The organism is Methylobacterium sp. J-092, from assembly GCF_022829325.1.
Lineage (GTDB): Bacteria > Pseudomonadota > Alphaproteobacteria > Rhizobiales > Beijerinckiaceae > Methylobacterium.
In genome coordinates, this window is record NZ_JAKSXU010000140.1 from 1 (window position 1) to 55,258 (window position 55,258).

Here is a 55,258-nt window from a genome sequence, read left to right on the forward strand (position 1 = left end):
TGTTCTGATGGATGCGCGCGACCTCGTCCCTCTCCCCTGTGCGGGGGAGGGTAGGCCTCGCGTCAGCGAGGGTCGGGAGGGGGGAGCGCCGTATCCGGAGCCGCCGCTCGCCTCTCGCGACCCCCGCTCACGCGAGGCCCACCCCCCCCCGCAGAGGAGGAGGGGCGGAGACGGCAGCCCTCAGGCGCCCGGTGCCACCGTCTCCGCCCCTCCTCCTCTGCGGGGGAGGGTGGGCCTCGCGTGAGCGGGGGTCGGGAGAGGGGAGCGACCGCTCCGGATACGGCGCTCCCCTCTCCCGACCCGCTTCAGGGGGGAGGGAGGTCCGTGGCGATGGATGAGAAAGTCGGGCGGTCCGCCCGGGAGTGCCCTGCATGCGTACGCGGATCCTGATCGTCGAGGACGAGGAGGCGCTGACCACCCTCCTGCGCTACAACCTCGAAGCCGAGGGCTTCGAGGTCGATTCCGCCGCCCGCGGCGACGAGGCCGAGCTGCGCCTGCAGGAGCAGGTGCCCGACCTGATCCTGCTGGACTGGATGCTGCCGGGGCTCTCCGGAATCGAGCTGTGCCGCCGGGTGCGGGCGCGGCGCGAGACGGTGTCCCTGCCGGTCATCATGCTCACCGCCCGCGGCGAGGAGGGCGACCGCATCCGCGGCCTCGGGACGGGGGCCGACGACTACATCGTCAAGCCGTTCTCCGTGCCGGAACTGCTGGCGCGCGTCCGCGCGCTGCTGCGGCGCGCCAAGCCCAGCCACGTCGCGAACCTGCTGGAAGCCGGCGACATCGAGCTCGACCGCGACAGCCATCGCCTGCGCCGGGCCGGCGGCGAGATCCACCTCGGGCCGACCGAGTTCAAGCTGCTCGAGTTCCTGATGCAGAGCCCCGGCCGGGTCTATTCCCGCGAGCAGCTCCTCGACGGCGTATGGGGCCACGACGTCTACATCGACGAGCGCACCGTCGACGTGCATGTCGGCCGCCTGCGCAAGGCCCTGAACCGCGCCGGCGAGACCGACCCGATCCGCACCGTCCGCGGCTCGGGGTACGCCTTCGACGAGACGTTCTCGGGCGAGGATTGAGTTCGGCTTTCGGTGGACGGCTCAAGCGATCGCAACGATCCGCGACCTGCCGTGGGTCCCTTCTCCCATGGGGAGAAGGACAGGATGAGGGGCGTGTGTCATCCGGGTCGGTCACGCCCCTCACCCCAACCCTTTCCCCATGGGAGAGGGAGCCGTCGCGCACACTGAAGTGATTTCAGTCCTACGAAAATTATATTTTTACCAAGCTTCAGGGGACCTTCGTCCCCCCGCCGTCGAGCCCCGCGCTGCGGCCCGTCGCCTTCACGGCGTCCAGCGCGCTCAGCATCGTCCCCTCGGTGAGGATCTGCGGCAGAACCGTCGGCTCTCCGGCACCCGCGTAGAGCAGGTAGAGCGGCACGCCGCTCCGGCCGTGGCGCTCGAGCAGGCGGGTGATCTCCGGGTTCTGGTTGGTCCAGTCGCCCCTGAGATACGTGACGTCGCGCGCGCGCATCGCCGCGGCGACCGCCGCCGTCCCGAGCGAGGTGCGCTCGTTGACTTGGCAGGTGATGCACCACGCCGCCGTCATGTCGACGAAGACCGGCCGGCCGCTCGCCAGCAGCGCGTCGAGGCGGGCCTGCGTGAACGGCTCGATCCCCTCGGCCCGGGCCTGAGCCCCCGGTGCGACGCGGTCGTGATCGAGGGTGAGGGCGAGCCCCGCCACGCCGGCGACGGCGAGCACCGCGAGGCCGCGGGCGAGCTGCGCCCGGACCGGCCGCGCGTCGCGGCCGAGCTCCCACGCCCAGGCGGCGAAGCCCATCAGCACCAGCCCGATCAGCGCCGCGAGCAGGCCCTGAGGCCCGACCTGCTGCGCCAGCACCCAGACCAGCCAGGCGACCGTGGCGTAGATCGGGAAGGCGAGGGCCTGCTTCAGCACGTCCATCCAGGCGCCGGGCCGGGGCAGGGCGCGCAGCGCCGGCGGCCACAGGGTGAGCGCCAGGAAGGGCAGGGCGAGGCCGAGGCCGAGGCTCGCGAACACGACGAGGCCGGCAGCGGTCGATTGCGTCAGCGCGAAGCCCACGGCCGAGCCCATGAACGGGGCGGTGCACGGCGTGGCCACGACCGTCGCGAGCACGCCGGTGAAGAACGAGCCCTGGAGCCCGGCCCGCCGGGTCAGCCCGTCGCCGAGCCCGGACAGCCGACTGCCGAGGTGAAGCATGCCCGACAGGCTCAGGCCCATGGCGAAGAGCAGGTAGGCCAAAGCCGCCACCACGGTCGGCGATTGCAGCTGGAAGCCCCAGCCGATCCCGGCGCCGCCCGCCTTCAGGGCGATCAGCAGCGCGGCCAGCGCCAGGAAGGCCGCCAGCACCCCCGCGGTGTAGGCGAGCCCGTGCAGCCGGACCCGCGCCGGCGCCTCGCCGGAATGCCTCACCAGGCTCAGCACCTTGATCGACAGCACCGGGAAGACGCAGGGCATCAGGTTGAGGATCAGGCCGCCGAGCAGCGCGAGGCCGGCCGCGGTCCACAGGGTCAGCGCCTCGGCCGGGTCGGTGCGCGCCACCGCCGGCGCCGCGATCGGCATCGCGCCGCCGCCGGCGAGCGGCGCCTCGTCGCCGAGCGCGAAGGCCTGCCGAACGAGGACCCCGCCGGTGTCCTCGTCGATCGCCAGCACGCCGGGCAGCGATTCGGGCGCGGGGTCGGCGGGCGTCGCGCGGGTCAGCGTCAGGTGGAGGCCCGAAGCGTCGACGGTGAAGGGCTGCGGCGCGGCGTTGTCGATCGCCGTCTCGGAATAGGGGAAGAACGCCACCGCGCGGACCGTGTCCGTGGCGAGGCCCGGAGCCTCGAGGTCGAGGGCGAGCCGGTCGCCCTGGCTCGACAGCCGCACCGGCCACGGCGCGCGCTTGGGCAGGGCGGCACGGGCGCGGGCGAACAGGTCGACGTTGCCGGGATCGGCCGTGGCCTCGCGCGCGACCGGCAGCGTCAGGGCGAGATCGGCCGAGCCGGGAATGCACTCCGTCTCGCACACGAGATAGGTGAGCTTGCCCGCCAGCGTCACCGGCGCGGCCGGGTCGAGGCTCGGCGGTGGGGTGACCCGCACGAGCAGGATCGCCTCCCCCTCGTAGCCGAAGTTCATCAGCGTCGCGATCGGGATGCGGTGCGGCGCCGGCCACTGGATCGCCGAGGCCGAGAAGCCCGCCGGCAGGGTCCAGGTCACCTCCGGCGGCAGGCCGGAATCGCCGGGATTGCGCCAGTAGACGTGCCAGCCCGGCTTCATCGCCATGCGGATGGCGACGGTGAACGGCGTGGCCCCCGCCACCGCCGCGGGCTCCGCCGCGAGGCTCGCCCGCACGAGGTCGGCCGGCGGCTTGAAGCCCTGGGCCGCGACCGGCCACGCGAGCAGGGACAGGAGGAGGGCGGCTGCGCGGATCATGCGGTCCTTATCGCGCGACCGACGACGACGGTTTCACGCCGCCATCCTCATAGGCCCGAACCGGCGGAGGGTAAAATCGTGGGCGTGCGACAGGTTGGAACGGAGGCGCCGCCGGATCGCGCATTCGAAGCGCGACGCGGCTCCCCCACTCGGGAGAGGGGACCCGCGTCAGGCTGGATGTTCTCGCGGATGCGCGGTTCGATCGTTCGAACTCTTTAGGACCCGCTGCTCAACGCCGCCGTCGCCCGCTCCAGCCAGGCCCGCGTCTCCGGGTCGAGGTCCGCGGACAACACGTCGCGGACGTGGGCGTGGTAGGCGTCGACCCAGGCGCGCGCGTCCGGGCTCAGCATCTCCGGCACGATCAGGCGGCGATCGTAGGGGACGAGCGTCAGGGTCTCGAAGCCGAGCACCGGGCGCTCGCCGCCGGGCACCGCGCGGGGCTCGACGAGGACGAGGTTCTCGATGCGGATGCCGTAGGCGCCCGCCCGGTAATAGCCCGGCTCGTTGGAGAGGATCATGCCCGGCTCGAGCGCCACCGTCCCGGTCTTGGCGATGCGCTGCGGGCCTTCGTGCACCGACAGGAAGGCGCCGACGCCGTGGCCGGTGCCGTGGTCGAAGTCGAGGCCGGCCTCCCAGAGCGGCAGGCGCGCCAGGGTGTCGATCTGCGCGCCGGTGGTGCCCTTGGGGAAGACTGCGCGGCCGATGGCGACGTGGCCGCGCAGCACGCGGGTGTAACGATCGCGCATCTCCGCGCTCGGCGCGCCCACCGCCACCGTGCGGGTGATGTCGGTGGTGCCGTCCAGGTACTGGGCACCCGAATCGATCAGGAACAGCTCGCCCGGCGCCGCCCTCCGGTCGGTGGCGCGCGTCACCCGATAATGCACGATCGCCCCGTTCGGCCCGGAGCCGGAGATCGTCGGGAACGAGACGTCGCGCAGATCCCCGCCGGCCGCGCGAAAATCCTCCAGCGCCTCCACCGCGGCGATCTCGCTCGGCGCGTCCTGCCCGTCGAGCCAGGCGAGGAAGCGCACCACGCTCGCCCCGTCGCGCCGGTGCGCGGCGCGGGCGCCGGCGATCTCGGCCTGGTTCTTCACCGCCTTCATCGCGGTGATCGGGTCCGGGCCGACGTCGGCGGTGCCGCCCACCGCCGCGACGCGTTCCTTCAGCGCGACCGCGCCCGTCGCCGCATCGAGGCGCACGCGCTTGCCCGCGAGCTCGCCGAGCGCCGGCTCGAACGCGTCGCGCCCGTCGATGTCGGCGATCGGTCCGAGCGCGTCGCGCGCCTCCGCCGTCACGTCGCCGGAGGCGAGGAAGAGCCGCGGCCGGCCCTCGCGCGGCAGGACGGCGTAGCCGAGCGCGAGCGGCGTGTGGCCGACGTCGGCCCCGCGCAGGTTGAACGCCCAGGCGAGGTTGTGCGGATCGGAGATCACCAGCGCATCGCACTGGCCGGTCTCGAGCTCGGCGCGGATGCGCGCGATCTTCTCGCTCGCGGCCTCTCCGGCGAAATCCAGCGGATGGGCGGCGACGCGTCCGGCCGGAGGCTTCGGTCGCCCGGCCCAGACCGCGTCCACCGGGTTCTCGGAGAGCGCCTTCACCTCCGCGCCGGCCTTGGCGGCCGCGCGTTCCAGGCGGGCGACGCCTTCGGGCGTGTGCAGCCAGGGATCGTAGCCGAGCACCGCGCCGCGCTGCAGCGTCCGGGCGATCCAGGCCTCGGCGGTGCTCTCGGCGAGCGGCACGATCGCGACCACGCCGGGATCGACCTGTTCCGGCGCCTGCAGGGTGTAGCGTCCGTCGACGAACAGCGCCGCGGCATCCGCCAGGATCACGGCGGTGCCGGCCGAGCCGGTGAACCCGGTCAGCCAGGCGAGACGCTCGGCATTGGCCGGGACGTATTCGGACTGGTGCTCGTCGGCCCGCGGCACGACGAAGCCGTCGACGCCGGCTTCCCGAAGGGCGGCACGAAGGGCGGCGACGCGCTCCGCCGCCTTGCGGTGGCTCGAATCGTCGAAGGTCTGGAAGCGGGTGCGGCTCATCCGGCCAAGGTATCGCCGGCGCGGGTCGGCGGGCAACCGACCTCAGCGGGTATCGATGCGATCTCAGCCGCCATCCATCGGCGGGTCGGGGGCGCGATCGCCGGGTGTGCCGTCGTAGCCTTCGAGCCAGGCTCTGCGCGCATCGGACCCGTCCGGGTAGGGGCATGCATCCTTCGGGCGGCCGTGACTGCGGGCGCGGGCGCCTTCGGTGATCGGATCGGCGGGCGGTTTCGCGGGCGTGTCGGTCATGCCGGGAAAATGCGGGCGCCCGCGTTCGGTTCAGCGATGCGGAAAACCGCCGCGCGCGCCACGGGCGAGCGGCCGCGGCGCCGCCCCGCCGCGGCGGAGCACCAGGGCGACCCAGCCCTCGATCGTGCCCTTCGAAGCGAGATGGAAGCCGCGGTGGCGGTAGGCCGAGAGCACGCCGGCGACGTCGCGCTCGATCAGGCCCGAGAGCACCAGCACGCCGCCCTCGGCCACCACGGCCGACAGCGTCGGCGCGAGCCGCCGCAGCGGGCGCGCGAGGATGTTGGCGAAGACCACGTCGAAGTGGCGCGGCCGCGCGGCCAGGGCGTTGCGCACGCCGGGCGCCTCGTAGAGCTTGAGGTACGGCCCGAGGCCGTTGGCATGGGCGTTGGCGCGGGCGGTCCTGACCGCCTCGCCGTCGAGGTCGCCGGCGATCACCGGCCGGCGCAGAGCCTTGGCGGCGGCGAAGGCGAGGATGCCGGTGCCGGTGCCGACGTCGAGCACCCGGCCGGGGCGCCCGCGCTTCAGCACGTCGACCAGCGCCTTGAGGCAGCCGAGCGTGGTGCCGTGATGGCCGGTGCCGAAGGCGAGCGCCGCCTCGATCTCGATGGCGAGCTCGTTCGGCCGCACGGTGGCGCGGTCGTGCGAGCCGTGGATGCGGAAGCGGCCGGCCCGCACGGGCACGAGGCCTTCGAGCGAGGCGCGGACCCAGTCCTTCTGGTCGATGGTGCGGAACTCCGCCGCGTCCGCCTGCGCGCCGACCACGGGGCGGATCAGGTCGCGGATGAAATCCTCGTCCGGCGCGTCGGCGAAGTAGGCTTCCAGCCGCCACGTCACCCCGTCCTCCGCCTCGAAGGCGGCGACCGCCGTCTCGGTCGGGTCGAACATCTCGCCGAGCAGGTCGGTCATCGTGCGCGCCGACCGCTCGTCGGTCATCAGCTGCAGGACGTGGGTCGGGCGGTTCGGGTGCAGGCCTTCGAGCATGGCCGGCCTTACCACCCTCGGCCGCGTTCCGCGACGTGTGGCGCAGTCCGCGGCGGAAATGTTGTGGCCCGTCCGGTCCCGCGATGGCCGAGGTCGGCAACCGCGGCAAAATCGCCTGGCAATGCGGCAGATTGTTTACCCGTTCATCATATGGACCCCCGGAACCGGGGTTATTGTGCAGCGTTTTCGGTCACTTCTCCGCGTCGTCCGAGTCGTTCGACCATTCAGGGTGCGTCCGCGTGACCAATTCGAGACCATCCGTTCGTCGGCCGGTCGTCCTCAACGGCGTCTCGCGCCGCCGTCGCCAACCGGTCCGCGCCCGCGACACGTTGCTCGGGGCCGAAGCCCTCGACACGCCCCTGCCGGGCCAGCTCCTCGTGCTGCTGAGCCGGCTGCACCGCGCCGAGGACGCGAAGCCCCGCGGAGACGAGTTCGACGCCTGAGCGGCTTGCGCGCGGCATCGTCCGCGTCCAAGCCTGCGGCGTGAGGGGGCGCGACGATCCGCGGCGCCCGGACGGGACGCGCCATCCTTGCTCGACCTGACGCCCGACGAGTGGACCGCGGTGGCACTGAGCCTGAAGGTGGCCGCCGTCGCGACGCTTGCGAGCCTCGGGCCCGGCCTGCTGGTGGCCTGGCTGCTTGCCAAGCGCACGTTTCCGGGCCGCGCCGTCCTCGACGGCCTCGTGCACCTGCCGCTGATCCTGCCGCCGGTCGTCACCGGCTACCTGCTGCTCCTGACCCTCGGGCGACGCGGCCTCGTCGGCGCGTGGCTCGCGGAGGCGGGCATCGTGTTCGCCTTCCGCTGGACCGGGGCGGCGCTCGCCTGCGCGGTGATGGGCTTCCCGCTGATGGTGCGGGCGATGCGCCTGTCGATCGAGGCGGTGGACGCCCGGCTCGAGCAGGCGGCCGCGACGCTGGGCGCCCGGCCGATCGCGGTGTTCCTCACGGTGACGCTGCCGTTGAGCCTGCCCGGCATCCTCGCCGGCGCAGTGCTCGCCTTCGCCAAGGCGATGGGCGAGTTCGGCGCCACCATCACCTTCGTCTCGAACATTCCCGGCGAGACCCAGACGCTGCCCTCGGCGATCTACACCTTGACGCAGGTGCCCGGCGGCGAGGCCGGCGCCTTGCGCCTGACGCTGATCTCGGTCGCCCTGTCGATGACCGCGCTGCTGCTCTCGGAGGTGCTGGCCCGCCGCATCGGCCGGAAGCTGGGAGCGGGGTGATGGAATCCCCGTCGCATCCCAGGGGCACCCTCCCCCGCGGAGGGGGGAGGGGAAAGCCCCACAGCCGCGCCTCACGCATAGGCGTACGGCCCGCCGCGCTCCAGCGCCCGCTTGTAGGCCGGGCGGGCATGGATGCGAGCGAGCCAGCCGGTCAGCTCGGCGCCGGCTCCGGTGCCGCGTGCGGCGAAGGCTTCGAGGGGAAAGCTCATCTGGATGTCGGCGGCGGTGAAGTCCGCGCCGCAGAACCACGGCCGGGCGGACAGCTCCTCCTCCCAATAGGCGGCGTGGCGGCGCAGCTCCGGGTCGACGAACTTGGCCGTCACCGCCTTGGCGATCCCCCTCGCGAGGGGGCGCACCAGGGCGGGGCTGCCCGGCGCCAGCCGGGAGAATACCAGCTTCAGCAGCAGCGGCGGCATCGCCGAGCCTTCGGCGTAATGGAGCCAATAGATGTAGCGGCGATGCGCTTCCGTGCCCGGCGCAGGTACCAGCGCGCCGCCGCAGCGGGCGGTGAGGTATTCGACGATGGCACCGGACTCGGCCACCACGATGTCGCCGTCGGTGATCACCGGCGACTTGCCGAGCGGGTGGATCGCCCGCAACGCCGGCGGCGCCAGCATCGTCTCGCGGTCCCGGGCGTAGCGCTTCACCGTGTAGTCCAGGCCGAGCTCCTCGAGCAGCCAGAGCACCCGCTGCGAGCGGCTGTTCTCCAGGTGGTGGACGGTGATCATGCGCGGCCTTCCGTGAGGGTATCGCTGCACAACGCCGGTCCGCGCCGATCGAGCCGCCCGGCATGACGCTCGACGTCGCCGTCGCCCTGCGCCGGGGCGCCTTCACGCTCGACGCCGCCTTCGCCGCCGGGGCCGGGCTCACCGCCCTGTTCGGGCGCTCGGGCTCGGGCAAGACCACGCTGATCGACCTGATCGCCGGGTTGAGCCGGCCCGATCGCGGCCGCATCGTCGTCGCCGGCGAGACGCTGGTCGACACCGACCGGCGCATCGCCCTGCCGGTGCACCGGCGCCGGATCGGGCTGGTGTTCCAGGATGCCCGCCTGTTTCCCCACCTCAGCGTGCGGAGCAACCTCGGCTACGGCCGCTTCTTCGCGGGCCGCCGGGCGGAACGGGCCGAGCACGACGCCGTGGTCGAGATGCTCGGCATCGGCCACCTGCTCGGCAGGCAGCCCGCGGGTCTCTCCGGCGGCGAGCGCCAGCGCGTCGCCATTGGCCGGGCGCTGCTGGCGAGACCCCGCCTGCTGCTGATGGACGAGCCGCTGGCGGCGCTGGACGAGGCGCGCAAGGGCGAGATCCTTCCCTATATCGAGCGCCTGCGCGACGAGGCCGGGATCCCGATCGTCTACGTCAGCCACGCGGTCGGCGAGGTCGCGCGGCTCGCCAACACCGTGGTGGTGCTGGAGGCCGGCCGCGTCGCCGCCGCGGGCCCGGCGGAGGCGATCCTGCGCCGGGCCGACCTCGTCCCGGTCCACGAGGCCGAGGCCGGCGCGCTGCTCGACATGACGGTCGCCGGGCACGACCCGGCGGCCGGCCTGACCCGGCTCGAAGGTGTGGCCGGGCGGCTGCTCGTCCCGCTCCTGCCGCGCGCGATCGGCAGCGTCGTGCGGGTGCGCGTGCCGGCCCGCGACGTGCTGATCGCGACCGCGGTGCCGTCGGGCCTCAGCGCGCGCAACATCCTCTCCGGCCGGGTCGCGGCGCTGATCCCGGCGGGCAACGCGGTGATGGTCGAGGTGGCGTGCGGCGGGGCGGTGCTCGCGGCCCGCCTGACCGGGGCCGCCGTGCGCGACCTCGACCTCGCGGTCGGCCGCCCCGTCCACGCGGTGATCAAGAGCGTCGCCCTCGATCCCGCCGGGATGGGCGGGCGCCGGGCGATCGAGATTTGAGGCATGGTCTTACTCGGCCCGCTGCAGCCGCAGCAGCCGATTGCTGTGCTCGGAAACGGGCGTTCATGGGCCGTGCGCTCCGAGTGTGTTCGGCGCGGTTTGCGCACCCAAAACCACAGTTCTTCTAGGAGTAAAATCAGCATCCGGTAGTTTTTAATCGATTGGATTGACTGTAACACAAGTTTAATTCGATCCGATTAACGTGACATATTGCTTCTTCGCAATGCGTGGATTCCATTGAGCTGAAGTGATGACCGACATCGACGCGACCGAGCAAGCATTCGGTTCTCACGACCCCGTCTCGTCGGAGACCGCGTTGGCCGGCGCCGTGGGACTCGCGCGGGCCGCGACGTATGCGTTCATCGCCAACGACGGCACCGGTCGGATCACCTTCGTGAACGAGGCGGCCGAGGCGCTCTTCGGATACGGACCCGGCGCGATGCTGGGCCAAAACGTCGATCTCGTCGTTCCCGAACGGTTTCGCACCAGCCACGCGGCGGGTTTGGCGCGCATCGCCCGCAACGAGCCCTCCCGGATGGCCGGTCGAACGATCGAGGTCACCGCCAGACGTTGCGACGGCAGCGAGTTTCCGGCCGAGTTCACGTTGTCGATCTGGAGAGACCGCTTCGGCCTCGGCTTCGGGGCGATCATGCGCGACATCTCGGAATGGCGCGCCCGCGACGAACATCTGGTCAGGCTCGCGCATCACGACACGCTCACCGGATTGCCCAACCGCGCTTCCTTCGAAGAGACGCTCGACGCGAGGCTCGCCGCCGGACAGGCCACGTGCGTCCTCATGCTCGACCTCGATGGATTCAAGGAGGTGAACGACAGCTGGGGGCACGGCACCGGTGATGCCGTCCTCCAAACCCTCGCCATCCGTCTGCCGGCCTGGCTCGATCAGGATGCGATCGTCGCCAGGTTCGGCGGCGATGAGTTCGCGGTGATGCTGCCGGGCGCCACCGATCCCCTGCAAGTCGCAGCCAGTGCCGCCGCGCTTCTCGACGCCTTCGCGGCACCGTTCTGCGTCTTAGGTCATACCTTCCACCTGGGCGCCAGCATCGGAGGCGCCATCAGCCCGACGCAGGGCCTGTCGGCAGGCGAGCTCGTCGGCAATGCGGACTTGGCGCTCTTTCGCGCGAAACAGGACGGCAAGCGTCGCTTCCGCTTGTTTCAGCCCGACATGCGGAGCGCGCTGCTTTCGCGACTGGCGCTGCAGTCGGAGTTGCGCAGGGCGGTCGCGGCCGGTGAGTTCGTGCTCCACTACCAACCGCAGGTGGCTCTGGATACCAGGCGCATCAACGGTGCGGAGGCCCTCCTGCGATGGCAGCACCCCGAACGCGGTCTGCTGTTTCCGGGCGCCTTCCTGTCCCAGCTCGAGGAGCACCCCCTGGCACTCGAGGTCGGACGCTGGATCCTCGACGAAGCCTGCCGGCAGATGGCGGCTTGGCGCGACGCAGGGCTCCCGATCCGGAAAATGGGCGTCAACCTGTTTACCGCCCAGGTCCGGTCGGGGACGCTGACGTCGGATGTCGCCGACGCTCTCCAGCGGCACCGGCTGAGCCCGGAGATGCTGGAGCTGGAAATCACGGAAACGATCTTCCTGAAGGTCGACGAGCCTGTCCTCCGCCCGTTTCGCGACCTGCATCGTCGCGGGGTCGGCATTTCCTTCGACGATTTCGGCACCGGCTACGCCTCCTTAAGCTCGCTCAAGCGTTTCCCCCTGACGCGCCTCAAGATCGATCGCGGATTCGTCCGGGACCTGATGACCGATCAGCACGATGCGGCGATCGTGCGCTCCATCATCCAGATCGGGAACGACATCGGATTGGACATCATCGCCGAAGGAATCGAGACGTCGGACCAGGAGGCGCGGCCGCTCGAGATGGGCTGCAAGCAGGGTCAGGGATTCCTGTACGCCAAGGCGCTGTCGGCGGCCCGGTTCGAGGATCTTCTCCAAGGTCTCGAGCGCCTTGAGAAGATCGCGAGCTGATCGACGAGCAGGAAACCTGCAAGCGCGCCCGCGGAGCCCGTTCCGATCCGCGTGTCAGATGGTCTGCCCGGCGCGGCGAGACGGGGGAGATGTCGGGCCGTTCGACTGTTCGCCCGGAAGCGGCCCGGCCAGAAATGACCGATTCCGGGCAGCTGCAGTCTGTGGCAAACGACGGGTTTCGGCCCTCAGGCCCGCCCCTCGACGAAGGCGCGCATCAGCACGTGCGCGATCGCCATCGCCGGTGGGGCGAAGAGGTTGTCCGGGTGGCGCCGCTCGAGCATTGCCAGCACCTCGGCGCGGTCGAACCAGCGGGCGTCGGCGAGCTCGGTCGGGTCGGTGACGATGGTCTCGTCCAGCGCTTCCGCCGTGCAGCCGATCATCAGCGAGGACGGGAACGGCCAGGGCTGCGAGGTGTGATAGCCGACCGCGCCGACCCGCACCCGCGTCTCCTCGTAGGATTCGCGCGCGACCGCGGCCTCGATCGTCTCGCCTGGCTCGAGGAAGCCGGCGAGGCAGGAGTACATCCCCTCCTTGAAGTGCGGGCCGCGCCCGAGCAGGCAGCGTTCGCCGCGGCGGATCAGCATGATCACCACCGGGTCGGTGCGCGGGAAGTGATGGGCGGCGCAGGTCGGGCATTCCCGCCGGAAGCCGCCGGCGCGGACCAGGGTCTGCGTGCCGCAATTGGCGCAGAAGCGGTTGCGCGCGTGCCAGCCGAGCATCGACTTCGCGGTGGCGAGCAGGCCGAGCTCGTCCTGCGGCACGGCGCCCTCGGTGGCGATGGTGCGCAGGTCGAGCGTCCGGAAGCCGTCGCCGGCATAGGCCTCGGCCGCCTCCGGCGCCGCCACCGCCGCGAAGATCGGCCGCCCGTCGAGATGCCCGAGGAAGATCCGCTCCTGGGTGATCAGGGGGTTCGCGCGGACGCCGTCCTCGGCCTCCAGGATCGCGCTCCCGCCCCGAAGCACGAGCGCGTCGCCGGCCAGGAGCACCAGCCGGGTGCCCGGCGCGTCGGGGGGCGGCACCGCGTCCTCCGCCTGCTCCGAGGAATGGCGGACGAGCCGGCTCTGCGTGAAGCCCAGGGTGGCGAAGGGGTCGGTCATCGCCACCTCAGGCTGCTGCGAACAGGGCGCCGGCCCGCTCGGCGAGCTGCGCGCGGGCATGGTGCGGATACGGCTTTCTCGCCTCGAAGCCCCAGACCGGGCCGGGCCAGGCCGGGTCCGACAGGAAGCGCCCGACCACGTGGACGTGGAGCTGTGCCACCACGTTGCCGAGCGTCGCGACGTTGACCTTGTCGGGCTTGGCCAGCGCCAGCATCACCCCGGTGGCGAGGTGGACCTCCCGCCACAGGGCGGCGGCATCCTCGGCGGCGAGATCGGTGAGCTCGCTCAAATTAGCCCGGCGCGGCACCAGGATCAGCCACGGGAAGCGGGAATCGTCCATCAGCAGGACGGAGCAGAGGCCGAGGTCGCCGACCGGCACGGTGTCGGCGGCGAGCCGGGAATCGAGGAGGAAATCGGTCATGCCGGGCGATGTAGCGCGGGCGCGCGTCCCGGCGCCATGCCCGCGCTCACGGGCCGCCGGCCCGAACCGGCCGGCGGCGTCGCGCTGTGCGCGATGTCACAGCGTCGGCTCGGTTCCCGCGCGGCCGACCGCGACGAGGTCGGCGTTGACGAGACCGTCGGCGTCGGTGCGCGCGAGCACCACGACGTCGGCGCCGGGCACGAGCAGAGCCCTCTCGCCCGGGGCGATCTGCGCCGTCGGCGTCCCGGGCGGGATGGTGAAGGACTTGCTGCCGCCGTCGTAGACCAGCTCGACCTGCCGCGGCGGATCGAGCGACAGGCCGCCGATCCAGCCCGCGGTGAGCCGCGCGTCGGGGGCCGCGTCCCAGGGCTTGGTGCCGGCCTCGAAGCCGCGCTCGGACGGCGAGTAGATCGCGACCTTGATCGGCTTCGGCTTGCCGTCGGCGCCGGGCACCGAGACGATGCTGACGTAGCTCTCCGGCTTGATGTCGCGGAGGCGGCCTGCGGTCGCGATGAACAGGCGCGTCTTCACGTTCATCAGGACGGTGACGGACCCGCCGGCCGCGCGCCGGATCGTCAGCGTGTCGGCGTCGCGGGCCTCGACGGTGCCCTGGTAGCGCGCGAAGGATTCCGCGGCCTGCGCCGCAACGGAGGTCGCACCCATCGCGAGCGCGATCAGACAAGCTCGGATCACTGTCGTCAGCCCCTCACTCGACCGGGATGGCCGGCGAGGCGCGAACGTCGGGCGAACGGTCGAGGTTCCCGCTTCGCGCGCGGCACACGCCGTCAGTGCGCCATCAGCATCGGCAGGTCGGCGTGGGCGAGCAGGTGGCTCGTCGGGCCGCCGAAGATCATCTGCCGCAGCCGGCTCTGGGTGTAGGCGCCCTTGATCAGCAGGTCGGAGCCGAACTCCTTCGCCTCGGCGAGGAAGGTCTCGCCCGGCGTCCGGCGCCCGGCGGGAAGCGCCTTGTGGTCGGCGGCCACGCCCTCGCAGGCGAGCGAGCGGGCGAGGTCCTCGGCGCTCGGGCCCGGCACCGTGCCGCCCTCGACGCTGAGCACCAGCACGCGGGAGGCGGCCCGCAGCAGCGGCATCGCGAAGGCGACGGCGCGCGCGGTCTCGGTCGAGCCGTTCCAGGCGACCAGGATCGCGTCGCCGAACCGGGTCGGCGGGGTCGGCGGGGCCACCAGAATCGGGCGGCCGCCCTCGAACAGCGCCGTCTCCAAGGTGGTCATGCGCGGCGTGCCGTCGGCGGCGCCGGGGCGGCCGACGACGGTGGCCGAGAACAGGCGCGCGTACTGCCCGAGGAAGGCGTCGCCCGCCGGCACGTCCTGCCGCCAGCGATAGCGCGCGCCGGCGCCGGCGACGTTCTCGGGAACGCACAGGCCGTCGCGGGCGTGGCGCGGGATGCCGGCCCCGTCCATGAAGGTGACGAAGCGCCCGCCCGCCTCCTCGGCCTCGGCCCGGTCGGCCTCCTCGTCGCGCAGCCAGGTCATGCCGCCGACCATGTCGACGGGCACGTACTCGGCGAGCGCCGGCCGCAGCGACACGCCCTCGATCAGGCTGCCGAAGCGCTGTGCCACGAGGCGGGTCGTCTCCAGCACCGAGGGCAGGGCGTCGTGGAGCGCGATCGGCACCAGCAGGGTCTTCATCGCGTCGCCTCGCTCGGGTTCGCCATCACCGCCGCGACGCTAATGCGGATCGCCGCGGCGGGAAACTCGCCGCCGCCCGGCGCTCACACGGTTTTCGGCCTCGGAAGGGAATGGCGATCGGGATCGAGGCGGGCGCGGGCGAGGCGCGTCATCGGGCGCTCGACATGGCGGTGGACGAGCAGGGCCGCCACGACGCTTAGGGCCACCATCACGCCGAGCGCGACCCAGGGGCCGAGCCACGGCGCGAGGTCGGAGCGCGCGAGCGCCTCGCGCAGGCCGCGCAGGACGAAGGGATGGACGAGGTAGAGCGCGTAGGAGGCGTCGCCGAGCGCGGCCAGGGCGGACACGACGGGCGAGGGCGGCCGCGCCTGCATCCGCCGGTGGCCGAGCGCCGCCGCCGCCACCAGGAAGGCCGCCGGGATGCCGAGGGCGAGCGGGCGCAGGAACCCGTCCGGGAATGGGCCGGTGTGCGCGACGAGCAAGAGCAGGCCGAACCCGGCAAGCGCCAGGCCGGCGCGCGCCGGCCCGCCCAGCCGCACGCCCTCGCCGCGTGCGAGCGCGATCAGGGCGCCGAGCCCGAATTCCAGCATCACCGGGTTCGACCAGAACGCCAGCGGCACGGCCTCCGGCTTCAGCCAGGCGCCCGCCAGCACGATCCCGACGAGGGCCGCCACGAGCCAGGCGACGCCGGCCCGGCGACCCCAGCCGAGACCGAGCGCGAACAGCGCGTAGAACGCCATCTCGCAATTGAGCGTCCAGCCGAGGCCGTAGAGCGGCAGCACCGCGCCGTCCGGCCGCGCCGCGGGCCAGAACAGGAAGGAGGCGACGACCTGGCCGGCGTCCGGCGGTCCGCCGCTGCCGTTGAGGGCCGGCGGCGCCGCCAGCCCGACCGCGAGGTAGAGCGCGGTGACCAGCCAGTACAGCGGCACCACCCGCGCGATCCGATGCGCCAGGAAGCGGCGCCGACCTCCGCTCTCCGCCGCATGGCGCCCGACCGCGTGCGGCGCCGCGGCGTGGACGATGATGAAGCCCGAGATCACGAAGAACACGTCGACGCCGCCGGCCCAGGGCAGCAGCCCGCTCGGGGCGAAGGCCGCGCCCGTCCGCTGCGCCAGCGCGGTCGCCTCGGCCTGCGCATGGTGCATCACCACGAGCAGCGCGGCGACCGCGCGCAGGATCTGCACTGACAAGATCTGGGTGGAGCGGGGCGTCAAGGCGGGGCCTCGGGGCGGAAGGACGGCGAAAGGCATGGCGGCTGCCGCGGGGCGGATCAAGCGCCGCAGCCCGCGCGGCGGACGGCGCAAGGTCAGGCAAGACCAGAGGAACCATGCGCGATCGTCATCGTTGGTTCGATGAAGTGCTGTCGCCGTCCGTTTCGGTTGAAACCGGTATGGGCGATACAACTACGCCGGCTTGCACGCTCACCATTCATCGATCGAGGTTTTCAATGCTGAAGAAATACGCCGTCCTGTCCGCGCTCGCCTTCGCCGTCTCGACCCCGGCCATGGCCCAGGGCCTGAGCGATTTCCGTCTGCAGTCGCTGCAGGCGAACGCCTTCGAGATCCAGTCGAGCCAGATCGCGCTGTCGAAGTCCCGCAACCCGCAGATCCGGACCTACGCCCAGGAAGCGATCCGCGACCACCGTTCGGCCAACGTCGCCCTCGTCGGCGGTGACCGCAACTACGTCGCCGCGCAGGGCGGCGTGGTCGGCGGTCCGGTGGACGGCTTGATCGGCGCGCCGCTGGCGGTGGCCGGTGGCGCCGTCGGCGCGGCGACCGGCGCGGCCGCGGGCGTGGTCGGCGGGACGCTGAACGGCGGCCCGGTCGGCGGCCTCGAAGGTCTCGGCTCGGGCGCGCAGCGCGGCGCCGCAGCGGGCAGCCGCCTCGGCAACGCCGACGTCGATCAGACGGCCGGCACCACGGTGGTTCAGCCCAGCCCCGAGCAGCAGGCGATGCTGGCGGAGCTCTCCGCCACCCCGTCGGGCCCGCGCTTCGACCGCCTCTACGTGAGCCAGCAGGTCCAGGCGCACCGGATGACGATCGGCATGACCGAGGCCTACGCCTCGTCCGGCCCGAACCCGGCGCTTCGCACCTACGCGCAGCAGGCCCTGCCGGTGCTGCAGCACCATTACGGCATGGCCCAGCGCCTGCCGGGCGCCCGCGACGCGATGTAATCGTCCGATCCCGCTCGGCGCCGACGCCGAGCGCGGCTCATGAGACAGGGCGGCAGGCGTAAGCCTGCCGCCCTTTTCGTTGGTCCGGTCTTTCGTCGGCCCTGGCCTTCCCGTTCCGATCGATCTCGGATTGAAAGGCGAGGCGGGTGCTTTCGAACCAAAGCACCCGCCTCGCCGGACGCGTCAGCTGCAGCTCATCATTGCGGAGGGGCGCAGCGGCTCGCCGCTTCGATCGACCGCCTGCGCGAAGTCTCCGGTCTCGGGATTGCGGACCAGAAGGTCGCCCGTGGCCACGCCGAAATGCGCACCGTGCAGCTTCAGGGTGCCGGCCTCGACCCGTTCCTTGATGAACGGGAAGGTCATCAGGTTCTCGAGGCTCTGGCTGACCATCGCGTGCTCGAGGCGGGTGAGGTATTCGGGTGCGCTCGAGTCGCCGGCCTTCGCCTCGGCGGGCTCGACGAGGGAGACCCACTTGCCGATGAAGTTGCCCTTCGAGAGCGGCTTGGCCTTGTTGGCGTAGGCCTTGATGCCGCCGCAGCTGGCGTGGCCGAGCACGACGATGTTCTTGACCTCAAGGCCCTGCACCGCGAACTCGATCGCCGCCGAGGTGCCGTGATAGTCGCCGCCGGTCTCGTAGATCGGCACGATGGCGGCCACGTTGCGGATCACGAACAGCTCGCCCGGGCCGACGTCGAAGATCGCTTCCGGCGCGACCCGGCTGTCGCAGCAGCTGATCACCAGCGTCTCGGGCTCCTGGGCGGTCGCCAGCTCGGCGAAGCGCTTCCGCTCCGTCGGAAAGCGGCCGGAAAGGAAGGAACGGTAGCCGTCGGTGAGCGCGGTCGGAAACATGGGTCCTCCTGACAATCGAGAAATTCCGTCACGGAACGAGTGGCCTGAGCCCCCTGTTCCACGCTCAAGTTTGCTGCCAGGTCAGGATGATCGGGGCGTCTGGAACGTGTCCGGCGACGAGGCGCTCGGCGAGCTGCCCGAGGCCGGCGGGCTCGATCCGCGCCTCGGTGGCGAGCAGCTCGGCCACCGTCCACCAGCGCGTGCCGTGCAGCGGGTTGTCCTCGGTCTCCATCAGGCGGCTGGTGTCGATCCGGTCGTCGGGCAGACGCACCAGGAAATAGCGCTCGCGTGCATCGCGCGACTGCCGGAACAGGTGGAACGGGCCGTCGCAGGCCGCGACCTGCGGGCCGATCGCGCAGTCGGCCCGGCCGATCTCCTCCGACAATTCCCGGCGGCAGGCCGTGACGTGGTCCTCGCCGGGCTCCACCCCGCCGCCCGGCATGAACCAGAACCGCAGCGGCGTGCCGTCCGGCGCATGCGCGTGCACCGATTCGTACTCGATCAGCAGCAGCCGGTCGGCGGGATCGAACACCAGCGCGCGGGCGACGTGGCGGATGGCGGGGTTCGGGTCTCGGGTCTGTTCGCTCATGGCCCAGGTCGTTAGCAGACTTTGCGTGGCTCGCGGGATTCGGCCCGGTCGCCCCCTTGAAGCGGCGCCGGCATCCAGATCACCGCCGGCAGGCCGTGGGCGTCGCGCTCGGGCAGGTCCGGCAGCGGGCTCGCGCGGCCGAGGAGGATGTCGCGGGCGACAACGAGGCCGGCCATCGCGTCGAGGTGGTCGTCGGCACCGACGCCGCGCGGCCGTGCGCCGTGAACCAGCGCCTCCGGCAGCCCGGCGGCGACGAGGAGCGCCCGGCGCAGGTTCAGCCCGGCCTGCCGCTGCGGCCCCTTCTTGGCCGCCGCCAGCGCCCGGTCGCCGTTGAGGCGGCGGAAGGCGATCTCGGGGTGGACCTCGTGCAGGCGCGCCGTCAGCGCCGGCCGCTCGCGCAGCAGGGCGTCCACCGCGCGGATGTAGCGGAAGATGTTGAAGCACTGGATCGAGGGCGCGAAGGGCGGCGCGCTGCCCGCGCGCGACAGCGCCTTGGCGGTCTCGTAGTCGTCGGCGAAGATCGCCGCGCGCGGCGGCACCGGGAACACGCTCGACCGGCCGGCGCCGAGATAGGCGCGTGCGGCCCGGTCGGCCGCCCGGCCTCCGCCCGTCGCGCGGTCCGGCAGTCCGATCGGCACGTCGATGCCGACCGAGACCGGCGCTTCCGGTCCGTCGAGGCACTCGGCGACGGTGGAAAACAGGGCCGCGCGGTGGCGGCCGGGATCGTCGAGGTCGAGCAGCACGCCGGCCCAGGCGCCGCGGCAGCCGTCGAGTCCCGCGATCCAGCGCGCCATTCCCGCTCCTTGTCTCGCCGTCCGGAGAACGCTATCGGCGCTTCTGTCTTACGGACGTCGCCCCGCCGACGGAAAGATGCCGCCATGACCGAGATCCGTCCGCGTCGCAGCGTGCTGTCCCTGCCGGGCTCGAACCCGCAGGCCCTGGAGGCGGCTCGCACCCTGCCGGTCGACGCGGTGCTGCTCGATCTGGAGGAGACCGTCCCGCCCGAGGTCAAGGACGCCGCCTGCAAGACGGTGGCCGCCGCGGTGACGGGCCGTGCCTACGGTCATCGCGAGGTGGTGGTCCGCATCAACGCGCTCGATTCGGCCCACGGCGAGGCCGACCTCGCGGCGATCGCCGCGGCCGGCCCCGACGCGATCCTGGTGCCGAAGGTGAGCGGCCCCGACGCCCTGGTGGCCGTCGGCGCCCGCTTGAGGCGCCTCGGCGCGGCGCCGGCGCTGCGGATCTGGGCGATGATCGAGAGCCCGCTCGCGGTGCTGCAGGTCGGTGCGATCGCCAGCGCCGCGCGCGACGTCGACACCCGCCTGTCCTGCCTCGTGGTCGGCACCGGCGACCTCGCCGCGGCGACCCGGATCCGCCGCGGCGTCCCCGGCCGCCCGGCGCTGATGCCGCTGCTGATGAGCGTCGTCGCCGCGGCCCGCGCCTACGAGATCGACGTCATCGACGGCGTGTTCGAGGCGACCGCCGACGAGGCCGGCTTCCGCGCCGAGGCCGAGCAGGCCCGCAACGGCGGCTTCGACGGCAAGGTGCTGATCGATCCCGCGCAGATCGCCGCCGCCAACGCGGTGTTCGGCCCGAGCCCGGATGCGGTCGCGCAGGCGCGTGCGGCGATCGCCGCCTTCGCCGGCCCGGCCGCCTGCGAGCGCGGCACGGCCGCGTTCCGGGGCCGCACGATCGACCGATCCCATGCCGACGAGGCCCACCGCATCGTCGCCCTGGCCGACGCCATCGCGGCGCGCCGGCCGTGAGCGACGCGCTGCCCGAGGTCGGCATCCGCGGGCTCGATCCGCGGCTGGCGGGGTGGGGGTTTCCGCGATGGGGCTCGGCCCAGGCCGCCGGCCTCGACCTCCATGCCTGCCTCGACGCGGCACTCGACCTCGCGCCGCAGGGGCCGCCGGCGCTGATCCCCGCCGGCTTCACGGTGCTGATCCGGGAGGCCGGCTGGTGCGGACTGATCTTCCCCCGGTCCGGCCTCGGCCATCGCGCCGGGCTGGTGCTCGGCAACGGCACCGGGGTGATCGATGCCGACTACGAGGGCCCGCTGATGATCTCGGCCTGGAACCGCAACCCGGCCGGCGACCCGATCCGGATCGCGCCGGGCGAGCGCATCGCGCAACTGGTGTTCACGCGGGTCGCGCGGCCGCGGCTGAACGTGACCGACGCGGATGAGCCGGCATCGGCGCGGGGCGTCGGCGGGTTCGGGTCGAGCGGCCGGTGACGAGGCCACGAAGGAGCGCGCTACTTCCCTCCCCCCGCTGCGGGGGAGGGTGGCCCGCGCGGCGGGCCGGGGGGCCGGAGACGAGGACACGAAGTGACGCGCGGCCGCCGGCCCCCGGCTGCCGGGGCGGGAGGCGGGCGAAGCGGGTCGGGCGAGGGGGGCGGCGGGTTAGGAATCGTCGGGCCGCTCACCCGACCCCAGAGGACGCGAGGCCTACCCTCCCCCGCAGGGGGGGAGGGAAGAGAGCGCGGGCAGCCGAAAGCCCCGCGCTGCGTCTACTCCGCCGCCGCCTTCGTCGCGACGCATCCCTCCTCGGGCAGGCCGAAGCGGCCGATCGTGTCCTGCAGGCGCAGGGCCGCGTTGATCAGCGCCATGTGCGAGAAGCCCTGCGGGGTGTTGCCGCGCTGCTCGCCGGTCTCCGGGTCGATCATCTCGGCGAACAGCCCGACGTCGTTGCCGCGCGCCAGCAGGCGCTCGAACGCCGCCTTGGCCTCGCCGGTGCGGCCGTCGAGCGCCAGGCAGCCGACGCGCCAGAAGGCGCAGGCGGTGAACGTGCCCTCGTCGCCCGAGAGCCCGTCGTCCATGCGGTAGCGGTAGATCAGGTCGCCGACGCCGAGCTCAGCCTCGATCGCGGCCAGCGTCTTGCGCAGGCGCGGGTCGCTCGGGTCGATCGCGCCGAACAACGCCACGCGCAGCACCGCCGCGTCGAGGTGGTGCGAGCCGTAGGCGCCGGTGAAGGCCTGCCGCTCCTCGTTCCAGGCCTTCTCCAGGTAGTCGGCGCGGATCTCGGCGGCGATCCGCTCCCAGGTCTCGATCTTCTCCGGCGGCACGCCCTCGATGTTGCGGCCGATCCGGGCGGCGTCGTTCAGCGCCACCCAGAGCATCGCCTTGGTGTGGAGCTGGTGGCGCGGGCCGGTGCGCAGCTCCCAGATGCCGTCGTCGGCCTCGTCGCGGCAGGCGATGGCGCGGCGGGTGAGGTTGTCGAGCACCTCGGGCAGGCGGTCGTGGACCTTTTCCGGCGGGTCGTACTCGACCGCTTCGAGGAAGACGCAGAGCGCGCGCACCAGCTCGCCGTAGATGTCGTGCTGGTCCTGGCCCTCGGCGGCGTTGCCGATCAGCGGCGGCCCGACGTCGCGCCAGCCGGAGAGGTGGTCGAGCTCCTCCTCCGGCGGCATCGCCTCGGCGATGCCGTAGAGCAGCTTGGTGTCGCGGCCGAAGCTGCCGTCCGCTTCGCGCAGGAAGCGCAGGAACTCCGAGGCCTCGCGGACGTAGCCGAGCATCACGAAGGCGGTGACGGTGAAGGTCGCGTCCCGCATCCAGGTGAAGCGGTAATCGTAGTTGCGGTTGCCCGGAACCGCCTCGGGCAGGCCGGCGGTGGCCGCCGCGACGATGGCGCCCGACGGCGAGTAGGTCAGCAGCTTCAAGCACAGGGCCGAGCGCAGCACCGCGTCGCGATAGGGGCCGTGATAGGTGCAGCGCTCGCTCCAGCGCCGCCAGTAGTCGATGGTCGCCGCGACCCGGCGCTCGGCGCCGGCGAAATCGTCGATCGCGGCCCGCTCCCCGTCCTCGCCGTGGGTGAGGACGAGGTAGGCGGTCTCGCCCGCCGCAATCGCGAACCGGCTCACGGCGACCGCGCCGTCGAGCCTTGGCTCGGGCGCGGCGTTGACGCGGAGCCGCTGCTTGCCGGCCTCGAACAGCACCGTCGCGCCGTCGGCGATCGGGATGCCGTCGCAGCGGGCGTAGTCGAAGGTCGGGTGCACCAGGAAGCGCCCGGCGACGTGGCCGTCGATGCAGGTGAGCAGGCGGATCAGGCGGCTCTCGCCCTCGCCGTCGGGCCCTTCCTCGGGCTCGGGGGTCGGCGGGTTGACCGGCATCACGTCGACCAGCCGGGCGCTGCCGGTCTCGGTGACGAAGGTCGTCTCCAGCACGTTGGTTTCGGGCAGGTAGCGCCGCGAGGTCGAGCGCAGGCCCTCGAACGCGATCCGGCAGGAGCCGCCCTTGTCGTCGTCGAGCAGCGCGAGAAACAGGGCCGGCGAATCGTGACGCGGCCAGCACAGCCAGTCGACCGAGCCGTCGCGGGCGATCAGCGCGGTCGAGTGGGTGTCGCCGATGACGGCGTAGTCTTCGATGGGCTTGTACAAGGCGATGCGTTTCCCGGAGGCTCGACCCGTTCTAACGCGTCGCATCCCCGGTTCGACCGTGCCTGACGAAATGTCACATAGGTTTATGTCCCGGCGTGGAATTCGGCGACGTGCTCGGCGACGATCGCGTCGAACGAGGCGTCGGCGGTGAAGCCGAGGTCGAGCGCGCGTTCGGTGGCGAAGGCCTCGGGCCAGGTCTCGATGATGCGGGCGACGGCCGGATCGGGCTCGCGGCGGATCAGGGCGACCGCCTTGTCGCCGCCGACCTTGCGCAGGGCCTCGATCTCCTCGGCCACGGTGGCCGACACCCCCGGCAGCGTCAGCGCGCGCCGCAGCCCGAGGCGGGCGAGGTCGAGCCCGGCCGCGTGCAGCAGGAAGCCGATCGCGGCCGAGGGGCTCGCGAACCAGTGGCGCACGGTCTCGGGCACCGGCAGGATCGCCGGCTGGCCGGCCAGCGGCTCGCGGATGATGCCGGAGAAGAACCCCGACGCCGCCTTGTTCGGCTTGCCCGGGCGCACGCAGATCGTCGGCAGGCGCAAGGCGATGCCGTCGAGGAAGCCGCGGCGGGAATAGTCGGCGACCAGCAACTCGCCCATCGCCTTCTGGGTGCCGTAGGAGGAAGCCGGCGTGACGATCCAGTCGTCGCCGATCACCGGCGGCAGCGGCGGCCCGAACACCGCGAGCGAGGAGGTGAACACCACCTTCGGCCGGTAGCTGTCGGCCAGGTGCGCGCGGCGGATCGCATCGAGCAGCAGGCGGGTGCCGTCGAGGTTGACCCGGTAGCCGAGCTCGAGGTTCGCCTCCGCCTCGCCCGAGACGACGGCTGCAAGGTGGAAGACGAGGCCGGGCCGCCCGGCGATGGCGGCGTCGGCCGCGCCCGGCGCGGTGAGGTCGGCGGCCTCGGTGCGGACGTTGCCGGCGAAGCCCGCGGGCGCGTCGGGCTGGACCACGTCGATCAGGGTCAGCGCGTCGAGCGGCGCGCCGCCGACGGCGCCGGACGCGACCAGGGCCTTGGTGAGCCGGCGGCCGATCATGCCGGCGGCGCCGAGGATCAGGGCGTGCATGGGAAGCTCCTTGGTCGGCATGTTCGGCCGCGATCGATCTGCGTTGCCCTACCGGCCCCCCCCGCACCCGAGTCGGGCCTGCCCGACTTGGGCACACGACTTGGGCACACAAGGTGCGGATCTCGGGCAAGCCCGAGATCCGTCGGGGGGAGCGAAGGCGCGACGAGACTTTCGAAGGCGGTCAGGGAAGCGAGAAGCACCCGTATCGCTCACTGCATCAGGGCGAGCGCGCGCAGGAAGAAGTCGCGGCCGCCGAAGTTGCCGGATTTCAGCGCAAGCAGCATCGGATCGCCGCCGGCCGTGCGCAGGACGGGGACGCCGGCGGCGATCTCGGGGCCGAGCAGGAAGGCTTTCAGCCCGAGATGGTCGACCACCGCGCCGGAGGTCTCGCCGCCGGCGACCACGAGCCGGCGGACGCCGCGGGCGACGAGGTCCGCGGCGAGCCGCGCCAGCGCCGCCTCGATCGCCTGGCCGACCGCGGCGCCGCCGTGCCTGGCCTGGAGCGCGCGCACCGCGTCGGGCGCGGCGCTGCTGGCGACGAGGACCGGGCCGGCGGCAAGGCGCTCGGCGGCCCAGGCGATGGCCGCCTCGACCTCGCCGGGGCCGGACAGCAGCCGCTCGGTGTCGAGGCGCAGCACCGGCATGTGATCGGCCGCGGCCTCGATCTGCGCCAGCGTCGCCTGCGAGCAGCTGCCCGCGAGGCACGCGGCGTGGCCGCCGACCGCTTCGCCCGCCACCGCACCGGCGCCGGATGCGCCGCGCCCGTCCGCGACCAGCGCGCGGGCGAGCCCGAGGCCGAGGCCCGAGGCGCCGCAGGAGACGCGGTGCCGCAAGGCGGCGCGGCCGAGGATCTCGAGGTCGGCATCGAAGATCGCGTCGGCGATGGCCGCGCCGTGGCCCTCCTTCGCCAGGGCGTCGAGGCGCGCGGCGACCGCGTCCGGACCGCGCGTCACGGTGGCGATGTCGATCAGCCCGACCGTGCCGGCGCTCTGGCGGGCCAGCACCCGCACGAGGCTCGAATCGCGCATCGGGTTGAGGGGGTGGTCCTTCAGCGGGCTCTCGGCGAGCAGCGTCGCGCCGACGAAGAGATGACCCTGGTAGACGCTGCGCCCGGTCTCGGGAAAGGCGGGGGTGACGAGCGCGATCGGCTCGGCCGCATCCGCCCGCAGCGCGTCGAGCACCGGGCCGATATTGCCGGCCTCGGTCGAATCGAAGGTCGAGCAGACCTTGAACAGCACGTGGCCGGTACCGCGCCGGCGCAGCCAGGCGTCGGCCTCGCGGGAGCGCGCCACCGCCTCGCGCGGGTCGATCGACCGGCTCTTCAGCGCCACCACCACCGCGTCGACCGCCGGCAGGGCGAGGTCGTCGGCCGGCACGCCGATGGTCTGCACCGTGCGCAGGCCGGCCCTGGTCAGGGTGTTGGCGAGGTCCGAGGCGCCGGTATAGTCGTCGGCGACGCAGCCGAGCGCGAGCGGCAGGCTCATCGTGCATCCCCCCGCCGGCCTTCGCGATAGGGCGCGAACCAGCCGAGGCCCGCGACGGTGCCGGCGGCCGGATTGTATTCGCAGCCGACGAACCCGTCGTAGCCGAGCCGGTCGAGCTCCGCGAAGAGGAAGGCGTCGTCGATCTCGCCGGTGCCGGGCTCGTGTCGCCCCGGCACCGAGGCGGTCTGCACGTGGCCGACGATCGGCATCAGCGCGCGCAGCCGCATCGTCACGTCGCCGTGCAGGATCTGGCAGTGGTAGAGGTCGAACTGCAGCTTCAGGTTCGGCCGCGCGAGGTCGCGGATCAGCGCCGCCGCCGCCCCGAAATCGTTCAGGAAGTAGCCCGGCATGTTGCGGCCGTTGATCGGCTCCAGCACGAGGTCGAGGCCCGCCGTGCCGAGAGCGTCGGCGGTCCAGGCGACGGCGCGGCGGTAGGCGTCGCGCGCGGCCGGATCGTTCGGGTCGGCCAGCCCCGCCATCAGGTGGAGGCGCCCGACGCCGGTGGCCTCGGCGTAGCGCAGAGCGGTCGCGACGCCCTGCTTCAGCTCGTCGAAGCGCTCGGGCAGGGCCGCGAGCCCGCGCTCGCCGGCCTCGAAGTCGCCCGGCGGCAGGTTGAACAGCGCCTGGGTCAGGCCGTGGCGCGCCAGGCGGTCGGCGATGGCGTCGGCCGGATGCGCGTAGGGGAACAGGAACTCGACGGCGCCGAAGCCCTGGTCCGCGGCTGCTGCGAAGCGGTCGAGGAAGGGGAGCTCGGTGAACATCAGGGTGAGGTTGGCGGCAAAGCGCGGCATGGATGGACTTCCTCAGCGCTTCGCGGCCGGCAGGGTCGCGCCCGAGACCTGGGCGTAGAGCCGCGCGACGGAGGCATCGTCGTCGCGGCCCATCCCCGAGCCCGACGCCATCAGGAACATCTGCAGGGCGGCGGCCGCCACCGGCACCGGGTACTTCTCGGCGCGCGCCATGTCCTGCACGATGCCGAGGTCCTTGACGAAGATGTCGACCGCGCTTCTGGGGCTGTAATCGCCGTCGAGGACGTGCGGCATCCGGTTCTCGAACATCCAGGAATTGCCGGCCGACTTCGTGATCACCTCGTAGACGCGGGCGAGGTCGAGGCCCTGCTTGGCGGCGAAGCTCATGGCTTCCGACGCGGCAGCGATGTGCACGCCCGCGAGCAGCTGGTTGATCATCTTGAAGGCCGCGCCCTGGCCGGCTTCGTCGCCGAGCTCGTAGAGCGTGCCGGCCATCGCACCGAGCGCCGGGCGCGCCGCGTCGAAGGCGGCGGCCGAGCCGGAGGCCAGGAAGGTCAGAGCCCCGTCGGCGGCGCGCGCCGCGCCCCCGCTCATCGGCGCGTCAAGGTAGTGCCGGCCGGTGGCCTCGAGCCGCGCCGCCAGCCGCCGGGCGACGGCCGGGTCCATGGTCGCCGAGGAGACGAACACCGCGCCCTCCGGCATCGCCGCCGCGGCGCCGGCCTCGCCGAACAGCACGGCCTCGGTCTGGGCGGCGTTGACGACGACGCAGATCACGACGCTCGCGCCCTCCGCCGCTTCGGCCGGGCTCGCCGTGCCGCGCCCGCCGGCCGCCGAGAAGCGGGCGACCGCCTCGGGGTTCACGTCGCAGGCCGCGACCGTGAAGCCGGCCCGCTGCAGCGAGGCCGCCATGCCGAAGCCCATCGAGCCGAGGCCGATCACCGCGGCGTGCCGGGCGGAGGAGGGTGCTGTCATCGGGGATGTCCGGTCGGGGGTCTGCGGAAGGTGCGCCGGTTCAGCGGTTCACGAGGCGCTTGGGCGTCACGAAGGTCGCGACCGAGCCGAGCACCAGCATGGCGGCGAGCGCGTACATGCCGGTGGCGGTGTTGCCGCTGTAGTCCTTCAGGGCGCCGATCACGTAGGGGCTGGCGAAGCCCGCGAGGTTGCCCACCGAGTTGATCAGCGCGATGCCGGCGGCGGCGCCCGCCCCCGACAGGAACGCGGTCGGCATCGACCAGAACAGCGGCGCGCAGGTGAGCACCCCGCCCGCGGCGATCGAGAGCGCCATGATCGCGATCACCGTGCTGCCGGCGGTGGCGGCGACGACGAAGCCGACCGCGCCGCAGAGCGCAGGCACGATCAGGTGCCAGCGGCGCTCGCGCATCCGGTCGGCGCTGCGCCCGAGCAGGATCATCACGAACACCGCGAACAGGAACGGGATCGCGCTGAGCAGGCCGATGTTGAGGTTGCCCTGTACGCCGGTGGCTTTCACCAGCGTCGGCATCCAGAAGGTCAGGCCGTACTGGCCCGTGACGAAGCAGAAGTAGATGAAGCTCATGAACCAGACGCGGCCGTTGCGGAACACGGTCGCGATCGAGTGCGGGCTCGTCTCCTTGCCGACGTTGTCGGCGGCGATGTCGCGCTCGATCACCGCCTTCTCGGGGTCGGTCAGCCACTTGGCCTCCGAGGCCCGGTTGTCGAGGTAGAAGAACACCGCGATGCCGACCAGCACCGCCGGCACCGCCTCGATCACGAACATCCACTGCCAGCCGGCGAGCCCGTGGGCGCCGTTGAAGGCATCCATGATCCAGCCCGAGAGCGGGTTGCCGAAGATGCCCGAGACGGGGATCGCGGCCATGAACACGGCGATGACCTTGGCCCGGCGATGCGCCGGGAACCAGGCCGTCGTGTAGAGGATCACGCCCGGGTAGAAGCCCGCCTCGGCCAGCCCGAGCAGGAAGCGCATGACGTAGAAGGTCGTGGCGGAGTTCACGAACAGGAACGCACCCGAGATGATCCCCCAGGTCACCATGATCCGGGCGATCCAGATCCGCGCGCCGACCCGGTGGAGGATCACGTTCGAGGGCACCTCGAACAGGAAGTAGCCGACGAAGAACACGCCCGCGCCGAAGCCGTAGACCGTCTCGCTGAAGCCGAGGTCCTGGGACATCTGCAGCTTGGCGAAGCCGACGTTGACCCGGTCGAGGTAGGCGACGACGTAGCAGAGCATCAGGAACGGCACGAGGCGCCAGAACACCTTGGTATAGGTCTGCTCGACGAAGTCCTTCGATGGCACGGCGCTGCCCGGCAGCACGGCGGCTGGTGAACTCATGGCGTCCTCCGTCGCCGACGTCTTGGCGTGCCGGCGTTCTGCTTGGTTCCGCACCGTTTCCCGGCGCTTGAAACCTGCCTATCTCAGTTTGGCAGCGCTGCCAATCAGCTTGCGGGTGACAGCGATGCTCGATATGTCGCTGAGCGCATCGCCACGCGAAGGGCCTCCATGAACCTGCATCGGCGCCTCGTGACGCTGGCGGACGTCGCCCGGGAATCGGGTTTCGGCGAGAGCACGGTCTCGCGGGTGCTGCGCAACCAGGGCTCGTTCTCGAAGCGCACCGCAGACCGGGTGGCCGCGGCCGTGGCCGAGCTCGGCTACGTGCCGAACCGGCTGGCCGGGTCGCTCGCGGGCAACGCGGCGTCGGCCGGCTCGCAGCTCGTCGGCATCGTGATCCCGTCGCTCGCCAACATCGTCTTCCCCGACCTGCTGCGCGGGCTGACGGGGGCGCTCGACCGCATCGGCTTCCAGAGCGTGATCGGCGTCTCCGACTACGATCCCGACCGCGAGGAGGCGCTGGTCGGCGCGCTGCTGTCGTGGCGCCCGGCCGGCCTCGTCGTCACCGGGGTGGAGCACAATCCCGGCACCGTGGCGCTCCTGCGCGCCGCCGGGATCCGCGTGGTCGAGATGATCGACACCGACGGGCCGGGCCTCGACCTCGTCGTCGGCTTCTCCAACCGGGCGGTCGGCGAGGCGAGCGCCACGCACCTGCTCGGGCGGGGCTACCGCCGCATCGGCTATGTCGGCCACGACATTCTGCGCGACCTCCGGGCGGGCAAGCGGCTCGCCGGCTTCGAGGCGGCCCTGAACGGCGCCGGGCACGGGCTGATCGACCGCGAGATCGTCGCCGAGCCGTCCTCCGCGGCGGCCGGGCGGGCGGCGCTGGACCGGCTGCTCGACCGCACGCCGGACCTCGACGCCGTCTACTTCTCCAACGACGACATGGCGCTCGGCGGCTACTTCTGCTGCCTGGCGCGCGGCTGGTCGATCCCGCACCGGCTCGCGCTGTTCGGCTACAACGGCCTCGACATCACCGCGGCGATGCCGCAGCCGCTCTCGACCATCCGCACGCCGCGGCTGCGAATCGGCGCGGTCGCCGCCGAGCGCCTGGCGGCCGGCGGCCCGGCCGAGACGATCGACCTCGGCTTCGAGCTGGTGGCGGGCGCGACCGCATAGGAGATCGGGCTTGAGGAACCGAACATGAGCGAGTCGACGCTGCGCGAGGAGATCTGCCGCTACGGGCGCTCGCTGTTCGAGCGCGGGCTGACGCCGGGCTCCTCGGGCAACATCTCCCTTCGGCTCGATGACGGCGGCTGGCTGGTGACCCCGACCAACGCCTCGCTCGGCTTCCTCGACCCGGCCCGGATCTCGCGTCTCGACGCGACGGGACGGGTGGTCTCCGGCGACACGCCGACGAAGGAGATCCCGCTCCACACCGCGCTCTACGAGAGCCGCGCCGAGGCGCGCGCCATCGTCCACCTGCACTCGACGCACGCGGTCGCGGTGTCGATGCTGCCCGAGATCGATCCGAAGGCGGTGCTGCCGCCGCTGACGCCGTACTACCTGATGCGCACCGGCGGCACGGCGCTGGTCCCGTACTACCGCCCCGGCGACCCAGGCGTCGCCGACGCGATCCGGGGCCTGGCGGGGAAGTACAGTTCGGTGCTGCTCGCCAACCACGGCCCGGTCGTCGCCGGCGCGAGCCTGCAGGCCGCGGTCTTTGCCACCGAGGAGCTCGAGGAGACCGCCAAGCTCTACCTGCTCCTGCGCAACCTCAACCCGCGCCATCTCAGCCCCGCCCAGGTCGCCGACCTCGTCCAGCATTTCGGGCTGACGTTGCCGGAGCACGAGGGGGAGGGACACGGATGCTCCTGACGCGGCGCGGCGCCGGTCCTGACGCGACCATACCTTCAGGCGCTGCGAGCCCGATCGGGATGGGCCGTGACGAGGCGTCCGACCTCGTCGCGCTCGGCCAGCCACACGGTGCGGATCCAGGGTTCGCGTCCCGACGGCGTCGCGATCGGACCGATGCAGGCGATCACCCGCCGATCCGGCGATGTCGGCGTGACCATGCGAACGGATGCGCGCAGGGCCTGCAGAAACAGCGCATCCGCGAATTCGGTCGTCCGCTCGCGGTTGAGTCCGAAGCCGAGGAAGAAGCGTGCCTTCGATCCGCCTTGCGGATGATCGGGATTGAGAAGGTATCGGGCGATCTTGTCGCCCGGAATGGCAAGGTTCTGCGGGAGCGACGATCCGCTCATCGCAGAGCGGTCGGCGTCGCATGCGTCAGGATCGTTGCCGGCACGGTGGCCAGCGCGCCGTCCGGCTCCGAGAACTCGACGATGCAATCCGGGCTGTCGGTCCAGACGCCGACGACGGTTCCTGCACGCCCCGCCGGGATCGTCTCGCCGTCATGCGAGCGGGCCGGCTCGAGCAGCACCACGGTATCGAGGTCCCGGAAGCCGGGCTCGTCCTTGCGCAGCAGATAAACGACCTCGACGGACATGACGGAAGCATATGGTGGGGCGCACCGTTCGTCCACGCCCGACGGTGCTGCCCGCTAGCACGCGGGCGAAAACCTCAATCCTTCGCCAGCATCGACCGCCCGATCGAGAACACCCGGCCGTCGCCGAGGAGATGCGCCGTGAACCCCGCCGAGAACAGCGGCTCGAACGCCGCGTCGCGGACGTTGAGGCCGCCGGCATAGGCCCCGAAGGCCGGCATCACCAGGCGGGTGCCGTCGGTGACGAAGCAGCGGCGGCGCACCGCGCGTCCGCGCATCGCGACCTTGCCGCACGGGTGGAGGTGGCCGGCGATCTCGCCCGGCGCCGCGCCCGGGGTCGGCTCGTGGCGGAGGGTGAGGCCGCCGAGCGTCATCACCTCGGCGTAGCGACCGCCGACGCCCTCGCTCACGGCGGCGTCGTGGTTGCCGGCGATCCAGACCCAGTCGCGGCCCTGCTGCAGGGCGGCGACCATCGCCCGGTCGCCGGGCTCCATCCGCTCGGGGCCGCGGGAATCGTGGAAGCTGTCGCCGAGCGCCACGATGCAGGCCGGGTCGAAGCGCGCCACCGCCTCGTGCAGGCAGGCCAGCGTCTCGCGGGTGTCGTAGGGCGGCAGGAACTGGCCGGTGCGGGCGGCGTAGGCCGAGCCCTTCTCGAGGTGGAGGTCGGAGACGATCAGCGTGCGGTGATCGGCCAGCCACAGGCCGCCGCACCGGTCGAGGGTGAGGGTCTCGCCGGACAGCTGCAGGCCGGGGGATTTTTGAGTCTTCTCGAGTCTCAGGCCGAGCGCCAAGATGGTGTCCTCGTCGGTAGGGGAGGGCGGCGTCACCCCAGCGCCTCCTCGAGAAGCTGGGCCTCGGCCTCGGCCAGGATCTCGTCGGCGCCCTCGCCGTAGACCCGTTCGCGCCCGATCTCCAGCATCACGGAGACCGAGAGCGGCGAGACCCGGTCGAGGGCCTTGTGGGTGATTCGCCCCTGGATGCGCTCCAACATCATGCCGAGCCGCCTCACGTCGAGGAGTCCGGTTGCCGCATCCTGGCGCGCGGCGCGCATCAGCAGGTGGTCGGGCTGGTGCTTGCGCAGCACGTCGTAGATCAGGTCGGTGGAGATCGTGACCTGCCGGCCGGTCTTCTTCATGCCGGGATGGCGGCGCTCGATCAGCCCGGCGATGACCGCGCATTGGCGGAAGGTGCGTTTCATCATCGAGGATTCGTCGAGCCAGGCGTCGAGGTCGTCGCCGAGCATGTCCTGCGCGAACAGGTCTTCGAGGAAGGCGGGATCCCGGGCGATCCGCTCGGACAGGTCGCGGGTCATGAAGATCGCGATGCCGTAATCGTTGGCGGCGAAGCCCAGCGGGCGCAGGCCGGCGCGCTCCAGCCGCCGGGTCAGCAGCATGCCGAGCGTCTGGTGCGCGAGCCGGCCCTCGAACGGGAACGCCGTGAGGTAGTGGCGCCCGGCCCGCGGGAAGGTCTCGACCAGGAGGTCACGCTCGCCCGGCAGCAGCGAGCGGCTGCGCTGGAGGAGCAGGTAGTCGGCGACCTGGCGCGGCAGCCGGTCCCACTCGAACGGGTCGGCGATGATCGCGCGGACTCGGGCGGCGAGGTAGGTCGAGAGCGGGAACTTCGAGCCGGCATAGGACGGGATCGCCGGGTCGGTCCCTGGCCCGGCGCGCGTGGCCATCGCCTCGTCCTCGGCCAGGCCCTCGAAGCGCAGCACCTCGCCGGCGAACAGGAAGGTGTCGCCCGGCGTCAGCGTGTCGGCGAAGTCCTCCTCGATCTCGCCGAGCACCCGGCCGGTCTTCGGCAGCACGGTGTTGGGCTTGCCCCGCATCGCGCGCGCGAGGCGGACCTTCACCTTGGCCGCCTCGACGATGGTGCCGATGTTCATCCGATACTGCTGGGCGACGCGCGCGTCGCGCACCCGCCACAGCCCGTCCGGCCCGCGCAGGATCTTGGCGAAGCGCTCGTAGGCGCGCAGCGCGTAGCCGCCGGTAGCGACGTAGTCGACGACCGCCTCGAAATCCTCCCAGGACAGGGTGGCGTAGGGGGCGGCCGAGATCACCTCGTCGTAGAGCGCCACCGGGTCGAACGCGTCGGCGCAGGCCATGCCGAGCACGTGCTGGGCGAGCACGTCCGGCGCGCCGAGGCGGGCATCGGGCGTGTCCTGCGCCGCCTCCTCGACCGCGTCGAGCGCCGCTTGGCATTCCAGGATCTCGAAGCGGTTGCCGGGGACGAGGTAGGCCTTCGACGGCTCGTCCATGCGGTGGTTGGCGCGCCCGATCCGCTGCATGATCCGGCTCGCCCCCTTCGGCGCGCCGACGTTGACCACGAGGTCGACGTCGCCCCAGTCGATGCCGAGGTCCAGCGTCGCGGTGCAGACGATCGCCCGGAGCGAGCCCGCCGCCATCGCCGCCTCGACCCGGCGGCGCTGGGTGGCGTCGAGGGAGCCGTGGTGGAGCGCGATCGGGAGCACGTCGTCGTTGAGCCGCCACAGCTCCTGGAAGGTGTACTCCGCCTGGAGCCGGGTGTTGACGAAGACCAGCACCGTGCGGTGCGCCCGGATCAGGTCGTAGATCGCCGGCATGGAATGCCACGCGGTGTGCCCGGCGAGCGGCAAGGTCTTGCCGGTGTCGAGCAGGTGCAGGTCGGGCGCCGCGCCGCCGGCGACGACGACGAGGTCGGCCATGCGTGGACCTTCCCCTCCCCCCCCTGCGGGGGAGGGTGGGCCTCGCGTGAGCGAGGGTCGGGAGCGGGGCGCGACATTTCCGGGAGCGGCGCTCCCCTCTCCCGACCCGCTTCGCGGGCCACACTCCCCCGCAGGGGGGGGAGGGAAGGCGGCGTTCTGCGGCACGAGGTACTTCCGCAGCTCGTCCGGCTCGCGCACCGTCGCCGACAGCCCGATCGCGGTGAGGCCGGGGCTGAGGCGGTGCAGGCGGGCGAGCGCCAGGGACAGCAGGTCGCCGCGCTTCGAGGTGACGAGGGCGTGGAGCTCGTCGAGGACGACGCAGCGCAGCCCGGAGAAGAACTCGGTCGCCTCGCGGTGGGCGATGAGCAGGGCGAGCTGCTCGGGCGTGGTCAGCAGGATGTCCGGCGGCCGCTCGATCTGGCGGGTGCGCTTGTGCGACGGGGTGTCGCCGGTGCGGGTCTCGATCCGCAGCGACAGGCCGATTCCCTCCACCGGCGCGTCGAGGTTGCGGGCGATGTCGACGGCGAGCGCCTTCAGCGGCGAGATGTAGAGCGTGTGGAGCCGGCGCTCGGAGGGCTTCGCCCGGCTCTGCGACAGCGCGACCAGGCTCGGCAGGAAGCCGGCGAGCGTCTTGCCGGCGCCGGTCGGGGCGACGAGCAGCGCCGAGCGGCCGGCGCCCGCGATGCGCAGCAGGTCGAGCTGGTGCGGCCGCGGGGCCCAGCCGCGCGCGGCGAACCAGGCGGCGAAGGCCGGCGGCAGGGCGCTCGGGTCGGCCGCCGCGCGCCGGCTCAGGCGAGCGCCATCAGGAAGCGGTCGATCAGCTCCAGCGCCCGCTCCGTCATCGCGCCGGGATAGCGGATGAAGACGTGGCAGCCGCCGGGATAGACCGCCGTGTGGCCGCCGTTGCCCGCCGCCGCCCAGCGGGCGGACATGTAGAGCGTGTCGTCGAGCAGCGGGTCGCAGGTCCCGACGGTAAACAGGGCCGGCGGCAGGCCCTTGAGGTCGGCGTAGATCGGCGACACGTCCGGCCGGCGCCGGTCGATGCCGTTGCGGACGTAGCCGTCGGCGAAGGCGGTGAGGTCGGTGGTGTTGCACACGAGGCGCTCGTCGCCCCAGTTGCGCACCGACGGGGTCAGCCCGAGGTCGAAGAAGCCGGCGTTGAGGTTCGCGCCGCGGAAGGCGCGCGGAAGCCGGTGCTTGTCGCGCAGGCGCAGCAGCACCATCACCGCGAGGTGCGCCCCGACCGATTCGCCACCGATGGTCAGCGCCGAGATGCCGAACTCGGCCTTGCCCGGGCCGGCGAGCCAGAGCGCCGCCGCCTCGCAATCGAGGAGCGCCGCCGGGTAGGGATGCTCGGGGGCGAGGCGGTACTCGACCGAGAGGCAGACGAAGCCGCAGGTGTCGGCGATCCGCTCGAGCCACGGGTCCTGCTCGTCGGCCGAGCCCCAGACCCAGCCGCCGCGGTGGATGTGCAGGTAGGCGCCGCGCAGCTTCACGCCGGCCCGGGGGCGGATCACCCGCAGGTTCAGCGGGCCGCCGGGGCCGTCGATCGTCATGGTCTCGGCGCGGGCGCTGCGCGGCATCGCGGGCGAGGCGGGCGTGCCGGCGCGGCGCCGCGCGCGCACCTCGGCGATGGGCAGCGACCACGGGTCGGCCTGCGCCGCGTGCGCCGCGACGATCTCGGCGTTAAGGCGCTTGGTGTCCGGATCGATCGTCGCCGGGTCGAACAGGGCGTGGTCGATCATGGGGCGTTTCGTCTCGTCTCTTGGGGCTGCGCGGGGCGAGGCGTCACGGCATCCGCGAATTCCGAACCCATCTTGGCGCGCGAGCGCTGCATTGCCATCTCGGTTCGGCCGGCGAAACCGCCTAACGCCCGAACCACGATCCGGTTTCGCGCCCGGTGTGGTGCATCCGTCACGGTTCCGCCGGCTTCGGACGGTTGGAAGACCTTCATCCCGCAAAGGAATGTCGATGATCGTCGAGCACGACCCGCGCCGCCCAGGCCAGAACTATTCGGGAGACCCCTACCAGGGACCGCCGCCGGGCTATCGCGCTTCGGCCCTGCGCCGCTTCCTCGGCGGCTCGCCGGCCGGCGTGTTCCTACGGCTGCTGTTCCTCTCGGTCCTGGTCGGCGCCTTCATGGCGATGCTCGGGCTGACCCCGGCGCGGCTGTTCTGGCAGATCTACGACGCGGCCCGCGCGCTGATCGATCTCGGCCTCGCCACCTTCCACGATTTCGGCGGCTGGATCCTGGCCGGCGCGGTGGTGGTGGTGCCGCTGTGGCTCATCTCGCGGCTGTTCGCGGTCTCGCGGTAGGAGAGCGATCCGACGAGAGGGGTCGCCGATGGGCGGAGAGGACGAGGCCAAGCGTGACCTGGCGATCGCCAACGAACGTGCGAAACTTCTCGCCAACGCCCTCGATCGCTCATCGACGGCCAGCATCACCGTCGGCATCCTCGGTCCGACCGCGGCGGCGCTGTATGGGCTGGGCGCGGCGCTGCCCGGTCGCGGCGGTGCCTTTTACGCGGGAACTGCTATACTCTGGCCTCTTGCCGCCCTGCTGCTCCACCTCATGGCGCGGCACGTGCTCGGGACACTCAGGTGATGGAACTCGCGATCTACGCCAACGTCGTCCTGCCGGTCATCATCGTGGCGATCGGATATGCCGCGATGCGCTGGCACCTGCATCAGGCGTCGAAGGGAAACTGACGTCGCTCCGCGGCCGATGATGCATCCCTCTTCGCGCTCGCGCTCGCGCGGCGTAGCGCGGGCGACGCACCGGAACCTCCAGAGCCTTTGACCCCACCTCTCCCCATCACCGGCCGGCGCGTACTCGCGCTCGCCCTGCCGATGACGATCGCCAACGTCACCACGCCGATGCTCGGCTTCGTCGGCGCCACGGTGATCGGGCGGCTCGGCGACGCCGCGCTGCTCGGGGCGATCGCCCTCGGCGCCGTGATCTTCGACGCGCTGTTCTGGTCGTTCGGCGCGCTGCGTATGGCGACCGCCGGCCTCACCGCGCAGGCGGTCGGCGCCCGAGACGGCGCCGAGGTCGACCGGACCTTGGCGCGCGCCCTCGCGGCGGCCCTCGTCGCCGGCCTCGCCCTGGTCGTCCTGCAAGGACCGATCGCGGCCGCCGCCTTCCGGATCACCGGCGCGAGCCCCGCGGTGATCGCGGGCCTCGCGACCTACATCCACATCCGCATCCTCTCGGCGCCGTTCGCGCTGGCGAACTACGCCGTGCTCGGCTCGGTGCTCGGGCGCGGCCGCACCGATCTCGGCCTGCTGCTGCAGGTGGCGATCAACCTGGTGAACATCGGCCTGACGCTCGCGCTGGTCCTCGGCCTCGACCTCGGCCTGTCCGGCGCCGCCCTCGCCACGGTGATCGCGGAGGCGGCCGGCCTCGCCCTCGGCCTGGCGATCCTGGTCCGCCTCGGCTCGAAGCCCTGGCGGGTGCCGTGGTCCGAGGTCCGCGATCCCGTCGCGCTGCGGCGCACGCTCGCGGTCAACGGCGACGTGATCGTGCGGACGCTGGCGCTCGTGTCGGGCATCGTCCTGTTCTCCGCGCTCGGCGCACGCCAGGGCGACGCGGTGCTCGCCGCCAACGCGGTGCTGTGGAATCTGTTTCTGATCGGCGGGTTCTTCCTCGACGGCTTCGCCACCGCCGCCGAGGCCCTGTGCGGGCAGGCGGTCGGCGGGCGCGACGCCGGCGGGTTCCGCAAGGCGTCGGCGCTGTCGCTCGGCTGGTGCCTCGGCTTCGGCCTCGGCGTCAGCCTGCTGGCGCTCGTCGGCGGCCACGCCTTCATCGACTTCGTCACCACGAGCGAGCCGGTGCGCGCGGTCGCGCGGCGCTACCTGCCGCTGGCCGCCGCCGCCCCCTTCGTCGCGGCGCTGCCCTTCGCCTACGACGGCATCTACATCGGCGCGACCTGGACGCGGGCGATGCGCAACCTGATGCTGGCCGCGCTCGCCGCCTATTGCGCCGCCCTCGTGCTCGTGCAGGGCCTGAATCTCGGCAATGCCGGCCTGTGGCTGGCCTTCCTCGCCTTCCTCGGGGCGCGCGGCATCGGGCAGGCGCTGGCTTATCCGGGGCTCGCCCGGCGGACGTTCCTCCCGGGCCGCGCCTGAGCGGCCCGCCTCAGCGCGGGTCCTTCCAGGTGGTCGGCGCGGACCCGGCCGGCGGCACCGCCTCGACCCTGCGCTGCACGCTACGCCGGGCCGGCGCCTCCGCGCGCCGCTGCCGGACGAGGCGGGCGCGCCGCATCCGCGGGCGCCGCGCCCGCTCGCTCGAGGAGCCGACGACGCCCCCGATCACCGCCCCCGCCACCGCCCCGATCGGGCCGGCGACGAGGGCGCCGGCGACCGCGCCGGAGCCGACGCCGACCACCGTGTTGCTGGCGGCCGAGGCCGTCCCCGGCAGGGCGAGGCCCGCCGTCAGCATCAGCCCGAAAAGTGCGTGTCGCAGCATGGTCTTGCCCTTCGATCGGTGGCGTTTCCCCAGCCCTTGGCCGCGGAACGTGACCAAAGCGGGGCCCGGCCGTTGCACGAACGACACGGCGTCGGCGGTTTCGATTGCGCCGGAATCTCCGGGTTTCGGCGCTGCGGCCCCTGGTCAGGCGAGTGCGTTGCGGTAGGGTCGCGCGATTTTATCCGGGGTCCCAGCCGAATGTCCGATCTCCGCCTCCGCCGCAGCGTCCTCTACATGCCGGGCTCGAACCAGCGTGCGCTCGACAAGGCGAAGACCCTGCCGGCCGACTGCCTGATCCTCGACCTCGAGGACGCGGTCTCGATGGAGGAGAAGGATCTCGCCCGCGATCAGGTCTGCGCCGCGGTCAAGAGCCGTGCGTACGGCGACCGCGAGCTGATCATCCGCGTCAACGCCCCCCAGACGCCGTGGGGCGAGAAGGACCTGCGCGCGGCGATCGAGGCGCGGCCGGACGCGATCCTGATGCCGAAGGTGTCCTCGCCGGCCGTGCTCGAGAGCATCGCCGACCACCTCGAGGCCCTCGACGCGCCGGACGACATCGCGGTCTGGGCGATGATCGAGACGCCGGCCGCGATCCTGAACATCCAGGACATCGCCCGCGCCAGCCGCGACCGGCGCACCCGGCTCACCTGCTTCGTGCTCGGCACCAACGACCTGGCCAAGGACACCTGGGCCCAGCTCGTGCCCGGCCGCGTGCCGATGCTGCCGTGGATGATGTTCACCCTCGCCGCGGCCCGCGCGTCCGGGCTGACGATCCTCGACGGCGTGTGGAACGACATCGGCGACGTTGAGGGCTGCCGCGCCGAGTGCCGTCAGGCGCGCGACCTCGGCTTCGACGGCAAGACGCTGATCCACCCCAACCAGCTGGAGCCGGCCAACACCTCCTTCGCCCCGACCGAGGAGGAGGTCCGCCGCGCCCGCCTCGTGCTCGAGGCCTTCGACCGGCCCGAGAACGCCAAGCGCGCGGCGATCAAGGTCGAGAACCGCATGTACGAGCGCCAGCACGTCGGCATGGCCAAGCGCGCGGTGACGTGGTCGGAGGCGATCAAGGCCAAGGGGCAGTGAGGGGACGGGCGGCCGACGAATGGCCGCTTTCGGGAAGCGCCGATCCGCGTGAAACGCGCAACGCGCACCACACGCCGTAGCCATCTCCGACGCTGCGGCGACGCGAAGAGACAAGCTCATGCTGAGCGCGATCTCTCGACCACTGGCGGCCGCTCTCGCGGGAAGCGCCTTGCATGGAACCGTAGCGCTCGCGCAGCCAGCCGAGTGCGGCAAACTTCAAGAGATGATCGAGGAACGCAGGGCGTTCGTGGCGGCGGTGAATGCCGGTCCGAAGTCGGCGATCACGAAGACGCCTGAGGCGACCTGCACACTGTTCGGTGATCTGCAGCGGAATGGCGCCATTGCGATCGCCTGGATCGAAACGCATCGGGCGTGGTGCGCGATTCCCGACGCGTTCGCCGAACGCTTCGAGGCCGATCAGATGAAGACCCTCGCGATCGGCGATCGGGCGTGCGGCCTCGTTCGCCCCGCGCCTCTGCAGATCGATCCGCTGCCGGCTCATCCGAGAGGATGACGGCGCCGATCGTGGCAATCGTCGTGTTCGCTTCGGGGAAAGAGCTGGAGCATTCCAGGGCGAGGTTGCTTCCGGTTCGCGTGCAGAAAACGCGATCTCTCAAATGGAGCCATTCCCGTGATCCAGGGATCACGGACATCGCTCGGGAGTTCGATATTCCTCCCGCGATGAGGTCTCCCCTTCCTGGCTCGTGACAACGTCCTGGGTTGTTCCGGCATCAAATCGCGACCGGTCAGCCCGATGCCGTGCAGTGGCACGCCACCGTCTCGTAGGGGTAGGCCACGCTGTCGTGCCCGGCGAGGTCCGGCGTGGCGGCGATCAGCCCCCGTATCTCGGCGGCGACGGCCGCCTGCTCGCCCGGGGGCAGGGCGGCGATGAAGCTGACCGAGAGCGCACGGCCGACGATCACGTCCTCCGATGGTCCGACGTGCCGGTGCGGCAGGCGCCGCTCGTGCAGGGGGCCGAAGCCCGGGCCGGGGAGCACCGCGCGCCAGTTTTGCGTGCGGTAGCGCGGGGTGTCGTCCTCGTAGGCGTCGACGATCCGCGTCAGCGCCGCGACCCAGGGCACGGATTCGTCGCGCACGTTCCAGACCAGCCCGAGCGTGCCGCCGGGGCGGAGCACGCGGCGGATCTCGGCGAGCGCCGCCGGGGTGGAAAACCAGTGGAAGGACTGCGCGCAGACGACCGCGTCGACCGAACCGTCCGCGAGGGGGATGGCCTCCGCATGCCCCGGATGGGCCGCGACATCGGGATTTCGCGCGGCGAGCCGTGCCAGCATCTCCGGCACCGGCTCGACGGCGACGACGCGCGCCCCGGTGGCGGAGAGGCGCGGGGTGAACTTTCCGGTGCCCGCGCCGAGGTCGAGCACGGTGCGGCCGGGGCCGAGCCGCAGATCGTCGCGCAGCCAGCCGTCGAGGGCGGGCGGATAGTCCGGGCGGCCGCTGACGTAGGTGTCGGCCTGGGCGGCATAGCCGGCCGCGGCCGACCGGTGGATCGTGTCCATCCCGAGCCCTCGCTTCCCTCGAACGCTGCCCCACGGGTTCGCCGCCCCGCAGGCAGGCGTCAAGCCGGGTCGGCCGCCGCGGCGGCGACCAGGGCCGTGCCGTCCCCGGTCAGCGCGTAATGCGCCCGGCCCGACCGGGCGTCGCGCCGGCCCACCGCGACGAGCCCGGCTTCCTCCAGGGCGGTGACGGCGCGCAGCGCGTGGGCGTGGGCGACGTCGAGGGCCTTGGCGAGGCCGCGGCTGTCGGCGGCCAAGCCGCCCTGCGCCGCCGCCAGCAGCACGGCCTCGATCGATCCGAGATCCGGCCGCCGGCGGGCGATCGCGTCGACCAGCGCCAGGAACGCGGCGTCGTCGGCCTCGCTCAAGCCGCCGCGGCCGCTTCCGCGCGACCGCGCACCGTGACCAGCACCGATTTCGAGGTCGGCGTGTCGCTCTCGGCGCCGAAGGTCGAGAGCGGCACCAGCACGTTGAGCTCGGGATAGTAGCCGGCCAGGCTCCCGCGCGGCATGTCGAACGGCACCAGCCGGAAATCCTCGGCGATGCGCGACGTGCCGTCCGCATGCAGTCCGATCACGTCGACCCGCTCGCCGAAGCTTTCACGCAGGGTCGCGAGGTCGTCCGGGTGGCAGAAGATCACCCGGCGCTCGCCGTAGACGCCGCGGTAGCGGTCGTCGAGGCCGTAGATCGTGGTGTTGTATTGGTCGTGGCTGCGGAAGGTCTGCAGCACGAAGGTGTTCTCGGCCGTCGAGGCCACCTGATGCTCGGTCGCCTCGGGGAGCGCGTCGGCGGAGAAGTTGGCGTGGCCGGTGGCGGTCTCGAACACCCGCTCGGCGGCGAGATTGCGCAGCATGAAGCCGCGCGGGCGCCGCACCCGGACATTGTAGCCGGTAAATCCCGGGATCGTGCGCTCGATCCGGTCGCGGATGCGGTCGTAATCCTCGGCCATTTCCGCCCAGTCGATCCGGCCCGAGCAGACGGTGGCCGCGGCCATGCCGGCGATGATCGCGATCTCCGAGCGCAGCTCCTTCGAGGCCGGCTTGTTGATGCCGCCCGAGCCGTGGACCATGCTCATCGAATCCTCGACGGTCACGATCTGAGTCTTGCCGGCGGCGTTCCGGTCGATCTCGGTGCGCCCGAGGCAGGGCAGCACGTAGGCGACCCGGCCCGGCACCAGGTGCGAGTGGTTCAGCTTCGTCGCGATGTGGACGGTCAGCTCGCACGAGGCCAGCGCCTTGGCCACTAGGGCCGTGTCCGGCGTGGCGCGGGCGAAGTTGCCGCCGAGGCCGATGAAGGCCTTGGCGCTGCCGTCGAGCATCGCGCCGATGGCGGCCAGCACGTTGTGGCCGTGCCGGCGCGGCGCTGCGAAGCCGAACTCGCGCTCGAGCGCGTCGAGCAGGGCGGCCGGGGGCTTCTCGTTGATGCCGACCGTGCGGTCGCCCTGCACGTTCGAGTGGCCGCGCACCGGGCACAGGCCCGCGCCGGGCCGCCCGATGTTGCCGCGCAGGAACATCAGGTTGGCGATCTCGCGCACCGTCGCCACCGAGTGGCGATGCTGGGTCACGCCCATCGCCCAGGTGGCGATCGACTTCGACGAGGCGACGTAGATCGCCGCCACCTCCTCGAGCACGGCGCGGGCGAGGCCCGACTGGTCCTCGATCGCGTCCCAAGTGGTCACGTCGACCGCGGCGCGGTAGGCGGCGAGGCCTTCGGTGTGGCTGTTGAGGAAGGCGCGGTCGAGCACCGAGGGGCGGCCGGCGGCGAGCGCCGCGTCGTCGGCGGAAAACACCGCCTTGGCGATGCCGCGGAAGGCGGCCATGTCGCCGCCGAGCCGCGGCTGCAGGTAGTGGCTGGCGATCGGCCGGCTCGCGCCGCGCAGCATCTCGACGGTGTTCTGCGGGTCGGCGAAGCGCTCCAGGCCGCGCTCGCGCACGGGGTTGAACACGACGACCTTGGCGCCGCGCTCGGCGGCCTTGCGCAGGTCGGCCAGCATGCGCGGGTGGTTGGTGCCGGGGTTCTGCCCGACGACGAAGATCGCGTCGGCCTTCTCGAAATCCTCCAGGAGCACCGTGCCCTTGCCGATGCCGATGGCCTGGCCGAGCCCGATGCCGCTGGCCTCGTGGCACATGTTCGAGCAGTCGGGGAAGTTGTTGGTGCCGTAGGCGCGGGCGAACAGCTGGTACAGGTAGGCGGCCTCGTTCGAGGCGCGGCCGGAGGTGTAGAACTCGGCCTGGTCCGGGTGGTCGAGGCCGCGCAGCGTCGCGCCGATCTCGGCGAAGGCCGCGTCCCACGTCACCGCGACGTAGCGGTCGCTCGCGGAATCGTAGCGCATCGGATGGGTGAGGCGGCCCTCGCCTTCGAGGGCGTAGTCGCTCCAGCCGCGCAGCTCGGTCACGGTGTGGCGCGCGAAGAACTTCGGCGGCGTGCGCTTGTCGGTGGCCTCCCACGACACCGCTTTCACGCCGTTCTCGCAGAACTCGAACGACGAGCCGTGCTCCGGGTCGCCCCAGGCGCAGCCGGGGCAGTCGAACCCGTCGGGCTGGTTCGCCTTAAGCAGGGCGCGGGCACCCGAGAGCGGGGAGCGGCTGCCGAGGAGATGCTTGCCGCAGCTCTTCAACGCGCCCCAGCCGCCTGCGGCCGAGGAGCGCTTGGGCGTGGCGACGGGGTCGGTCATGACGGGGCCTGAATCGGGTTTCGCGCGTGGCGATCACGCACTTGCGAGATAAGAGACCGCGTGGGTGCTTCTCAATCGTGCCCCGGCGCACCCCCCTCATGCGTCCGGCACGCGCGCATTTTTAATGGTTCTCGTTTCCGGACACGGCGAAGGGTCGGTCGATGCAGGCACGGGTTCGGATCGTCGCGGCGCTGGCGGCCGGCTGCGCGGTCGCGATCGCGATGATGGCGCACGACCGCGCCCGGGATGCCGCCTGGGCCGTCACGGCGAGCCAGATCGCCGACGCGCGGGCGCACGGCAAGCCGGGGGTGGAGATCGCACCCGGCCGCTTCGTCGCGGAACCGCTCCCGAGCGAAGGGGCCGCGCTGCTGCCGGTGAAGTGGGGTCTGATCGGCGCCGTCGTCGCCGGCGCGGTGCTGGTCGGGACGCGGCGGCGTGCGTGAGCGGGCGGCAAGCGCTCCCGTGACTGCAAACGAAGCCGCGCCCTCCCTCCCCCCTCTGCGGGGGAGGGAAGGGCGCCGGTCTAAGCCGCTTTGGTCAACGCCTTCGCGTCGCGCCCGACGATGTCGGCCAAGCTCGCCAGCCCCTCGGCCCGCATCCGCTCGAGCAGGCCGCGCTTGATCGTGGAGACGAGGCCGGGGCCTTCGTAGACCAGCGCCGAGTAGAGCTGCAGCAGGCTCGCGCCGGCGCGGATCTTGGTCCAGGCGGCCTCGGCCGAGTCGATGCCGCCGACGCCGACCAGGGGCAGCCTGTCGCCGACGCGCCGGTAGGTCTCGGCCAGCATCCGCGTCGAGGGCGCGAAGAGCGGACGGCCGGACAGGCCGCCGGCCTCCCCCGAGAGCTTCGTCTCGGTGAGCGAGGCCGGCCGCGCGATCGTGGTGTTCGAGACCACGAGCGCCTGAACCCCGCGGCGGATCGCGGTCGCGCAGATCGCATCGAGCGCGTCCAGCGTGATGTCGGGGGCGATCTTCAGGAGGATCGCGGCCTTCGTGCCGTTCCGGGCCGCGGCCGCGTCGCGGGTCGCGACCACGCGGGCGAGCAGGTCGTCGAGGAAGGCCTCGCCCTGGAGGTCGCGCAGGCCCGGGGTATTGGGCGACGACACGTTGACGGTGACGAAGTCGACCAGCGGCGCCAGCCGCCCGGTGCAGGCGACGTAGTCGGCGAGCCGGTCGGTCGCGTCCTTGTTGGCGCCGATGTTGACGCCGACGATCCCCGGCCGCCCGGCCCGCGCCCGCAGGCGCTCGGCGACGACGTCGAGGCCGGCGCTGTTGAGCCCGAAACGGTTGATCACCGCCCGGTCGCCGGGAAGCCGGAACACCCGCGGGCGCGGGTTGCCGGGCTGGGGCTTCGGCACCACGCCGCCGACCTCGACGAAGCCGAAACCCAGGCCGAGCAGGGCGTCGGCCGCCTGCGCGCCCTTGTCGAAGCCCGCCGCGAGCCCGACCGGATTCGGAAACCTTCGGCCGAACACCTCGACCGCGAGCCGAGCATCGTCGGCCGGCGGCGTGCGGGCCGGCAGCAGGGTCAGCGCGCGAACGGTGAGGTTGTGTGCGTGCTCCGCGTCGAGGCCGTGGAGGGCCGGGCGAAGCAGCGGGAACAGGGCGCCGATCATGCCGGAATCTCCGCGGGCAGCGCGGGCACGCCGTCGGGGCCGAGCGGCAGCGCGCTCACGCTGCGTACCGCGTCGAGGGGCAGGTCGCCGTAGAGGTGCGGGAACAGATCGCCGCCGCGGGAGGGCTCGAACCGCAGCGCGGGGCCGAGCGCCTCCGCCTCGACGGCGACGAGCACGAGGTCGTTCTGTCCGGAAAAGTGCCGCCGCGCGGTCTCCGCGAGCTGCGCGGCTGTGGAAAAGTGGATGAAACCGTCGGCCCGGTCGATCCCGGCGCCGGTGAACCGGCCGAGGCCCTCCGCGTCCCGCCAAAGCGTCTCGGGACAGATCTTGTAGATCAGCGTCATCGCGGCACCCGGTCTCCGATGCGCCGTCGATAGGGTGCCGGGCCGCCTCCTGGCAACCGTTTCGGGGTGCGACCGGGCCAGCGGAACGGCGTGGATCACCCATTCGGCCGATTGCCTTTTTCAATCCGTAGTTCTACTTTCCTACAACTAGGCCGTGCGTCTCAGCGGTCGTTTTCGCCTTGGTCACGCATGCTGTCCCACGAGCAGATTTGGAATGCCATCGACCGTCTGGCCGAGCGCCACGGCTTTTCGCCATCCGGCCTCGCCCGACGTTCCGGCCTCGATGCCACCAGTTTCAACCGATCCAAGCGCGTCGGCGTCGACGGCCGCAAGCGCTGGCCCTCCACCGAGTCGGTGTCGAAGGTGCTGGCCGCGACCGGCGCCAGCCTCGACGACTTCCTGCGGCTGATCGAGGCGCGCGAGGGGCCGCCGCGCGCGACCGTTCCGCTGATCGGCCTGACTCAGGCCGGCGCCGGCCGCCAGTTCACCGACGAGGGCATGCCGACCGGCGGCCCCGGCTGGGAGGAGATCGAGTTTCCCGATCTCGGCGAGGAGCGCGCCTTCGCCCTGGAGGTTCAAGGCGATTCGATGCTGCCGCTGTTCCGCGACGGCGACGTGTTGATCGTCTCGCCATCGGCCGGCGTGCGCAAGGGCGACCGCGTGGTGGTGCGGCTGCATTCCGGCGAGGTGCTGGCCAAGGAACTCCGCCGGCGCACCGCGCGCACGGTCGAGCTCGCCTCGCTCAACCCCGAGCACGAAGACCGCAACCTCAACGTCGGCGAGATCGCCTGGATCGCCCGGGTGATGTGGATCCGGCAGTAGAGGCTGTCGGGGGGCGGTCGGTCCTCCGCTCCGTCGTCCCGGGGACGTGCAGCGGAGCCGGGGATCCAGACCCGTCGGTGGCGCTTTCCCGAGCACGGCCTGCGGTTCTGGATTCTGCGTGCGCCTTCGGCGCCGCGGAATGACGCGATTGTGTTGAAGGGCCTGAGGCCCGACGCAGCCCCGGATGGGGCCTGCGAGAGACGGCGGACCCGCTTCTGCACTTGGGCGCCCGACCGCCGCCGCGTCCCGCGGCCGCGCTTCAGGCTTGGCCGTCCGGCGCGATGCGGCTATCGCTGAGCGCGTCGGGGCCGTCGCTCCGCGAGGCCGGACGAGAGCATGGCAGAGCCCGACGCGGACGCCTTCGACGAACCGGCGCTCGAGGCCGGCTGGACCGCGCTGCTCGATGCCGCGGCGCCCGCCTTCCTGTTCGACCCGCGCCGGCCCGACGCGCCGATCGTGCACGCCAACCCGGCCCTGCTGCACCTCGCCGGGCTGGAAGCCGCGGCCCTGGTCGGGCGGAACGTCCGGCTTCTGGCGGCCGACCGCCGCACCCTCGACGACGGCGCCGAGTTCCTGGCGGCGCGCGGCGACGGCTCCACCTTCTGGGCGCGCCTGACCCTCGGTCCCATCGCCGGGAGCCCGTACCACCTCGGGCAGGTCTTCGACGTGACGCGCCGGCGCGACGCCGAGAGCGCCCTGGTGCTGTCGCGACAGCGCGAGGCGCTGGGGCTGCTCACCAACAGCGTCGCGCACGAGTTCAACAACTTCCTCCAGATCCTGATCGGCTACATCGACGGGCTGAAGCGCCGGCTCGGCGACAGCCAGGAGCCGTTCATCCAGCGGGCGATGAGCCGCTCGACCGACGCCACCGAGCGTGCCGCGATCCTTACGCGCCAGCTGCTGGCCTACTCGCGCAAGATCGCCCCCGACGTGCGCCCGATCGACCTCGACGCGCTCGTCGCCGCGACGGCGGAGCGCCTGCGCCCCGGCCTGCCCGCCGGCGTGCGCCTGGAGGTCGCCGGCACGCCCGGCCTGCCGCGGGCGATCAGCAACCCGCTCCAGGTCGAGCTGGCGCTCGGCCACGTCGTCACCAACGCCTGCGAGGCGATGCCGGACGGCGGCACGATCCGGATCGAGAGCTTCCACATCGCACCCGGCGACCGGTCGGTCCAGCGTCCGGAGGACGGCGCGGTCGGCATCCGCATCGCCGACACCGGCGCCGGCATGTCGCCGGAGATGCTGGCCCGGGCGCTCGCGCCCTTCGCCACCAGCCGCGAGGCCGGGCGCGGGGCGGGGCTCGCCATCGTCCACGGGCTGATGAAGCGGCAGAACGGCACCATCGCCCTGGACAGCCGGGCGGGGGAGGGCACGCAGGTGCGGCTGGTGTTTCCGGCCGCGCCCGAGCGGGCCGCATCCGGCCCGCACTGACGATTCGTTCGCGATGCTGCGGAAAACATCGCGGACCGACGGACTAAAACCCCGCGCCCCGCGTCACCATCTTAATCGTCGGCGCTGGCGCCAGGACGTTTGACGACGTCTACGACGTTTCGAGATGATTAGAGGCGTATCGATGCTCACCTCCACCACGCGCCGCAAGCGTGCGGCGACCATCCTGGCGCTGGCGGCCGCGCTGACGGTCGCGGCGCCCGCCGTCGAGGCCCGGCCGGGCGGCGGCGCCAGCATGGGCTCGCGCGGCTCGCGCACGTTCAACGCGCCGTCGGCCACCACGACCGCCCCGAGCGCGGCGCCGATGCAGCGCACCCAGACGCAGCCCTCGCCGGGCATGACCAACCCCGGCATGCAGGCCCCTGCCGCGCGCCCCCGCTTCGGCGGCGGCTTCATGGCCGGCCTGCTCGGCGCCGGCCTCCTCGGCGCGCTGCTCGGCGGCGGCTTCTTCGGCGGGCTCGGCGGCATCGCCTCCATGCTCGGCCTGTTGCTGCAGGTCGGCCTCGTGGTGCTGCTCGTCTCCTTCGCGGTGCGCTGGTTCCGCCGCCGCAACGGAGAGCCGGCCGCCGCGGGCGCGCCCTACGCCCGTTCGGGCATGGATCCGAACGCGGCCGGGGGCGGCAATCCCGGCCTCGGCGGTTCGGCCGGCACCGGCGGCATGATGGGCGGCGCCCAGCGTCCGCCGCAGCAGCGCCCGGTGCAGATCGGCCCGAACGACTTCCAGTCGTTCGAGCGCCTGCTCAACGAGGTCCAGGACGCGTATTCGCACGAGGACATGGTCGGCCTGCGCAACCTCGCGACGCCGGAGATGGCCGGCTACTTCGAGGAGGAGCTGCGCGGCAATGCCGCCCGCGGCGTCGTCAACCGCATCTCGGACGTGAAGCTGCAGCAGGGCGACCTGTCGGAATCGTGGGGCGAGGGCGCGCAGGACTTCGCCACGGTGGCGATGCGCTACACCCTGAAGGACGTGACGATCGACCGGAACAGCAACCGCGTCGTCTCCACCGAGCCGGGCGAGGCGACCGAGTTCTGGACCTTCGTGCGCACGCCCGGGCGCCCGTGGATCCTCTCGGCGATCCAGCAGACCCGCTAAGACGCCACGCTTCGACGAAACCGGCCGGCGTCCCTCACGGGGCGCCGGCCTTTCTATGCGCGTCCCACAGGTTGGCGAGCCGGACGAAGCCGGCCACCGGCACCTCCTCGGCCCGCGCGGTCTCGGCGATGCCGGCCTCCGCGAGCAGGGCGATCGGCTCCGGCGTCAGCCCCTTCAGGCTCTGGCGCAGCATCTTGCGGCGCTGCCCGAAGGCGGCGCGCGTCACCGCCTCGAGCGCGCCCGCCCGGCAGGGCAGGGGGTCGGCGCGCGGGACGATGCGCACGACGCTCGACGTCACCTTCGGCGGCGGCACGAAGGCGGAGGGCGCCACGTCGAACAGGATGTTGCTCTGCGTGCGCCAGCCGCACAGCACGCCGAGGCGGCCGTAATCGGCCCGCTCCGACTCGTCGGCGACGATGCGCTCGGCGACCTCGCGCTGGAACATCAGCGTGGCGGAATCCCACCACGGCGGCCAGGCCTCGCCGTCGAGCCAGCCGGTGAGCAGGGCGGTGCCGACGTTGTAGGGCAGGTTCGCCACGATCCGCGCCGGCCCGTCGCCGATCAGCGGCCGCGGGTCGAAGGCCAGGGCGTCGGCGTCGACGACCGTCAGCCGCCCGGGATGGTGCGCCGCGATCTCGGCCAGGGCCGGCAGGGCGCGGGGATCGCGCTCGACCGCGATCACCCGCGCGGCGCCCTCGGCGAGCAGCGCCCGCGTCAGCCCGCCGGGCCCCGGCCCGACCTCCAGCACGGTCACGCCCGCGAGCGGGCCGGCCGCGCGGGCGATCCGCCCGGTGAGGTTGAGGTCGTACAGGAAGTTCTGGCCGAGCGCCTTCTTCGGCTCCAGCCCATGCCGCGCCACCACCTCGCGCAAGGGGGGCAGGCCGTCGGGGGCGGTCATGAGGAGCGTGAGTCCAGGTGTGCGCCGACACGGCTCAGGTGCCCGCGTCTCCCTCCCCCCTCTGCGGGGGAGGTTGGGCCTCGCGTTAGCGAGGGTCGGGAGAGGGGAGCGCGTTGTCCGGATACGGCGCTCCCTTCTCCCGACCCGCTTCGCGGGCCACCCTCCCCCGCACCCAAGTCGGGCCTGCCCGACTTGGGCACACAGGGGGCGGATCTCGGGCAAGCCCGAGATCCGTCGGGGGGAGGGAAGGGGCGTTCGGCGTTTCGAAAAACGATGCTCACAGCTCGTCCTCCGCATCGAAATGCGCGGCCGGGGCGGAGCGGGGGCGGCCGGCATAGGCGTTGAGCGGGATCACGTCGGCGGTGCGGCCTGCGCCGCCGGCCCGCGCTGCGGCGGTGCGGGCGAGGCGGTCGGCCAGACGGATCGCGGCGATCAGGCTGTCGGGACGGGCGAGGCCCTTGCCGGCGATGTCGAAGGCGGTGCCGTGGTCCGGCGAGGTGCGCACGAAGGGCAGCCCGAGGGTGACGTTGACGCCGTCGTCGAAGGCGATGGTCTTCACCGGGATCAGCGCCTGGTCGTGGGTCGGGCAGAGCGCCACGTCGTAGGTCTGCCGCGCCCGCGCGTGGAACAGGGTGTCGGCCGGCAGCGGCCCGCGGATGTCGATGCCCTCGGCACGCAACCGCGCCACCGCCGGTGCCAGCACGTCGCGGTCCTCGTGGCCGATCGTGCCGGATTCGCCCGCATGCGGGTTGAGGCCGGCCAGCACCAGACGCGGCGCTTCGAGCCCGAAGCGCACGGCGAGATCCCGGGCGACGATGCGGGCGGTCTCGACCACGAGATCCTGCGTCAGCAGCCCCGGCACGTCGCGCAACGGCACGTGGATCGTCACCGGCACGACCGCCAGCGTCTCGCTCCAGATCATCATCACCGGGCGCGGCGGGGTGCGGCCGGGCGCGACCGCGAGCGCCGCCAGGAACTCGGTGTGGCCGGGATGGGCGAAGCCCGCCCGCGTCAGCACGAACTTGGCGATCGGGTTGGTCACCACCGCGCTGGCCCGGCCCGCGCGGACGAATCCGACGGCGGCGGTGATCGACTCGATCGTCGCCCCGGCCGTGACCGAATCCGGGACGCCCGGCTCGGCTTCGGTCTCGCTGCCGCTCGGCAGCGCCACCACGGGGAGCGCGCGGGGAAACACCTCGGCCGCCGTCTCGGGGTCGATCTCGGCCACCGGCACGGGCAGGCCGAGCCGGTTGGCGGTCCGCTCGACGAAGGCCGGGTCGGCGACGAGGAAGAAGGCGGGGAGCGGATCGCGCGGCGTGCTGGCGAGCCAGGCCGCCAGCGCCAGTTCCGGTCCGATCCCGGCGGGGTCTCCGAGCGTCAGGGCGAGGGGGAGCATCGGGGTCGGCGGGGTTACGCGGCGGGGAGGCCTGCCTTAGCAGGCCGCCCGCGCCGCCGCGACCCGCTCCCGCGCTCAGTGCGCCGAGGCGATGCCGTCCGCGGTGGTGGCGGTGCCGACGTTCTGGCGCAGGTCGGCCTCGCCGAGGGTCTTGAGCTCGACGCGCAGCAGCACGGTCTGGTTGCGCTCGGCGACGCCGGTCACGGTGGCGATCGGCGAGACGATGTAGTTCAGCGACACCGTGGTGCACTCGTCCTGGTAGCCGGCGCCGACGCTCATGCCCGACAGGTAGAACCGGCCCGGGTTCTGGTAGGTCGGCAGGGTGCCGACCGGGTTGGCGATGTAGCTCGCCAGCGCCTCGGAATAGAGCGTCCGCGTGTCGAGGTAGTGCGTCAGGTCGACGAGCGCCGAGCCGGTGACGAACCAGTTCGGGGTGATGTTGTAGGTCGCCGTCGCGGTGATGCCCTCGCGGCGATGGCTGAAGCCGAGCAGCGGCTGCGCCTCGTAGTACGAGTAGAACGCCGACAGCGACAGCGGCAGGAACGGCGCGAAGCGCGCGGTGACGCCGGTCTCGAAGCGGTTCACCTTGAAGTCCGCGTGGTCGAAGCGGGCGCGGGTGATCAGGCTGATGTTCTGGTTCGGCGAGACCTGGAAGCGGCCCACGAAGTCGGAGGCGGTGCTCTCCAGGCCGGAATCGAGGCCGACATTGGCGATGTCGCCGCGGCGGAACGAGTTGACGCCGGCGAGCTGGATCGACTCGCCGAACATCGCGTTCGCGTACCAGCCCGAGGCGGTGACGACCGAGTACTGCGCGCCGAGGTTGGTGCGCACGCCGCCCTCGACCCGGTCGTAGCCGGAGAACTTGTCCCACTGGAACAGCGAGGTGTCGTCGAAGACGAGGCTCTGCGCGTCCTCGTTCGGCAGGTGGCCGATCCGGGTCTCGGAGGGGCGTGCGATGACCTGGGCGATCGGCTCCAGGGTGTGGACGCCGAGCGGCCCGAAATCGCTGACGAACGGATAGCGGTAGTCGATGCCGACCGCCGGCATCACCCGGCCGGAGAAGCCGTCGTCGACGGAGGCGATCTGCGGCACCAGGGCGTTCTGGTAGCCCGACAGGCTCGGGTTCACGAAGAACGCGTCGGTGCGCAGGTACGCAAACGGCGTGATCGCCTGGCCGAGGTCGTCGATGAAGGTCCGGCGCCAGGAGAGCTGGGCCGAGGCGCGGGTGTCCGTGCCGGCCAGGCCCCGCACCAGGCAGGTGTTGCGGTTGAAGGTCGTGCAGGTCTCGTAGAGCGGGTAGCTGATGCCGTTGACGCTCGGGCTGAACAGGTAGGTGCCGGTGCGCGGCAGGCCCTGGAAGTCCGTCGCCTCGCGGGTCAGGCTGGTGATGTTGGCTTGGAAGCGGACCTCGCCGCCGAGCTCGCTCGGGCCGTTGATGCGCTTGTCGTAGTCGATCACCGGCAGGACCAGCGGCTGCTCCTTCTGCCAATCGAAGCTCGACAGGCCCTTGAAGTAGTAGCCGCGCATCTCGAAGTACGAGCGATCGCCCTGGCCGGTGAGGTACGCGGTCGATACCGCCTCGCGGAAGTAGTCCGTCGTGATCGACTGGTTGCGGATGCGGTAGTTGTCGAGGAACCACTTGTCGGTCACGCCGACGAGGTCCCAGCCGGTGCGCCAGCGGTCGTTGATGTAGAACCGGCCCTTCGATTCGATCGAGCCGCGGAAGTCGCGGTCGCCCGCGCCGATCGGCCCCGGCAGGAAGGCCGAGGGCGTCGTCTGGAAGATGCCCGAGACTCGCAGGTTGTAGCTGCCGTTGTCGAGGCGCTGGCGGAACTCGCCCTGCCCGAGCACGCCCTGGCGGCTCAGGAAGGACGGCGACAGCGTCAGGTCGTAATCCGGCGCGAGGTTGAAGAAGTACGGCACCGTCAGGCCGGTGCCGAGCGCCGTCGTGTTGATGAAGCGCGGGGTCAGGAAGCCGCTCTGGCGCTTCACCGTCGGGTCGGCGGACTCGAAATACGGCAGGTAGGCGACCGGGATCCCGGCGATCTCGACGGTCGAGTCCTCGAAGTAGATCGTGTGGGTCTCGTTGTTGTGGATGATCTTGGCGGCGCGCACCTGCCACAGCGGCGGCTTCTCCGGGTGGTCGCGGCACGGCTCGCAGGCGGTGTAGGTGCCGGAATCGAAGCTGGTCTGCTCGCCTTCCAGCCGCTCGCCGCGCGGCGACGAGAAGCGCGTGCGGATGGTCTCGCCCTTGCGCTCCACGGTCTGCTGGATGCGCAGGCTGTCGATGAAGCCGCTCTTGAAGTCGTCGGTGAGCTCCATCTTCTCGCCGGTGACGACGGCGCCGTCCTGGTCGGTCAGGCGGACGTTGCCCTCGGCGAAGACGCGGCTCGAGGCCCGGTCGTAGCGGACGCGGTCGGCCTGCAGCGTGCGCGGGCCGTAATGCAGCTCGGCGTTGCCGCGCGCCGTGACGGTGTTCTTGTCGTTGTCGTAGATCAGCTCGTCGGCCTCGACGAGGAGCTTGTCGCCGGGCTTGCCGGCCACGGGCTTGCCGGCGACCGGCTTGCCGCCCGGCAGGCCCTGGGCGCCCGCGGGCACGGCACCGCCGACGGACGTGCCGGCGCAGAGCAGCGCCAGCAGCCCGAGGACCTTCGCGATGTCGGCGACCTTACGCAACGCCTGTCCCAACTCCGCTGACGCCCGCCGCCACGTTTCCGTCCACGTCCGTCTCCCGTGCCCGCTCCGGAGAGCGGGCGTCAGCCGTCTTCCTGGTACAGAAGCGTGAGCGTACCGAGAAGGCTTCCTACCACGGCCGGGAACCACGCCGCCACCGGCGCCGCGACGATCCCGGAGGCTCCGAGGCCTTCCATCACCTGGCGGGCGACGTACAGGGCGAACCCCGCGGCGACCCCTCCGAGCACCAGCTTTCCCACACCACCAAAGCGGAAGAACCGTAAGGAAACGGTTGCCGCCACCAGGACCATGGCCAGGAAGAGGATCGGCCGGGCCCACAGCACATCATACTGGAGACGGTAGCGGGTCGCATCCAACCCGGCCCGCTCGGTGCGTGCGATGGTGTCGGGTAGTTGCCAGAAAGGCACGGATTCCGGGGGGGTGAAGCGCTGGCGCACCTGGCTCGGATCGAGGGTCGAGGCGATGAGGTAGGTGCCGAAGGCCTCCGGCGGGCTGCCCGGCGTCAGCACCCGGGTGTCGGTCAGCTCCCAGTAGCCGTCGTGCAGGCTCGCCCGCGCGGCGACGATCTGCGAGACGAACAGGCCGGCATCGTCGAAGGTGAAGACCTGCACGCCGGCCAGCGTCGTCGTGCCCTCGATCGCGGTCTCGGCGCGGATGATCGCGCCGCCGTCGAGGCTCTTCTGGCGGATCCACAGGTCCTTGCCCGAGGACGCCTTGGTCGACTTGGCGAAGATCTTCGCCTCGATCTCGGTCGAGCGCTGCTTCATCATCGCCGAGACCGGGTTGTAGACCCCGACCGTGAAGGCGCCGAGCGCCAGGGCGACGAAGAAGCCCGGCTGCAGGAACTGCCAGGCCGAGATCCCGGCGGCGCGCGCCACCACCAGCTCGAGCTTGCGCGAGAGCTGGAGCATGGCCGCCATCGAGCCGAACAGCACGGCGAAGGGCAGCACGCCCTCGGCCACCGCGGGCGTGCGGTAGAGCGAGAGCTGGGCCATCAAACCTGTGGACGCGCCCTCCGCGTCGCCGGCGCGGCGCAGCAGCTCCACGAAATCGAGGGTGTAGACCAGCGCGAACACCGTGATGAACACGCCGAGCACGGTGCGCGCGAAGCGGGCCGCGAAGTAGCGCCCGAGGGTGAACCCGATCAGCATGCGGTTTCAGCCGGCGGCGAGGCGGGGCGCGCGGAACCGCCCCCGCACGGCGGCCGCGAGGCGGCCGTTGAGGGCGCGCACCGCCGGGCCCTGGAAGATGATCAGCGACGACAGCGCGATCGCCAGCAGCGGCACCGCGTAGATCGCCGCCACCGCCCCGGCGCTGCGGGTCGCCGCGCTGGTCGCGGTGAAGCCGGCGATGCGCAGGGCGATGACCGCGATGACCGCGCTCGCGACCGCGCCGGCCCGGCCCTGTCGGGTGGTGCGCGGGTCGCCGAGCGCCGC

Annotated in this window: 54 protein-coding genes (1 of these 54 cut by a window edge); 19 read left to right on the top strand and 35 right to left on the bottom strand. The window is 72.3% G+C overall.

Annotation, left to right across the window (positions count from 1 at the left end; all coding sequences use genetic code 11):
* Positions 1-371 precede the first annotated feature (371 nt).
* Positions 372-1,073, top strand: a complete 702-nt coding sequence (phoB, locus tag MKK60_RS17120; protein WP_147728560.1) for a phosphate regulon transcriptional regulator PhoB — start codon at positions 372-374, stop codon at positions 1,071-1,073.
* A 208-nt stretch (positions 1,074-1,281) separates the two neighbouring features.
* Here the strand turns inward: phoB and MKK60_RS17125 are convergent, their stop codons facing one another.
* The 4 genes from MKK60_RS17125 to MKK60_RS17140 form a co-directional block, all read right to left on the bottom strand.
* Positions 1,282-3,441: a protein-disulfide reductase DsbD family protein gene (locus MKK60_RS17125; RefSeq protein WP_243987606.1), complete on the bottom strand. Its 2,160-nt coding sequence runs from the start codon at positions 3,439-3,441 to the stop codon at positions 1,282-1,284.
* 215 nt (positions 3,442-3,656) lie between these two features.
* Positions 3,657-5,474 (bottom strand): aminopeptidase P family protein, encoded by a 1,818-nt coding sequence (locus MKK60_RS17130; RefSeq protein ID WP_243987608.1) that lies wholly within the window; start codon positions 5,472-5,474, stop codon positions 3,657-3,659.
* A 63-nt stretch (positions 5,475-5,537) separates the two neighbouring features.
* Positions 5,538-5,723, bottom strand: a complete 186-nt coding sequence (locus MKK60_RS17135; RefSeq protein ID WP_243987610.1) for an Rmf/CrpP family protein — start codon at positions 5,721-5,723, stop codon at positions 5,538-5,540.
* Positions 5,724-5,753: 30 nt separating this feature from the next.
* The gene (locus MKK60_RS17140; protein ID WP_243933187.1) at positions 5,754-6,704 is read right to left on the bottom strand and encodes a 50S ribosomal protein L11 methyltransferase; all 951 of its coding nucleotides are present in this window, start codon (positions 6,702-6,704) and stop codon (positions 5,754-5,756) included.
* 239 nt (positions 6,705-6,943) lie between these two features.
* Here MKK60_RS17140 and MKK60_RS17145 point away from each other — a divergent pair, with 239 nt between their 5' ends.
* Positions 6,944-7,147, top strand: a complete 204-nt coding sequence (locus MKK60_RS17145; protein ID WP_147729157.1) for a hypothetical protein — start codon at positions 6,944-6,946, stop codon at positions 7,145-7,147.
* Between the two features lie 87 nt (positions 7,148-7,234).
* Positions 7,235-7,927, top strand: a complete 693-nt coding sequence (gene modB / locus MKK60_RS17150) for a molybdate ABC transporter permease subunit (protein WP_147729156.1) — start codon at positions 7,235-7,237, stop codon at positions 7,925-7,927.
* A 71-nt stretch (positions 7,928-7,998) separates the two neighbouring features.
* Here the strand turns inward: modB and MKK60_RS17155 are convergent, their stop codons facing one another.
* Complete coding sequence (locus MKK60_RS17155) at positions 7,999-8,655, bottom strand: glutathione S-transferase (RefSeq protein ID WP_243987612.1); 657 nt, start codon at positions 8,653-8,655, stop codon at positions 7,999-8,001.
* 62 nt (positions 8,656-8,717) lie between these two features.
* Here MKK60_RS17155 and modC point away from each other — a divergent pair, with 62 nt between their 5' ends.
* The gene (gene modC, locus MKK60_RS17160; RefSeq protein WP_147859552.1) at positions 8,718-9,818 is read left to right on the top strand and encodes a molybdenum ABC transporter ATP-binding protein; all 1,101 of its coding nucleotides are present in this window, start codon (positions 8,718-8,720) and stop codon (positions 9,816-9,818) included.
* Between the two features lie 250 nt (positions 9,819-10,068).
* A complete protein-coding gene (locus tag MKK60_RS17165) occupies positions 10,069-11,811 on the top strand; it encodes a putative bifunctional diguanylate cyclase/phosphodiesterase (RefSeq protein WP_243987614.1) in 1,743 nt (580 codons plus the stop codon).
* Between the two features lie 185 nt (positions 11,812-11,996).
* On the opposite strand, the gene nudC is transcribed toward MKK60_RS17165, so the two are convergent.
* The 5 genes from nudC to MKK60_RS17190 all read right to left on the bottom strand — a co-directional run bounded on the left by nudC (position 11,997) and on the right by MKK60_RS17190 (position 16,192).
* A complete protein-coding gene (nudC, locus tag MKK60_RS17170) occupies positions 11,997-12,908 on the bottom strand; it encodes an NAD(+) diphosphatase (RefSeq protein ID WP_147728438.1) in 912 nt (303 codons plus the stop codon).
* 7 nt (positions 12,909-12,915) lie between these two features.
* On the bottom strand, positions 12,916-13,329 hold the full coding sequence (locus tag MKK60_RS17175; protein ID WP_147728437.1) for an HIT domain-containing protein: 414 nt from the start codon (positions 13,327-13,329) through the stop codon (positions 12,916-12,918).
* 96 nt (positions 13,330-13,425) lie between these two features.
* Entirely contained in the window at positions 13,426-13,992 is a 567-nt protein-coding gene (locus MKK60_RS17180) for a hypothetical protein (RefSeq protein ID WP_147844110.1), read from the bottom strand.
* Between the two features lie 122 nt (positions 13,993-14,114).
* On the bottom strand, positions 14,115-14,978 hold the full coding sequence (locus tag MKK60_RS17185) for a universal stress protein (RefSeq protein ID WP_243987616.1): 864 nt from the start codon (positions 14,976-14,978) through the stop codon (positions 14,115-14,117).
* A gap of 83 nt (positions 14,979-15,061) precedes the next feature.
* Positions 15,062-16,192, bottom strand: coding sequence for an acyltransferase family protein (locus tag MKK60_RS17190; protein ID WP_243987618.1), 1,131 nt, complete (start codon positions 16,190-16,192; stop codon positions 15,062-15,064).
* A 233-nt stretch (positions 16,193-16,425) separates the two neighbouring features.
* Here MKK60_RS17190 and MKK60_RS17195 point away from each other — a divergent pair, with 233 nt between their 5' ends.
* Complete coding sequence (locus MKK60_RS17195; RefSeq protein ID WP_243951390.1) at positions 16,426-17,151, top strand: DUF4142 domain-containing protein; 726 nt, start codon at positions 16,426-16,428, stop codon at positions 17,149-17,151.
* Positions 17,152-17,334: 183 nt separating this feature from the next.
* Here MKK60_RS17195 and MKK60_RS17200 read toward each other — a convergent pair whose 3' ends face one another.
* From MKK60_RS17200 to MKK60_RS17210, 3 genes are all read right to left on the bottom strand, one after another.
* Positions 17,335-18,000 carry a carbonic anhydrase gene (locus MKK60_RS17200; protein ID WP_147843815.1) on the bottom strand — a complete coding sequence of 222 codons (666 nt, stop codon included), beginning with the start codon at positions 17,998-18,000 and terminating at the stop codon, positions 17,335-17,337.
* Positions 18,001-18,064: 64 nt separating this feature from the next.
* Complete coding sequence (locus MKK60_RS17205; protein ID WP_243987620.1) at positions 18,065-18,589, bottom strand: NUDIX hydrolase; 525 nt, start codon at positions 18,587-18,589, stop codon at positions 18,065-18,067.
* A gap of 11 nt (positions 18,590-18,600) precedes the next feature.
* Positions 18,601-19,383 (bottom strand): DUF429 domain-containing protein, encoded by a 783-nt coding sequence (locus tag MKK60_RS17210; protein WP_243987623.1) that lies wholly within the window; start codon positions 19,381-19,383, stop codon positions 18,601-18,603.
* An 84-nt stretch (positions 19,384-19,467) separates the two neighbouring features.
* On the opposite strand from MKK60_RS17210, the gene MKK60_RS17215 reads away from it, so the two are divergent.
* Both MKK60_RS17215 and dut read left to right on the top strand, forming a co-directional pair.
* Complete coding sequence (locus tag MKK60_RS17215; protein ID WP_243987625.1) at positions 19,468-20,355, top strand: HpcH/HpaI aldolase/citrate lyase family protein; 888 nt, start codon at positions 19,468-19,470, stop codon at positions 20,353-20,355.
* Positions 20,352-20,825, top strand: coding sequence for a dUTP diphosphatase (gene dut, locus MKK60_RS17220; RefSeq protein WP_243987627.1), 474 nt, complete (start codon positions 20,352-20,354; stop codon positions 20,823-20,825). Before MKK60_RS17215 ends, dut begins: the two co-directional genes overlap by 4 nt.
* A gap of 275 nt (positions 20,826-21,100) precedes the next feature.
* On the opposite strand, the gene MKK60_RS17225 is transcribed toward dut, so the two are convergent.
* The 6 genes from MKK60_RS17225 to MKK60_RS17250 form a co-directional block, all read right to left on the bottom strand.
* Complete coding sequence (locus tag MKK60_RS17225; RefSeq protein WP_243987628.1) at positions 21,101-22,966, bottom strand: glycoside hydrolase family 15 protein; 1,866 nt, start codon at positions 22,964-22,966, stop codon at positions 21,101-21,103.
* A gap of 83 nt (positions 22,967-23,049) precedes the next feature.
* Positions 23,050-24,030: a D-erythronate dehydrogenase gene (denD, locus tag MKK60_RS17230; RefSeq protein ID WP_243987630.1), complete on the bottom strand. Its 981-nt coding sequence runs from the start codon at positions 24,028-24,030 to the stop codon at positions 23,050-23,052.
* Between the two features lie 209 nt (positions 24,031-24,239).
* Entirely contained in the window at positions 24,240-25,508 is a 1,269-nt protein-coding gene (otnK, locus tag MKK60_RS17235) for a 3-oxo-tetronate kinase (RefSeq protein ID WP_243933950.1), read from the bottom strand.
* 2 nt (positions 25,509-25,510) lie between these two features.
* Complete coding sequence (gene otnI, locus MKK60_RS17240) at positions 25,511-26,305, bottom strand: 2-oxo-tetronate isomerase (protein WP_243987632.1); 795 nt, start codon at positions 26,303-26,305, stop codon at positions 25,511-25,513.
* Positions 26,306-26,317: 12 nt separating this feature from the next.
* Complete coding sequence (ltnD, locus tag MKK60_RS17245; RefSeq protein WP_243951403.1) at positions 26,318-27,235, bottom strand: L-threonate dehydrogenase; 918 nt, start codon at positions 27,233-27,235, stop codon at positions 26,318-26,320.
* 40 nt (positions 27,236-27,275) lie between these two features.
* On the bottom strand, positions 27,276-28,592 hold the full coding sequence (locus MKK60_RS17250; RefSeq protein WP_243987634.1) for an MFS transporter: 1,317 nt from the start codon (positions 28,590-28,592) through the stop codon (positions 27,276-27,278).
* A gap of 168 nt (positions 28,593-28,760) precedes the next feature.
* On the opposite strand from MKK60_RS17250, the gene MKK60_RS17255 reads away from it, so the two are divergent.
* Together MKK60_RS17255 and MKK60_RS17260 are read left to right on the top strand one after the other, a co-directional pair.
* On the top strand, positions 28,761-29,768 hold the full coding sequence (locus MKK60_RS17255; protein ID WP_243987636.1) for a LacI family DNA-binding transcriptional regulator: 1,008 nt from the start codon (positions 28,761-28,763) through the stop codon (positions 29,766-29,768).
* A 24-nt stretch (positions 29,769-29,792) separates the two neighbouring features.
* Positions 29,793-30,467, top strand: coding sequence for an aldolase (locus tag MKK60_RS17260; protein ID WP_243987638.1), 675 nt, complete (start codon positions 29,793-29,795; stop codon positions 30,465-30,467).
* A 35-nt stretch (positions 30,468-30,502) separates the two neighbouring features.
* On the opposite strand, the gene MKK60_RS17265 is transcribed toward MKK60_RS17260, so the two are convergent.
* From MKK60_RS17265 to MKK60_RS17285, 5 genes are all read right to left on the bottom strand, one after another.
* Positions 30,503-30,853 carry a DUF6883 domain-containing protein gene (locus tag MKK60_RS17265; protein ID WP_243987640.1) on the bottom strand — a complete coding sequence of 117 codons (351 nt, stop codon included), beginning with the start codon at positions 30,851-30,853 and terminating at the stop codon, positions 30,503-30,505.
* Positions 30,850-31,098 (bottom strand): DUF4926 domain-containing protein, encoded by a 249-nt coding sequence (locus tag MKK60_RS17270; RefSeq protein WP_147728298.1) that lies wholly within the window; start codon positions 31,096-31,098, stop codon positions 30,850-30,852. The genes MKK60_RS17265 and MKK60_RS17270 overlap by 4 nt, the downstream gene beginning before the upstream one ends.
* A gap of 74 nt (positions 31,099-31,172) precedes the next feature.
* A complete protein-coding gene (pdeM, locus tag MKK60_RS17275; protein ID WP_147859558.1) occupies positions 31,173-31,886 on the bottom strand; it encodes a ligase-associated DNA damage response endonuclease PdeM in 714 nt (237 codons plus the stop codon).
* Positions 31,887-31,918: 32 nt separating this feature from the next.
* A complete protein-coding gene (locus tag MKK60_RS17280) occupies positions 31,919-34,570 on the bottom strand; it encodes a ligase-associated DNA damage response DEXH box helicase (protein WP_243987714.1) in 2,652 nt (883 codons plus the stop codon).
* Positions 34,567-35,523, bottom strand: a complete 957-nt coding sequence (locus MKK60_RS17285) for an alpha/beta hydrolase (RefSeq protein WP_147859546.1) — start codon at positions 35,521-35,523, stop codon at positions 34,567-34,569. The genes MKK60_RS17280 and MKK60_RS17285 overlap by 4 nt, the downstream gene beginning before the upstream one ends.
* A gap of 226 nt (positions 35,524-35,749) precedes the next feature.
* On the opposite strand from MKK60_RS17285, the gene MKK60_RS17290 reads away from it, so the two are divergent.
* The 3 genes from MKK60_RS17290 to MKK60_RS17300 all read left to right on the top strand — a co-directional run bounded on the left by MKK60_RS17290 (position 35,750) and on the right by MKK60_RS17300 (position 37,906).
* Positions 35,750-36,094: a DUF6460 domain-containing protein gene (locus MKK60_RS17290; protein ID WP_147844799.1), complete on the top strand. Its 345-nt coding sequence runs from the start codon at positions 35,750-35,752 to the stop codon at positions 36,092-36,094.
* 28 nt (positions 36,095-36,122) lie between these two features.
* The gene (locus MKK60_RS17295) at positions 36,123-36,383 is read left to right on the top strand and encodes a hypothetical protein (protein WP_243987642.1); all 261 of its coding nucleotides are present in this window, start codon (positions 36,123-36,125) and stop codon (positions 36,381-36,383) included.
* A gap of 245 nt (positions 36,384-36,628) precedes the next feature.
* A complete protein-coding gene (locus MKK60_RS17300) occupies positions 36,629-37,906 on the top strand; it encodes an MATE family efflux transporter (protein ID WP_243951504.1) in 1,278 nt (425 codons plus the stop codon).
* A 10-nt stretch (positions 37,907-37,916) separates the two neighbouring features.
* Here MKK60_RS17300 and MKK60_RS17305 read toward each other — a convergent pair whose 3' ends face one another.
* Complete coding sequence (locus MKK60_RS17305; protein ID WP_243987644.1) at positions 37,917-38,246, bottom strand: hypothetical protein; 330 nt, start codon at positions 38,244-38,246, stop codon at positions 37,917-37,919.
* 198 nt (positions 38,247-38,444) lie between these two features.
* On the opposite strand from MKK60_RS17305, the gene MKK60_RS17310 reads away from it, so the two are divergent.
* Together MKK60_RS17310 and MKK60_RS17315 are read left to right on the top strand one after the other, a co-directional pair.
* Positions 38,445-39,329, top strand: a complete 885-nt coding sequence (locus MKK60_RS17310; protein WP_147729473.1) for an HpcH/HpaI aldolase/citrate lyase family protein — start codon at positions 38,445-38,447, stop codon at positions 39,327-39,329.
* Positions 39,330-39,447: 118 nt separating this feature from the next.
* On the top strand, positions 39,448-39,843 hold the full coding sequence (locus MKK60_RS17315) for a hypothetical protein (RefSeq protein ID WP_243987646.1): 396 nt from the start codon (positions 39,448-39,450) through the stop codon (positions 39,841-39,843).
* A gap of 232 nt (positions 39,844-40,075) precedes the next feature.
* Here MKK60_RS17315 and MKK60_RS17320 read toward each other — a convergent pair whose 3' ends face one another.
* Genes MKK60_RS17320 through MKK60_RS17330 form a run of 3 tightly spaced genes read right to left on the bottom strand, consistent with a single transcriptional unit; the run spans position 40,076 to position 43,517 of the window.
* Positions 40,076-40,846, bottom strand: coding sequence for a class I SAM-dependent methyltransferase (locus MKK60_RS17320; protein WP_243987647.1), 771 nt, complete (start codon positions 40,844-40,846; stop codon positions 40,076-40,078).
* A gap of 59 nt (positions 40,847-40,905) precedes the next feature.
* Positions 40,906-41,211, bottom strand: a complete 306-nt coding sequence (locus tag MKK60_RS17325; protein WP_243987649.1) for a hypothetical protein — start codon at positions 41,209-41,211, stop codon at positions 40,906-40,908.
* Entirely contained in the window at positions 41,208-43,517 is a 2,310-nt protein-coding gene (locus MKK60_RS17330; protein ID WP_243987657.1) for an FdhF/YdeP family oxidoreductase, read from the bottom strand. Before MKK60_RS17330 ends, MKK60_RS17325 begins: the two co-directional genes overlap by 4 nt.
* Before the next feature lie 161 nt (positions 43,518-43,678).
* Between MKK60_RS17330 and MKK60_RS17335 the strand changes: the two genes are divergently transcribed.
* A complete protein-coding gene (locus tag MKK60_RS17335; protein WP_147843450.1) occupies positions 43,679-43,960 on the top strand; it encodes a hypothetical protein in 282 nt (93 codons plus the stop codon).
* Positions 43,961-44,040: 80 nt separating this feature from the next.
* Here the strand turns inward: MKK60_RS17335 and MKK60_RS17340 are convergent, their stop codons facing one another.
* Both MKK60_RS17340 and MKK60_RS17345 read right to left on the bottom strand, forming a co-directional pair.
* Entirely contained in the window at positions 44,041-45,129 is a 1,089-nt protein-coding gene (locus MKK60_RS17340) for a quinone-dependent dihydroorotate dehydrogenase (RefSeq protein ID WP_243987664.1), read from the bottom strand.
* Complete coding sequence (locus MKK60_RS17345) at positions 45,126-45,473, bottom strand: DUF952 domain-containing protein (protein ID WP_147843452.1); 348 nt, start codon at positions 45,471-45,473, stop codon at positions 45,126-45,128. Before MKK60_RS17345 ends, MKK60_RS17340 begins: the two co-directional genes overlap by 4 nt.
* A gap of 189 nt (positions 45,474-45,662) precedes the next feature.
* Here MKK60_RS17345 and MKK60_RS17350 point away from each other — a divergent pair, with 189 nt between their 5' ends.
* The 3 genes from MKK60_RS17350 (at position 45,663) to MKK60_RS17360 (ending at position 48,834) form a co-directional block, all read left to right on the top strand.
* On the top strand, positions 45,663-46,295 hold the full coding sequence (locus MKK60_RS17350) for a helix-turn-helix transcriptional regulator (RefSeq protein WP_147727904.1): 633 nt from the start codon (positions 45,663-45,665) through the stop codon (positions 46,293-46,295).
* Positions 46,296-46,631: 336 nt separating this feature from the next.
* Complete coding sequence (locus MKK60_RS17355) at positions 46,632-47,723, top strand: ATP-binding protein (RefSeq protein ID WP_243987671.1); 1,092 nt, start codon at positions 46,632-46,634, stop codon at positions 47,721-47,723.
* A 142-nt stretch (positions 47,724-47,865) separates the two neighbouring features.
* Positions 47,866-48,834, top strand: a complete 969-nt coding sequence (locus MKK60_RS17360; protein ID WP_243933929.1) for a TIM44-like domain-containing protein — start codon at positions 47,866-47,868, stop codon at positions 48,832-48,834.
* A gap of 34 nt (positions 48,835-48,868) precedes the next feature.
* Here MKK60_RS17360 and rsmA read toward each other — a convergent pair whose 3' ends face one another.
* From rsmA to lptF, 5 genes are all read right to left on the bottom strand, one after another.
* Positions 48,869-49,732, bottom strand: coding sequence for a 16S rRNA (adenine(1518)-N(6)/adenine(1519)-N(6))-dimethyltransferase RsmA (gene rsmA / locus MKK60_RS17365; RefSeq protein ID WP_243987680.1), 864 nt, complete (start codon positions 49,730-49,732; stop codon positions 48,869-48,871).
* Positions 49,733-50,009: 277 nt separating this feature from the next.
* Entirely contained in the window at positions 50,010-51,128 is a 1,119-nt protein-coding gene (pdxA, locus tag MKK60_RS17370) for a 4-hydroxythreonine-4-phosphate dehydrogenase PdxA (protein ID WP_243987684.1), read from the bottom strand.
* A 75-nt stretch (positions 51,129-51,203) separates the two neighbouring features.
* Positions 51,204-53,804: an LPS-assembly protein LptD gene (locus tag MKK60_RS17375; protein WP_243987686.1), complete on the bottom strand. Its 2,601-nt coding sequence runs from the start codon at positions 53,802-53,804 to the stop codon at positions 51,204-51,206.
* 80 nt (positions 53,805-53,884) lie between these two features.
* Positions 53,885-54,973, bottom strand: coding sequence for an LPS export ABC transporter permease LptG (lptG, locus tag MKK60_RS17380; protein ID WP_147841626.1), 1,089 nt, complete (start codon positions 54,971-54,973; stop codon positions 53,885-53,887).
* A gap of 6 nt (positions 54,974-54,979) precedes the next feature.
* Positions 54,980-55,258, bottom strand: partial view of an LPS export ABC transporter permease LptF gene (lptF, locus tag MKK60_RS17385; RefSeq protein ID WP_147841627.1) — the 3' portion only. Its footprint extends 879 nt past the window's final position; 279 of the gene's 1,158 nt are visible here — the last part of the coding sequence; the start codon falls outside the window, past its right edge — the gene reads right to left on this strand; the stop codon is at positions 54,980-54,982.

Coding starts and splice junctions, on each gene's coding strand:
- MKK60_RS17180 (WP_147844110.1), bottom strand. CDS start 13,992: ATGGGTGCGACCTCCGTTGCGGCGCAGGCCGCGGAATCCTTCGCGCGC.
- modC (WP_147859552.1), top strand. CDS start 8,718: ATGACGCTCGACGTCGCCGTCGCCCTGCGCCGGGGCGCCTTCACGCTC.
- phoB (WP_147728560.1), top strand. CDS start 372: ATGCGTACGCGGATCCTGATCGTCGAGGACGAGGAGGCGCTGACCACC.
- MKK60_RS17315 (WP_243987646.1), top strand. CDS start 39,448: ATGCTGAGCGCGATCTCTCGACCACTGGCGGCCGCTCTCGCGGGAAGC.
- MKK60_RS17295 (WP_243987642.1), top strand. CDS start 36,123: ATGGGCGGAGAGGACGAGGCCAAGCGTGACCTGGCGATCGCCAACGAA.
- MKK60_RS17290 (WP_147844799.1), top strand. CDS start 35,750: ATGATCGTCGAGCACGACCCGCGCCGCCCAGGCCAGAACTATTCGGGA.
- MKK60_RS17300 (WP_243951504.1), top strand. CDS start 36,629: ATGACGATCGCCAACGTCACCACGCCGATGCTCGGCTTCGTCGGCGCC.
- pdxA (WP_243987684.1), bottom strand. CDS start 51,128: ATGCTCCCCCTCGCCCTGACGCTCGGAGACCCCGCCGGGATCGGACCG.
- MKK60_RS17200 (WP_147843815.1), bottom strand. CDS start 18,000: ATGTTTCCGACCGCGCTCACCGACGGCTACCGTTCCTTCCTTTCCGGC.
- nudC (WP_147728438.1), bottom strand. CDS start 12,908: ATGACCGACCCCTTCGCCACCCTGGGCTTCACGCAGAGCCGGCTCGTC.
- MKK60_RS17155 (WP_243987612.1), bottom strand. CDS start 8,655: ATGATCACCGTCCACCACCTGGAGAACAGCCGCTCGCAGCGGGTGCTC.
- MKK60_RS17130 (WP_243987608.1), bottom strand. CDS start 5,474: ATGAGCCGCACCCGCTTCCAGACCTTCGACGATTCGAGCCACCGCAAG.
- MKK60_RS17305 (WP_243987644.1), bottom strand. CDS start 38,246: ATGCTGCGACACGCACTTTTCGGGCTGATGCTGACGGCGGGCCTCGCC.
- MKK60_RS17175 (WP_147728437.1), bottom strand. CDS start 13,329: ATGACCGATTTCCTCCTCGATTCCCGGCTCGCCGCCGACACCGTGCCG.
- MKK60_RS17185 (WP_243987616.1), bottom strand. CDS start 14,978: ATGAAGACCCTGCTGGTGCCGATCGCGCTCCACGACGCCCTGCCCTCG.
- MKK60_RS17335 (WP_147843450.1), top strand. CDS start 43,679: ATGCAGGCACGGGTTCGGATCGTCGCGGCGCTGGCGGCCGGCTGCGCG.
- MKK60_RS17330 (WP_243987657.1), bottom strand. CDS start 43,517: ATGACCGACCCCGTCGCCACGCCCAAGCGCTCCTCGGCCGCAGGCGGC.
- MKK60_RS17345 (WP_147843452.1), bottom strand. CDS start 45,473: ATGACGCTGATCTACAAGATCTGTCCCGAGACGCTTTGGCGGGACGCG.
- MKK60_RS17210 (WP_243987623.1), bottom strand. CDS start 19,383: ATGGCGCGCTGGATCGCGGGACTCGACGGCTGCCGCGGCGCCTGGGCC.
- MKK60_RS17260 (WP_243987638.1), top strand. CDS start 29,793: ATGAGCGAGTCGACGCTGCGCGAGGAGATCTGCCGCTACGGGCGCTCG.
- rsmA (WP_243987680.1), bottom strand. CDS start 49,732: ATGACCGCCCCCGACGGCCTGCCCCCCTTGCGCGAGGTGGTGGCGCGG.
- MKK60_RS17270 (WP_147728298.1), bottom strand. CDS start 31,098: ATGTCCGTCGAGGTCGTTTATCTGCTGCGCAAGGACGAGCCCGGCTTC.
- MKK60_RS17285 (WP_147859546.1), bottom strand. CDS start 35,523: ATGATCGACCACGCCCTGTTCGACCCGGCGACGATCGATCCGGACACC.
- MKK60_RS17265 (WP_243987640.1), bottom strand. CDS start 30,853: ATGAGCGGATCGTCGCTCCCGCAGAACCTTGCCATTCCGGGCGACAAG.
- ltnD (WP_243951403.1), bottom strand. CDS start 27,235: ATGACAGCACCCTCCTCCGCCCGGCACGCCGCGGTGATCGGCCTCGGC.
- MKK60_RS17310 (WP_147729473.1), top strand. CDS start 38,445: ATGTCCGATCTCCGCCTCCGCCGCAGCGTCCTCTACATGCCGGGCTCG.
- MKK60_RS17255 (WP_243987636.1), top strand. CDS start 28,761: ATGAACCTGCATCGGCGCCTCGTGACGCTGGCGGACGTCGCCCGGGAA.
- MKK60_RS17250 (WP_243987634.1), bottom strand. CDS start 28,592: ATGAGTTCACCAGCCGCCGTGCTGCCGGGCAGCGCCGTGCCATCGAAG.
- MKK60_RS17140 (WP_243933187.1), bottom strand. CDS start 6,704: ATGCTCGAAGGCCTGCACCCGAACCGCCCGACCCACGTCCTGCAGCTG.
- otnI (WP_243987632.1), bottom strand. CDS start 26,305: ATGCCGCGCTTTGCCGCCAACCTCACCCTGATGTTCACCGAGCTCCCC.
- MKK60_RS17195 (WP_243951390.1), top strand. CDS start 16,426: ATGCTGAAGAAATACGCCGTCCTGTCCGCGCTCGCCTTCGCCGTCTCG.
- MKK60_RS17360 (WP_243933929.1), top strand. CDS start 47,866: ATGCTCACCTCCACCACGCGCCGCAAGCGTGCGGCGACCATCCTGGCG.
- MKK60_RS17215 (WP_243987625.1), top strand. CDS start 19,468: ATGACCGAGATCCGTCCGCGTCGCAGCGTGCTGTCCCTGCCGGGCTCG.
- MKK60_RS17125 (WP_243987606.1), bottom strand. CDS start 3,441: ATGATCCGCGCAGCCGCCCTCCTCCTGTCCCTGCTCGCGTGGCCGGTC.
- MKK60_RS17165 (WP_243987614.1), top strand. CDS start 10,069: ATGACCGACATCGACGCGACCGAGCAAGCATTCGGTTCTCACGACCCC.
- MKK60_RS17350 (WP_147727904.1), top strand. CDS start 45,663: ATGCTGTCCCACGAGCAGATTTGGAATGCCATCGACCGTCTGGCCGAG.
- MKK60_RS17340 (WP_243987664.1), bottom strand. CDS start 45,129: ATGATCGGCGCCCTGTTCCCGCTGCTTCGCCCGGCCCTCCACGGCCTC.
- MKK60_RS17320 (WP_243987647.1), bottom strand. CDS start 40,846: ATGGACACGATCCACCGGTCGGCCGCGGCCGGCTATGCCGCCCAGGCC.
- MKK60_RS17135 (WP_243987610.1), bottom strand. CDS start 5,723: ATGACCGACACGCCCGCGAAACCGCCCGCCGATCCGATCACCGAAGGC.
- MKK60_RS17355 (WP_243987671.1), top strand. CDS start 46,632: ATGGCAGAGCCCGACGCGGACGCCTTCGACGAACCGGCGCTCGAGGCC.
- lptG (WP_147841626.1), bottom strand. CDS start 54,973: ATGCTGATCGGGTTCACCCTCGGGCGCTACTTCGCGGCCCGCTTCGCG.
- denD (WP_243987630.1), bottom strand. CDS start 24,030: ATGCACGCCCTGATCCTCGGCGCCGCCGGCATGATCGGCCGCCGGCTC.
- MKK60_RS17205 (WP_243987620.1), bottom strand. CDS start 18,589: ATGAGCGAACAGACCCGAGACCCGAACCCCGCCATCCGCCACGTCGCC.